Below are 54,928 nucleotides of genomic sequence, written 5' to 3' on the forward strand. Positions count from 1 at the left end.
TCTGGCAAGGAGAGACGCTTTCAGTCGCGTCAGCGTTGCGTAGCAAAAACGTGGGTCAATCATCGCATCTCCAAAGCTATTGTCTCTAGGGCAAAGGCGACAAATAGCGCTCTTGCTCTGGAAGACTTGACAGGGATTCGGGAAAGGGTCAATCAACAGCCACGCAGCAAAGCCGAACGGCGCAGGGCCAACAGTTGGGCGTTTTATCAACTCCGTCAATTTTTGGAGTACAAGGCTCTGCGTGCGGGGGTTGCTCTGATTCTTGTTCCGCCTGCCTACACGTCGCAGACCTGTCACAAGTGTTTGCACATCCATCCCGACCCTGCGCAATCCTATCGCAGTGGGAAGCAGTTCAAGTGTGGGCACTGTGGATGGGAAGGGGATGCGGACTGGAATGGGGCCAACATGATTGCCAAGCTTGGGGCTGTCGTAAACCAGCCTAGAGGCCCGTGGTTGGCTTGCCAACTGCAGGGCTACCGTTCGCGCCAGCGGGCCGGAGGCCTTAAGCCCGCCCTGTACTGCGAAGCAGTCAGGGCCGGGTAGTTTACTCGGCTCTTTGCCCCCATCGGTCTGGAGATCCACGCCGAAACCCCCGCCGAGATTGCCATCAGCATCACCGCCCAGCTCATCCAGGTGCGACGGGGATCCCCGAAGAGAATGCCCGGCGAAACTCAAGGTGTAGGCTTGCCGGTTAGCCGGAGGACAAGCTAGGCTAGAAAAGCGCCGCGGGGTAGAGCAGCCTGGTAGCTCGTCGGGCTCATAACCCGAAGGTCACTGGTTCAAATCCAGTCCCCGCTATGCCTGAGAGACGGTTGGTTAAAGCAGTGTCCGCACATCCACCACCTTGCCACTGACTGCCGCCGCTGCCACCATGGCCGGGCTCATGAGCAGGGTGCGCCCGCTGGGGGATCCCTGGCGGCCCTTGAAGTTGCGGTTGGAAGAAGAGGCGCTGATCTGGCGCCCCACCAGCCGATCCGGGTTCATCGCCAAACACATGGAGCAACCGGGATCCCGCCACTCAAACCCCGCCGCCTCGAAGATCTCCCGCAGGCCCTCCTGTTCTGCCTCCTGCTTTACCCGTTCTGAGCCGGGCACCACAAACGCCTTCACCCCTGGGGCCACCCGCCGCCCCTTGGCAATCTTGGCTGCCTCCCGCAGGTCGCTCAAGCGGCCATTGGTGCAACTGCCGATGAAGCAGACATCCACCGGTGTCCCTACAATGGGATCCCCCGGCTGCAAGTCCATGTAGGCATAGGCCTCTTTGGCCAGTTCCCGCTCGCTTTCCGGCAGATCTTCTGGGGCAGGGATCCGCTCATCCACCCCAATCCCTTGGCCGGGGGTGATCCCCCAAGTAACCGTCGGCGCAATATCTGCGGCCTGGAAGACCACCACATCGTCGTAGCGGGCATCGCCATCGCTGGCCAGGCTTCTCCACCAGGCTACCGCCTCTTCCCAATCCGATCCCTGTGGGGCAAACTCTCGCCCCCGCAAATACTCAAAGGTCACCGCATCGGGGTTGACGTAGCCACAGCGGGCTCCTCCCTCGATGGACATGTTGCAGAGGGTCATGCGCTCTTCCATGCTCATGGCTTCAATGGCGCTGCCCCCATACTCGTAGGCGTAGCCCACCCCGCCTTTGACCCCCAGCTTGCGGATGATGTGCAGAATTACATCCTTAGCGTAAACTCCCGGCCCCAACTTGCCGTGGATCTCAATGCGGCGCACCTTGAGCTTGGACAAAGCCAAAGTTTGGGTGGCCAATACGTCTCGCACCTGGCTGGTGCCGATCCCAAAAGCAATGGCCCCAAAGGCCCCGTGGGTAGAGGTGTGGCTGTCCCCACAAGCGATGGTCATCCCCGGCAGAGTTAACCCTTGCTCCGGGGCAATCACATGCACGATCCCCTGCCGACCGGAGCCGCTGTTGTAGAAGCGGATACCGTATTGCCGGCAATTGCGCTCCAATTCCTGGATCATCTCCTCTGCCAAGGGATCCGCAAAAGGCCGTGCCCGGTTGTCGGTGGGAATGATGTGATCCACGGTGGCCACCGTCCGCTCGGGAAACAGAACCGGCAGATGACGCTCCCGCAGCATGGCAAAAGCCTGCGGACTGGTCACCTCGTGAATTAGGTGCAGGCCGATGAACAACTGCGTCTGCCCAGAGGGCAAAATCCGCACCGTATGGGCATCCCACACCTTATCGAATAATGTCCTCTCGCTCATCTTCCTCGGCCCGCAGCCAAGTCCTGTAAACTTTCAATGTGCTACTTGGGGAAAAGCTTGTCAAGGCACAGGCCTCCGTTATCTCTGGGCAACGCTGCTGAGCTGAGCGAGATGCAGCCCTTCTTTGAACATCCCCAGCCGGCAAAGGCGGGTCGGAGTCCTCAAGCCAGAAAACCTGTTGCCAGCCCTTCAAACGGGATCCCTGATGGCCGGCCAGGGCAAAAAGCGATAGCCCGCCCCTTCAATGGCGGCGACGATATCCGGCAGGGCCTCTGCGGTGTGGGGCCAGCGATCGTGGAGCAGCAAAACCAGGGGCTGATCGGAAGCCTGGATCGCCGGCAACTGAGCTCGAACACGCTCCAAAAGTTGGGCTGCGCTTTGGCCCGCGTAAGCATCTTCCGGGCTCATGTTCCAGTAAAGAACTCGATATCCTGCCTGCTCCAGAGAGCGACGCAAAGCAGAATCTAGGCGAAAACCTCCCGGTGGGCGAACAACCAGTTGGGGATCCAAGTTCAACGCTTTGAGCAGTTGGGTTGTCTGATCCACCTCAGCATAAAACAGCTCATTGCTTCCGTAGAGACGTTGATAATCGTGGGTAAAAGTATGATTGGCTAGGGTGTGGTGATGGGCCTGGATCAATTGAGCCAATTCAGGAAATCGGGAAACGTGGGTGCCGATAACAAAGAAAGTGGCCGGGATCTGAAGATCATCCAAAACCTGTAAAAGTCGGGGGGTAGACTGAGGCCAGGGGCCATCATCAATGGTCAGAAAGGCAGAACGAGGTGGCACCTCCAGTAAAGGCCCCAGCATTTCTTCCAAGGGCAGTTGCAAAGGTTGGCTGTTTTCCGCCGGATCGAGAAAGTCGGGATCCGGGATCCAGCCATGCTGCAGAAACACCTGCACATGAGCGGGAGCAGGGGTAATCAGTAAACGCCCCGTCTGCTCATTTTGGTTGCCCCAGCTCAGCCGATAGGGCAGATCCGAAGCGACCTCGACGGTTGTTGTACGGGTAATGACTCCGTAGGGGATGTCGATCACATAATGCCCGTTCACCTCTTCTTGATGGATCCAGGCTGCAGAAGGAGCTGATAAATAAATGAGCAAATCTTGGGGATTGGCGCCGCGCACCACCCGAATGCTTTCAATGGGGAGAATGAGGTTGTATTCCGAGGTGGCCGTCAGGTTCAGCTCAAAAAGAGGCTGGGCCTCTACCGTGCAGTAGTAGATCAGTCCAACCAGTAGGAAGGCTAGGCAAAATATCAACGCTTTCAACGCTTTCAGAGAGTGCATGGAATGGCTTAATCCTTCGCAACCAATCATAGGACAGAAGCCACCCAAGCTCGATAGAGCCCATCAATTTAACCGGAAGGCCCTGCTGGGCTTCTGGGTGGCGAGAGCAGCCGCTCTTCCCATTTACGTGCAGGCGAGGCCCGTCGGATGTCCCGCCAAATGGCTGTGGCAGCTAAGGTACCATCAGCAACCGCAATCGCCACCTGGTTCAGGCCCTGCTTCAAATCGCCCAGTGCAAACAGCCGCGGATGAGCAGTGCGACACCACTCGTCGGTTAGCAGGTTTTCCCCTTGCCATTTCAAGCCGGGGATCCCTTTCAAATAGGCATTGTGGTATCTGGCGCCCATCGCCACCAAGCCGGTAGTTGCTTCGATGTAAGTGCCATCTTCCAACTCCACACCCTGCAATTGATGGTTTTCTCCAAGAAAGCGGCGAATAGGAGATTCGTAGAGGGGGTAGCCATGATCCGCCAGTTTTTTGCGCATGTCGGGGCCGACCGAGCAGAGGCCGTGGGTCAACACCGAGATATAGGGTGTAAACCAGTTGAGGACAAAAGCTGTATTGATCCGATCTTCCGAATTGACGATCAACACTGCCTTTTGATCTCGCATTTCATAGCCGTCGCAGATCATACAGACATGCAGTGAATAGCCGGCGTAGTCGTAAACATTCTGCATATCCGACAACTGAGGCAGCTCGTCCATAATGCCGGTTGCTGCAATCAGATATTTGCTCCGAAAAATGGGGTAGAGGCTGTTAACTTTTCCCACCTTGACTTTGACCGCAAAGAGGTCTCCCTCATCGGTGGCATCTTCCACGAAGCCGCGCAGGTAATCTACCCCTAAACTGAGGGCGTGCTCTGTTCCCTGTCGCAACAGCTCTCGCCCTGGAGTGGTCGGGGGCAAGCCCAGATAATTGCGCAAATCCTGCATCCAAAAAGAGCGGCCTCTGCCCTTCTCCACCACCAGGCAACTCAATCCATAACGAGCCAGATAGATTGCCGCCGACAACCCCCCTGCTCCCCCTCCGGCCACAATCACGTCATAGATTTTGCCCAAACCAACCTCTAGATTCCTGCTGCTCAGTTTCATAGACGGGATCCCCTCACTAGACTTCTGATGGGTGGCCTCAAGTTGTCGGTTGCGGCCCGAAAAATCTTAAGAAGCTCCAGACGTTCCGCAGAGCTGCAGATCATACTTGGTCCATCGCGTTTCTGTTGAGATGTGATCGAGCTAAGGGAGCAGTCCCAGCAACCGTCTAGAATGGGGACTGAACTCCCCCTTAGGAGAAAAGCCCTATGCCAGGTATCTTAGCGGCCATTGCCCTGATCTTTGTCGGCTACCTGTTCAACTCGGTCAAAATCATCAGCCAGGGGTATGAGGCATTGGTGGAGCGTTTGGGCAGGTTTCATCGCAAGCTGACCCCAGGATTGCACTTTATTCTTCCCCCTATCGATAGGATTGTGTTCCAGGAAACCATCCGCGAGAAGGTGTTGGACGTGCCTCCTCAGCAGTGCATCACCAGCGACAACGTCTCTCTGATGGCCGATGCGGTGGTCTATTGGCGCATCACCGACATGATCAAGGCCCGCTATGCGGTGGAGGACGTGCAGCGGGCTTTGGTTAACCTGGTGCTGACGGCTCTGCGGGCAGAAATTGGCCGCATGGATTTGGATCAAACCTTTTCCTCCCGCGCCGAGATCAACGCCCGCCTTTTGACAGAGCTGGACGAGGCCACAGATCCCTGGGGGATCAAGATCACCCGCGTGGAAGTCAGGGACATTCAACCCTCTAAGACTGTGCAAGACTCGATGGAAAAGCAGATGGCTGCCGAGCGGGAGAAGCGGGCCGCCATTCTGAAATCAGAAGGGGAGCAGCAGGCCAGCATCAACCAAGCGGCTGGGGCCGCCAAGGCGCAGCTATTGCGGGCAGAAGCGGAGAAACGGGAGCGGCTGCTGTTGGCTGAGGGCACGGCTGAAGCCATCAAGACCATCGCCGCCACTTTGCAAGAGAATCCAGAGGCAGCCAATGCGTTGCAATACCTGATGGCGCAAAACTATATCGACATGGGCTTCAAGGTAGGCAGCAGTCCCAGCGCCAAGGTAATCTTCATGGATCCCAATTCGATCCCTGGCACCCTGCAAGGGCTGCTCTCCATGGTGGACGTGGCCAAGGGTGGGGAAGGATCTCGCGCGGCGGCCTCTCAGAAGCTGCGTACCCCGGCTTCTTTCCCAACCGAAGTGGACTTTCCGCGGCTCGACTGAGTTTGACCGACCATGATGGCCCGGGATCCCGATTGGCTGCTGGTGGGACAGGTGGTGGCGGCCCACGGCTTGCGGGGCTGGCTGCGGGTTAGGTGCTGGTCGGATTTTCCAGAGCGCTTCACAGAGCCTGGACCACGCTGGTTGCAGCGGGATACGGATCCCGAGCCCCTGCTGCACCCCTTGATCGAGGGGCAGTTTTTCCCGGCTAAGGGTCTTTATTTGGTGCGACTGGAAGGGATCCCCGATCGAACGGCGGCTGAGACTTGGGTAGGAGCTAGGCTGCTGGTGCCGGCTTCCCACCGCTTGCCCCTGCAGCCGGAAGAGTACCACTACCGCGATCTCATCGGCTTGGCCGTCTATCACCAAGGGGAGCTGCTGGGACAGGTTTCGGGGATTTTGGCAGCCGGCCAGGATGTGCTGGAGATAACGACCTCTGACCATCGGCAGGTGTTGATCCCCTTTGTGAAAGCCCTGGTGCCTGTCGTGGACTTGGAAAAAGGCGCGCTTCACGTGCAGCCGCCGCCGGGGCTGGTGGAGAGCTTTCTGGGTTAGAGTTCGGCAAGACGGCCTGACTTCCGTACCTGCATCCCATCCTGAACTTGGCCCTCAGAAGCGCCTGTGTGGCCGTTCTAGCCTTTTGTGCTATCATGGGGACAGTTTTTTGATGATAAGCTGATTCCTGGCCTTTAAGGTCAATTTTTCTGGGTTTCTGTTGATCTTGGCCGGGAGCCTTCTTCGGAATTGGAGTTGGGAATGACGGAAAACTACGGTGCAGAGCAGATCCAAGTTTTGGAAGGCTTGGAGGCTGTGCGCAAGCGGCCTGGCATGTATATTGGCTCCACCGGGCCGAAGGGGTTGCACCATTTGGTGTACGAGGTGGTGGACAACTCTGTGGATGAGGCCCTGGCCGGCTATTGCGACGATATTCAGATCAGCCTGCATCCCGACGGCTCGGTATCCGTTTTGGACAATGGCCGCGGCATTCCGGTGGACATCCACCCCAAAACCGGGCAGTCGGCTCTGGTTACGGTGCTGACGGTGCTGCACGCGGGGGGCAAGTTTGGCGGTGGCGGCTACAAAGTCTCCGGTGGGCTGCATGGGGTGGGCGTGTCGGTGGTGAATGCCCTCTCCGAATGGGTGGAGGTGACGGTTTGGCGAGAGGGCAAGGTTTACTTTCAACGTTTCGAGCGCGGGGCGGTGGTGGGATCCCTGAAATCTGAACCCCAACCCAAGGGATCCAACCGGCGGGGTACAGAGGTGCGCTTCAAGCCGGATGGGCTGATCTTTCCCGAGCGAGAGTTTGACTATGCCGTATTGGCGGCCCGCTTTCGCGAGTTGGCCTACCTCAATGCCGGCTTGAAAATCACCTTCAGCGATCTGCGGCGGGATCCGCCTCACTGCGAAACCTATCAATATGCAGGCGGCATCAAGGAATATGTGGCCTTCATCAACCACGAAAAAACGCCCATCCACTCTGACATCATCTACATCCAAGGGGAGCGGGATGGGGTGGAGGTGGAAGTGGCCCTGCAGTGGTGCTCGGATGTGTACACCGACACTTTGATTGGCTTTGCCAACAACATCCGCACCAACGAAGGAGGCACCCACCTAGAGGGCCTGAAAACCTCTCTCACCCTCACCATCAACAGCCAAGCCCGCAAGCTCAACAAGCTGAAAGACTCCGACAGCAACCTGGCTGGAGAAAATGTGCGCGAGGGGTTGACGGCCATCGTCTCGGTCAAGGTGCCTAACCCCGAGTTTGAGGGGCAAACCAAAACCAAGTTGGGCAACACCGAGGTGCGGGGCATTGTGCAAACCCTCGTCTCCGAGGCGCTCACGGAGTACTTGGAATTCAACCCCAACGTGGCCAGGGGGATCGTCGATAAGGCCATCCAGTCCTTCAATGCTGCCGAGGCAGCCCGGCGGGCCAGAGAATTGGTGCGGCGCAAATCTGCCCTGGAATCTTCCACGCTGCCGGGGAAGTTGGCCGATTGCAGTTGCCGCGACCCGGCGGAGTCTGAGGTGTATTTGGTGGAAGGCGACTCTGCAGGGGGCAGCGCCAAACAAGGTCGGGATCGGCAGTTTCAGGCGGTGTTGCCCCTGCGCGGCAAGATCCTCAACATTGAAAAGGCGGATCCCGCCAAGATCTACAAAAACGCCGAAATTCAGGCCATGATCACAGCGCTGGGTTTGGGGGTGAAAGGGGATGAATTTGATCCCAGCCAACTGCGCTACCACCGCATCATCCTCATGACCGATGCTGACGTGGACGGCAGCCACATTCGCACCCTGTTGCTGACCTTTTTCTACCGCTATCAAAAGGCGCTTCTGGAACAGGGCTATGTCTATATCGCCTGTCCGCCGCTCTACAAAATCGAGTGGGGCCGCAACAATGTTCGCTACTGCTACAGCGACGCCGAGAAAGACCAAATCCTGCGGGGGCTGCCTGCCAACGCCAAGTACACCATCCAACGGTTCAAGGGTCTGGGGGAAATGATGCCCGAACAACTTTGGGAGACCACCATGAACCCGGCAACGCGCACCCTCAAACAAATCACCATCGAAGATGCGGTGGAGGCGGATCGCATTTTCACCATCTTGATGGGAGATGCTGTTGGCCCCCGACGGGAGTTTATTGAGGCCCACAGTGCCCATTTGGATCTGACAGCCCTCGATATCTAGAGCGATATTTAGAGAAAGAACTCCGTCCCGCCTCTGCCGGGGTTGTTGCTATGTCTGCAGCGCCCTATGTTGCTCCACAACGTTGACGCGACGGTGCTAAGGGAAACCGTGACGGTGTTGCAGACGAGGCCGCGAGCAGCCAAAAGCTCCTGGACGGGGCAAGATCCCGGCTGCAGCTCAGACCCTGTGGCAAAGTGAGGGAAGAGCGTTCCAGATCCTGCTATGCCTGCATTGCTTACGGCTCTTCTTGCGGTGCTGGGGGGCTATCTCCTGGGATCCATTCCAACCGGCTATTGGGTAGGTCGTTGGTGGGGAGGCATCGATATTCGCCAACAGGGATCCGGCTCTACCGGAGCAACCAATGTGTTGCGGACGTTGGGCAAGGGGCCCGCCCTGCTGGTGTTGCTGGTGGATGCTGCCAAGGGGGCAGCAGCAGTGGCTCTGGGATCGGCCTTGGGATCCGCGTGGTGGGTGGTTTTGGCGGCATTGTTCGCAGTGATCGGCCATAGCCGTTCCTGCTGGCTGGGCTTCAGGGGGGGCAAATCGGTGGCCACCAGCCTGGGGATCTTGTTGGCTATGGCTTGGCCAGTAGCCCTGACAACTTTCGGCGTCTGGCTGCTGGGGCTCGCCCTCACCCGCATCGTTTCCTTCAGCTCCCTGCTGGCGGCAGTGGCGGCTCCGGTGGTGATGTGGGCAACAGCTCAACCTTTGCCCTATTTGTTGTTTGCGTTGGCGGGCGGGGTGTATGTGATCGGTGCTCATCGGCGCAACATCGAGCGCCTACTGGCCGGGTCGGAGCCGCGCATTGGCCAAAAATGGACGCAATCTCCCTAATTTTCAAGGCACTGTGAAGCAGCTGTATTACTCCGCAACGCTATGCAACCGACCACAGTGGTTTTTGTCTACGGATCCCTGCTGCGGGGCGGCCAATACCACAGCTTGCTGCAGGGGGCAGAATTTTTGGGGACAGACAGCCTCAACCACATTGATCTTTACAGTCTCGGCCCCTACCCGATGGCAGTTCGTGGCCGAAACCGGCTCTACGGCGAGTGCTACCGCATCCCCTTGAGTCTATTGCCCCGATTGGACGAGCTGGAAGACCACCCGCGGGTGTACGAACGGCAGTGGGTGCAGTTGGATAGCGGCACCTTTGCCTGGGTTTATCTGGGTCGGCCTGAGCAGGTGCAGGGGTGTTCCCTCATCCCCAGTGGCCGCTGGCTGGCTAGAGATCAAAGTGGAGCTTGACGCCCTCAACATACTGGGGCGGCAACAAAGACTCTATCCCACTGTTGTGCTCCGCACCACTGTCGCGAACGCGAGTGTGAACGGCTGCGGACGGATCCCATTCTTGGGAATCAGGCTCTTTGGCGGAGAGAACACCGGCATCCACAGGGCTGGAAACGCGCTCCAGGTAGTAGATGCGATCCCCGCGTCGCCAAATGTCTGGCTCAGGCAGGTAGAAGAGCCGACCCGGTCGAGATGAGCCGCTCCTCAGCCGCTGCGGGCGCACCAACAACAAGGGCAGGCATAGATCGGCTTTGATTCGATAGGCAAACTGATCCCGCAGCCGTTCAAGGGTGGGATCCTCCAGTCCCATCTGGGCCAGGAAGGGATTGGGCAGCGCTGGTGCTGAAAAAGCGCTCCGCACCGCTGTCGGGAACGACTCTTGAGCCGTCAAGACATCAGCTTTATTGCTCCGCACTGCCTCCGGCAGGGTTGAGGCCGCATTCGCAGAAGCGTCACGTAGCGATAAAGGGAGAGGCAGGCCCAAGTCCGCCAACGTGGGTAGGGTGATCGAGCGCAGCTCGGCCCGATTGGCCTCCAGATAGCCGGCCCAGCGCTGCAGTTGGGGGAAGGAAGGCTGCAAGGTGCGGATCCCTTCTGAGATAGGCATATCCGGCAGCAACACCGTCCAGATGGTGGCCGAAACCGAGAGTTTCACCATCAACTCGGCAATGGCCCAGTTCACCTGCGGATCCAGAGTCAGGATCAACAGAGTTTCCGCATGGTCGATATCGGCCTTCAACAGAGCAGACTCGTTCAGCACGGCCTCCTGCAGGGATCCGGGGATGGCTTCTGGCTTGCCGACTTCCTGGCTTGGGGCAGACTTGTGGGTGCCGTTGCCGTCAGAGGAATGAAGTTGTGGGGGCAAGCCATCTGCTGGACGACGCTTCGGCGTTCCTGACAGGGATGTGGAGGACTTACGGGATGGCGGGATGGAGTCCTTACCGTCTGTTGGGTGGGGAGCTTTGTAGCTGCCGTGCCCATTTTTGGAAGACCCAGAAACCAACGGGATCACCTCGACCGTCTGGTTGAGCGAGCGCATCAACTGGGCCAATTGGTTGGTGAGGGGATGATCGCCGATGATTATGGTGGAACTGCCCTGATCCAGACCCAGCCAGCGGGCCACCCAGGCTGCCGTCAACCCCTGTACCGTCACCGTCACCGAGATCGTCAAAAACACCAGCGCCTTGAGGGCATCTCCCCCGGTAATGCCGCGTTCTGTCAGCAAAATGGCAAACAAGGAGGCCACCGAAGCCGCCACAATGCCCCGAGGAGCCAGCCAAGCCACAAACAGCTTCTGCCGCCAATTCAGGTCGCTGCGCCAGGTACACAGCCACACACTCAAGGGACGGATGACCAGCATCAAACACAGCACTGTGGCCAGGGATCCCCAGCCCAGGGCAAACACCGCCTTGAGGGAGAGCGTGGCAGTCAGCAGGATAAAGATCACAGAGATGGCCAACACCACCAACTGGCCGTGAAACTGCCGCACACCCCGCTCGGCAATGGCCGCCTTCTGCCGCACCACCAGGCCCGCCATCACCACCGCCATCAGCCCCGCCTCCGATCGCAGCGACTGGGCCAAGGCAAACACCCCCAGGGCCCCCGCCAGCACCACCGAGTTGCGCAGCTCCTCGGTTAAAAACTGCCGCGACCAAAGCAGGAAGGATCCCATCAGCCAGCCCCCCAGCGCTCCCACCGCCGACCCGATGGCCAGACGGCTGGACAACTGTTCCAGGGCCATGAGAAAACTGGGATGGCCAGAGAGCACCACCTGCAGCACCACCACCGCCAAAATGGCCCCGATGGGATCGATGAGCACCCCTTCTCCTTCCAGGAGGGTGCTGACTGCCGGATCGACCCGTACCCGCTTCAGGATAGGGTTGATCACCGTCGGCCCCGTCACCACCACCAGGGATCCAAACAAAAAAGCCAGCCGCCAGGGAAACTCCCCCAGATAGTGAGCTGCTGCCGCTCCCCCCACCAAGGTCAGCAGGGATCCCAACAAAACCAAATTGCGCAGGCTATCGGATACCTGATTGAGACGTTGCAGCCGCAGGTTCAGTCCCCCCTCAAACAAGATCAGAGCCACCGCCAACGACACCAGCGCTTCCAGCCCGGATCCCATGACTTGGGGATGAACCCAGCCCAAACCATCTGGCCCCAGCAACAGGCCAAACAGCAGCAGGAATACAATGCTGGGCACTTTGACAAAATTGGCCAGCACCTGAGCAGCGATCCCAGCCACCAGGGCTAGCGTAAACAGGATCGTCAGCTCAAATGAATCTTGCATATTGAGGCTTAACCGAACGCAATAGCGGGACGGAGCCCTTACCTTTCCAGCTACTGAACGCCAACCCTCTCATTGTTTCCATCGTTAACGTCGTTATTACTCCGCAACGCTAACGCCAATACAGACTGCTGGAAAGTCTCCAATCGTCAAGGTGGCTCTACCCATCACGTCAGCAGTTCATGAGCTCGAACATGCAGAGTTAACATTTAGTTAACCTCTGTGTGCTGGCTCCATAAAGTTGCAAAAGCTACACCCAGCTCCACTCTTTCTACAGTACACACGACTTACCTCAACCTATCACAGAGCGAGCTTGACGACCACTCTGGCATTGGGAGCCCTGTTGGAATGAAGGCCAATTAACATGCTGCCAGAAATCTCCCCTTCTAGGCTTTCTCGCCTTCTGAGCGGCTGAGACCGGTCTCTAAGGGCTTAACGCGACGGATAGGCAGATTGGCAATAAGAGCAGTCGTTCCCCCTTCCGTGGCCAAGTGAAACTGCATCCCTTCTGAATCCAGCTCCACATAGCGGGACACCACCCCCAAAATCTCCAGGCGCATTGATTCCAGTGCCGCTGGGGTGAGATCAGCGCGGTCATGGGCCAAGATCAGCTTCAACCGTTGCTTGGCTTGCTGGCGGCTGTTGCCGGAGTGCCGAGAAAAAAGCTGATCCAAAAAATCGAGGAGCATAGGTTTTGTTGGCTTTGTTACTCAGTTGTAAACAGGTCAAAATTGCCATTGCAACCTGGATAAAGTGGGGAAAAACGACAAAACAGTTGTCAGAGCACCTTTTGGTTTAAAAACCGTTTGGCCCGCTCCCAAAAGGACTCGCCCAAACTGGCCATCTTGGGGAAGTCCACTGTTTCCCCTTCCAGCCGTCGGGCAATGCGCTGGATGGCCTGAGCAGCCAGAGTTGGATTGGCGGAGAGAACCAGGGGCTCCCCTTTGTTGGTGGAGACGATCACCTCGCGGTCTTCTGGAATAATACCCACCAACGGGATGGCCAGCACCTCCACCACATCTTCCACCGACATCATCTGGCCGGCTGCCACCATGTCCGGGCGCAGGCGGTTGACAATCAGCTGAGTCGATGAAATCTGTGCAGCTTCCAACAAGCCCACCACGCGATCTGCATCCCGCACCGCTGCCACTTCTGGGGTGGTGATGATGATGGCCTCGTTGGCCCCGGCGATGGCATTGCGAAACCCTTGTTCGATCCCTGCCGGACAATCGATCAGCACATAGTCATGGCTGCTGGCCAGCTTCTCGATCAACTGGCGCATCTGATCCGGATGCACCGCCGTTTTGTTGCGGGTTTGGGCTGCCGGCAACAGCGAGAGATGGGGGGTGCGCTTGTCTTTCACCAAAGCCTGCTCGAGGCGGCACTCCCCGGCGATCACCTCTAGGGCCGTGTACACCACCCGATTCTCCAGCCCCAGCAGCAAATCCAGGTTGCGCAGGCCAAAGTCTGCATCCACCACCACCACCGAGCGACCCAAGCGCGCCAAGGCAGTGCCCAGGTTGGCCGTCACGGTGGTTTTGCCGACTCCACCTTTACCAGAGGTTATGACAATGACTCGGCTCATACTCCTCTCCGCAGAAAATCCTGAAGGCTGGCGACGCAGATGACATCCTCCTGCAGGTAAACCACTTCAGGGGTGTTGGGCAGGGATCCACCTTCTGGCGGACGGGCCACTTGATCGGCAATGCGCAACTGAGTGGGCTCCAACTGCAAAGCCAAAATTACAGCTCCCTTGTCGCCGTCGGCCCCCGCGTGAACCAGGCCCCGCAAGCGTCCCCAAACCCAAATATCTCCTCCAGCAATGATCTCGCCGCCGGGGTTGAGATCCCCCAACAGGAATACCGAGCCCCTGTGACGCACGGACATGCCAGAGCGCACCGTCGAACGTAGGTACAGAGGTGTGGTGTCTGGGGGAGCAAGGGGAACTGCCTCCAAAAGGGAAGATTGCTCCACAGAATAGCCCAACGTTGCTGCTGCGATGGCTGTCGAGCGGGATCGGGTTTGGACGCGCCACAGTTGCAGTCCATGCTGAGACAATAGGGCAGCAAGAAGTTGTAGGGTGGGCATGTCCAGCTCTCGCTGCTGGCTCCAGAGGGTGAGGGGAGCGACTCCGGCCCAGTAGGGTTTGCGGCTGCGCAACTGCCAAACCAGGTTTTCCCAAAGCTCCTCCCAAGGCAAGGTGCTGGGCAAGTGCAGATGGATCCCCTGGGCATCCGACCGAAAGTAAACGCTGCCCGTGGCCCAGGAGTCTGGAGATGGGGAGATTTCAGGGTTCCATGTAGGGGATCCCGTCATGACCGCCCTTAAACGTCTGCCTGAATATAGAGCCCTATCCTATTCCATTCCCCCAAGCCAGGGGAAACTCTCTCGGCGGTTGCCCTTGATAGCAAAGCGGTTTCGCTTGGGTGGCAGGACAATCTTGCTTCGGGATCGCTAACTTGAGGGTACTTGATGGAGCCAATTCCTGATGTTGAAACCTCGCCACACCCTCAGGCTGCTCGCGCCAGCAGGACAGGATCCTCTCCTCTCCAAGGGGTGGAGTTCTCGCGCGGTGAGACCGGTCGCCATTGCCCTACTCAGCATTCTTGCGGCATCTGGGATGGGATCCCCTGCCCATGCCCAAGATCTGGGCCGTTTGCTGATTCATGGCCTTCAGTGGCTGCAGGTGAGCCAGTTGAACGATGCCCAAGAGGTGAGCTTAGGCCGCCAGATCGATATTCAGGTCAAATGGGGGCGCGTCCAGGGTAGAAGCTCGAGCTGCAGGAGCAAACCAAAGCAGCAACGCCCACAGAGCCGGTGCCGGCCACCTTGCCCAGCGCCAATAGGAGCGCCAATAGGAATAGGGGATCCCTGCCATAGACTTTGCTAACTCACTAGTGTACCGTCCGCTTTGGATTTTGCCAGGGAGTGGCTGGAGCGAAGAGGACGTCATAGCTACGCAACGCTAACGCGACTGGCCGGCATCGTCTCAGGAACCGTTGGGTCACAGCCGGCGGATCCCATGCCAAACTTTGGTTTAGAATATTTTTAGATTCGAGATTCAGTCTCACTCATTTGAACTTGGGGAGGCCAACCTTTAGCCTTGCCAAAGATATCCTTCTTCTGCAGCGCTCCACTGGGATCTAGCTTCCTGCCCTTTCCCGTCCTGTTTTGTTCATTATCTCTACCAACTCAGGAGTTTCTTATGGCCGTTCCAAATGGTCATTCCGGCACGCTTCCAGAGCAAGAGGCTTCTTCTATGGGAAAGGACGCCCTCCCGCTAACGCAAACGGGTAACGCTCTAAACCTGGCTCCCCTGCCTGCTGATGGGGCCTCTGCGGCTGCTCAGATGCCGGCACTGCTGGGGGAGAAATCCGGCCCGCCCGTGTTTCCCAGCCCTGTCAAGTTCAGCGAAATTGAGATTGACCACCGTCCGGTTGGGGCTTCAACCCTGAAAGTGGTGGATTACTATGCCGACGGACGTCCAGTTGCTGCTGCAACTCTCAAAGTCGTGGACACTTGGGGGGAGGGACGCCCAACGGTTGCCTCTGGGGCCAAATTCATCCATGATCCCACGCTCAATCGCCCGATAATGGCCGATGGCCTGAAAATTGCCAAAACCTTTATGGGCAATCGCCCCATTGAGGCCAGCTCCCTCAAGGTGATGCGCTAGCCCAGATCCCCAAGGGGGGCCAGGGATCCCCTTGCTAACCTAGGTTAGGGCACAGCAGGGCAGTGAGCATGGAGATCCTGGCGATTCTCTTGGGGCTGTTGGCGAGCTTGGGAGGAGGAGCGGGCTATCTGGCGGATCAGACGGCGCGGCAGCTTTTGCTGGATCAGTTGGATCGGGCAGAGGTTTTGGAGGTGCGCATCCAAAGCCAGCCCAATTACCGGCTGCTGAATGGCCAAGCGGATCGCCTGCTGATCGCCGGTCGCGGGCTCTATCGAGCGCCCTTTCCCCGCATCGAGCTTCTGGAGCTGGAAACCGATCCGGTGGCAATTGACCCCTCTTTTTTCCAGGGGGCTCCCTTGCGCCTGGCGCGACCTCTGCAAGCGGCGGTACGGGTGTTGGTGCGGGAAGAGGACTTGAATGCTGCCCTCAACAAGCCAGAGGTGCTCCGCCAGTTTCAGGATATCCGCGCCGATCTGCCCTTTGGGGGAGCTGGAAGGGAAGCTCGCCGTTTTGATCTGCGTCAGCCTCGAGTCGAGTTTTCGGATCCCAGCCGCATTCAGCTCTCTGCCCTCTTGGTGGAGAAAGACGGCGGTACTGAGCAAAAGGACTCCGTCCCGCTAACGCGAGCGGTGGAGGTGGTGTTTAACACCGGGATCCGCGTGGAAGAAGGGCGCAGCCTAAAGCTGGAGAATCCGGAGTTTGTGATCGGTTCTGTGCGGGTTCCCGATGAGATCTCAGCAGCGTTTTTGGGCGGGCTCAATGAGGTGCTTGACCTGCAAGAGCTGGAAGAGATTGGGATCCTGATGCGGGTGCTCAGCCTAGAGATAGAGCCTGACCAGTTGCAGGTGATTGGGTTTGTGCGGGTGGAAGGGTTGGAAAGGACCTCGTCCCGCTAACGGGGATCCCCATTGAGCAGGGATGAGCTCCCCAGGGCTGCGCTCTAGCAGGAGAGCTGCTCTGTCAAACTGGATAAAGAGCAGCCAGGCTGGAGATGGGATTATGGCCTTCGATTGGTTTCGCCGCCGCTATACCGACTCTACCGACTCTCCTGGTGAAGCGGAGTCTTCGCCACCAGCCCCGGAACCGGCGGAGATCTCCCCTGAAGACTATTTGGCTTTTGCCAAAGCCGCCTATGCCAACCTGAAGGCCCGTGCTGCTGCCCAAGCCCCACCGGCAACCCAGGACTCTGTCCCACCTGCGCCAGCGGAAGGGATCCCTGCAGAATCCGTCCAGCCACAGCCACCGGCCTCGACTGAGGAATCCGTCCCGCTTGCGCAAGCAGAACCCCGCGAACCCGTCCAGTCCTCCACTCCAACACAAGAACCAGCATCTCCAGAATCGCCCCCTGTGCAGCCGGCGGCAGCTCCCTCGTTTTTCGATCTGGCTCCCCGCGCTGCTGAGCGTCTCCAAGCCCTGCAAGCCAGCGCTGTGGACGAGCCCAAACCCGAGGCGGCGACTGCAGCGGTTGCTCCTTCTCCAGAGACTGGGCCGGAAGAGCTGGTCTTCGATGAGGGCTTCCGCTGGTCAGCCGAGATCCTGGCGGCCCAAGGGCGCAAACCGGAAGAGATTTCCGTTGAGGAGATCTCCTGGCTGCAAAAGCTGCGGCGAGGCTTGGGCAAAACCCGCCTTAACCTGATCAACCAGTTGAAAGCCCTGGTAGGCCGCGGCCCTCTGGATCAGAAGGCTGTGGAAGAAATTGAGGCCCTGTTGCTGCAGGCCGATGTGGGGATCGACGCCACCGAGCAGATCATCCAAGCCCTACAAGAGCGCATGCGAGAGGAGGTGGTGCCCCCAGAGGAGGCCGTCAAATACCTCAAGCAGCAGATGCGGCAGATGTTGACGGTGGGGGATCCCACCTTTGCCCCACAACGGGACACGCTCAACATTTGGCTGATTGTCGGGGTGAATGGGGCGGGCAAAACCACCACCATTGGCAAAATTGCCCATGTCGCCCGCAAGTCTGGATACCGCTGTCTGATTGCTGCTGCTGATACTTTCCGGGCTGCTGCTGTGGAGCAGCTCAAGGTTTGGGCAGAGCGAGCAGGGGTAGAGGTGATCGCCAATCCCTCTCCCAATGCCGATCCGGCAGCAGTGGTCTTTGACGCCATCACAGCCGCCAAGGCCAGGGGCACAGAGCTGCTGTTGGTGGACACGGCAGGCCGTCTGCAAAACAAGAAAAACCTGATGGACGAGCTGGCCAAGATCCGCCGCATCGTCGATAAAAAAGCTCCCGAAGCCAAGGTAGAAAGCCTTCTGGTGCTGGATGCCACCCAAGGGCAAAACGGGTTGCGCCAAGCCGAGGTATTTGCCGAGGCTGCCAAGTTGAGCGGCGTGATCCTGACCAAGCTGGATAGCACCGCCAAGGGGGGGATTGCCCTGGCCATTACGCAGCAGATGAACCTACCCATCCGCTTTATCGGCGCCGGAGAGGGGCTAGAAGATCTGCGGCCTTTTTCCAGCTACGAGTTTGTGGAAGCTCTTCTAAGCGAGTATTGAGGCACCCCCTCTCTGAGAAGGGCCACCGTGAAGGAGAGACACACAGATCCAGGCTTTGTTGGGCGTCGCCCCCGCTTTCTAACCTGGAGTGCCGCGCTGGTGGGGGCAGGTTTGCTTTGGGCCTGGAGCGGGCATCGCTGGATCCAGAGCGGGTTGAACCTGGTCTGGGCGGGATCCACGCAGGATACAGAAGCTTTGCAGGAATTTGTAACCACCTTGGCTCAGGTGTTGTCGGGGGTGCTGGGCTTTACCCTCTCGGTGGTGGCCATTGTGGTGCAGTTGAGCGCGGATCGCTTCACGCCAAAGGTCACGGAGCTGTTTTTGCGCGAGAAAGTCAATTTCTACCTCTTCTTTTTCCTGATTTTGGCCAATGTGGTCAGTTTGTGGAGTTCGGCAGCCCTGAGCCTTTACGTTCGCGTCGGCGGTGTGGAGCAACAACGTCTGGGGCTGCTCGTCGGGCTGAATCTGCTGCTGGGCACAGCTTCGTTTTTGATGCTGATCCCCTACTTTCGCTTCGTGTTTCACTTTTTGCAGCCGGCACGGAGTCCTTTCTGAAACCTTTGGCTTTGATCTGGGAATGTTGGCCCAGTCGAGCTGTGCTCTGGGCTCTGAAACAACGGAAGCCATTGTGCAAGCCTTGTTACGCCTGGATCAAGACCCCGTTCGCGTCAGCGGGACGGAGTCCTTAAGCGAGCAACAGGAAACCACCCTGCGTGGGATCCGCAAAACCCAAGTCCGCTTGGCAGCCTATCGCGTCAGCGGGACGGAGTCCTTGCAGTTTTTTAGCTGGTTTCAGGGCTTAACCTTGCCGGCAGATAAGCTGATCGCGTAAGCGGGACGGAGTCCTTAGAGCTCCTCTGGATCTCTGGAGCTTCCCTAAAAAATTCTGCCGATCGCGTAAGCGGGACGGAGTCCTTGTCTAGTCTGGTTAGAGCCGCCCCTTGCTGACTTGTCCCATCGCGTTAGCGGGACGGAGTCCCATGCGTCCTTTCGGCAACCCCAACCGTCTGGGCAGTTCTCCTAGCCGCAGATCCCTGCCGGGATCCAGCTCCTTCGTTCAGTTTCGCCGCGACCCGCACCTAGTGCCCTTTTGGGGCCTAAGCCTACTAGTCATGGGCCTGGCGGTGCCCCTGTTTGTGCTCTCGGGGGCGGATCCCAGTTTGGCTGGCTGCGACGAGAGCTTTTATGCCCAAATGGCCCGCGAGCTGCTGCGGGGAGGGCATTGGCTGGGGCCCACTTTTTTGGGGGAGCCTTTTTTCGAGAAACCCCCTCTGCTCACCTGGAGCGTGGCCCTCAGTTTTGCCCTGTACGGGGTAAACGAGTGGGCAGCGCGGCTGCCAGGGATCCTCGCTGCTTTGCTCTCCATTCCCCTGGTGGGTTGGATTGGGTGGTTTTTTTTGCCGATGCGGGCGGCCTTTTTGGGGATGGCGGTTTTGCCCCTGTGCTACCTCTGGGTGCAGCAGGGGCGGCTGGTGGGGCAGGATGTGCCCTTGACCTTTCTGGAGCTGCTGGGGATCCTGGGGCTGGTCAACGGTATCCGCGGCCACAGGGTTTGGTTTTGGCTAACCGGAGTGGCCTTCGGGCTGGGCCTGCTGATGAAAAGTGCCATGATCCTGCTGCCGGGGGCGGCTTTGATCCCCTATCTCGTGCAGCAACGGCGCCGCTGGATGGGATCCGCCCCATTTTGGCTGGCGCTTGGGCTGGGCTTGGGGATTTTTGGCCTCTGGCTAGGTCCAGCCATGCAGGTGTATGGCCCACAGGTGCTGACCACCCTGGTGGGGAAGGTGTGGGATCTGGGGCAAGAGCCCTTCCATGCGGATGCCACCGGCTGGTACTACCTTTGGCACATTCCCGTTCATGGCTTCCCGTGGACGGTTTTGGCTTTGGTGGGTGGCTTTCTCCTGGTGCGCCAGCAGCCGGGATCCACGCTGCTGATCTGGTCTTTCCCCCTGCTGCTGCTGTTGTTGTTGCAGCTTTATCCCACCAAAACCCCCTACTACACCGTGCAGCTTTACCCTTGGCTGGCTCTCTTGGCCGGGGTAGCCTTGGATCAAGCGTTGGCTATGCGGGGTCGCGTCAGCGGTGCGGATCGCGTTAGCGGGACGGAGTCCTTGCACTTAAAGCCCCGTCTGGCCCAGGTGCTCTCTTGGGGACTGGCAGCGGTGGGGCTGTTGCTGTTGGGTTTGGGGGTGGCCGTCCGGCTGGGCGTAGACGGTCTGGAGCTCCTACAGCCTCATGCTTGGCCGCTGGTGGTGATGGGTGTTTTGTACCTCTTGCTGCCAGGGATCTGGAGTTGGCGGCGGGTGTTGCGCTGTGCCGGCAGTCTGTGGGTGGGAACCCTCTTGTTGGCCGGGATCCTCGCCATGATCACCATCGTCTTGCGGCCTGATTTTGGCAATTTCAGCCCTGCTTTTGCCCAAATGGATTGGAACCAAATGCTGCCCCCGTCCGTTCGCGCTATTCGGACGGAGTCCTCGACAGAGGCTGGGGAGACGGTGGTGGATATTGGCCGCAGCGGCTTGCCGGATGTCTGTCAGGCCCAGGCCATCGCTTTTTATACCCCCCATCCGGGGAGATGGGTGGATGATCAGGCTCTGCAACGAGGGGAATATGGAGACTACCTTTGGGTTTCTCCGGTGCAGGCAGAACAGGTGGAGATCCGGGATTTGGGGTTACAACCTCTAGCGGCGGTGGAGGGCTGGCAACTGGTGCGCCGTTTGGATCCCCTCTTGGAGCAGGGCAGCGGGGAGCCTCTTTGAGTTTAAAAATCTTAAGTTTAAGAATCCTAGGAAGTGTTAAAGCATGGCGGGAATAGCGGAATCGGGCCGGTCGTGGGTGTCTCTAGAGCGTACCTGGGTAATCCAGGGATTGGCTTGGCTGGCAGCGCTGCTATTTGTGGCGGGGGTGATCCTGCTGGCAGGGGCTTCACCTCTCCAGGTGGCGGCCAGCATGTGGCAGGGGGCCTTCGGCACTGAAGCTCAGTTTGGCCGGGTTTTGGCAACGCTGGCTCCCCTTGTCCTCTGCTGCTGTGGGCTGGTGTTTACGTTTGTTGCCGGTCTCTACAACTTGGGCATCGAAGGGCAAATGGTGGTCGGGGCAATTGCGGCCACGTTTCTGGTGCGTCTGGAAGCGGGATGGTTGCCGCCGCCACTGGCCATTACCTTGGCGCTTTTGGCCGGGATCCTGGGCGGGGCGGGCTGGGGCCTGTTGGCTGGGATCCTGAATGTGTGGGGGCGGGTCAACGAGATCTTCGCTGGGCTGGGGCTGAATTTTGTTGCCCAAGGTTGGGTGCTCTACCTGATCTTCGGCCCTTGGAAAAGGCCGGGGGTGGCTTCCATGAGCGGGACGGAAGTGTTGGATCCCCGTCTGTGGTTGCCCACCTGGGGGCGGTCAGAGGCCAGTCCGGTGGCGTTGCTGCTGGCCCTGTTGGCTTTGGCCCTAACGGTGCTGGTGGTGGGCAACACTCGCTTCGGCCTGCAGTTGCGGGCGGTGGGGAAAAACCCTGTAGCTGCTTTCCGGTTGGGGATCCCGGCTACCCGCAGGTTGCTCATGGCATTTGCCTGCTGTGGGGGCTTAGCAGGGCTGGCGGGCGCCTTGCAGGTGTTGGCTCTGTTCCATCGCCTCATCCCCAATATCTCCAGCAATTTGGGCTTTCTGGCCTTGTTGGTGGTGATGCTGGCAGGCTTTAACCCCCTGCTGATTTTGCCGATTGCCTTTTTCTTCAGCAGTCTTAACATCGGCAGCTTGCAACTGCCTCTCTCTTTGCAATTGGAGTCTTCTTTGGCCGGTGTGATTCAGGGATCCCTGGTGTTGTTCGTCTTGCTGGCCCAAGGGATCAGCCGCCGCTACTTCCTTGGGAAAGGTTAATGGCTTCGGCGATTTCTGGGATCCCTTTGCGTTAGCGTTGCGCAACAGCGAGATTCAACTCCTATCGTGGGGGAAAACTTTAGATTTTTCTGTTCAGGACAGCGGCGCGGTTCCCGCCAGGGTGCCGTGGGCATAGCACCATCAACATCGGGAAATGGGGTTATCGTAGAAGGATGAACCGGACATCCCCTTTTTCGAATCGACCGCTCATTGGCGTTACCACTCGCAACCGCAATGACGAAGGAGACTTCGTAGCGCCGGGACGCTATGTGGACGCCATTCGCGCTGCCGGAGGGATCCCCGTTCTTTTTCCCCCAGGCGAAAGTGAGCCTCAGGATTTGCTGTCTTGGGTGGATGGCCTGGTGTTGACCGGTGGCGGCGACCTCTGCCCCAGCACCTACGGAGAAGATCCGCAACATCCCCAGGTGCGCTATGTGAACGCGGAGCGGGATCGATTTGAGGTGGCCTTGGCTCAGGCCGTGCTGGCCCAGGGGATCCCTGTTTTAGGCATTTGCCGGGGGATGCAATTGTTAAATGTGGTCAGTGGCGGCAAGCTGATCCCCCATGTGCCTGATGTGTACGACGAGCTGGATCACTTCAACCCCGCTGATCGCAAGCCCATTCGCCACAATGTCAGCCTGATCCGCTCCACACGGCTGCACCAAATCGTCGGCGCAGAAGAAATCTCTGTGGTCTCTTGGCACCATCAGGCCATCCGCGATGTGCCCTCAGGTTGGCGTTTGGCTGCCCGTTCTCGAGATGAGCTGATCGAGGCCATTGAACACGAAACCCACCCCTGGGCTGTTGCCGTGCAGTGGCACCCGGAGTTCACCTTTGCAGAAGCCGAGCACTTTCGCCTGTTTCAAGCCTTTGTGCAGGCAGCCCTGCGTTTTTCCCCGCGCCTAGCTGGCCTGCTGCCCAACCCTGAGCCCGTACCCCAAGTCGCCTAAAGGAAGGTTCCCAGCCAGAGGACAGTCCTGCCGTTGGAGAATCATCCAACAGTTATCCCGTCAGTTATCCCGTGCTAACTTCTAGGCGGTGCCCCCTTGTCAAGAAGCGCCGATCGCGGTAGCGGGACGGAGTCCTTTCGCGTCAGCGGGACGGAGTCCTTGCGGGCATGAAAGATGTCTTGGTACTCAAATACGCTCGTTAGGCTGAGGCTTTGCCAGGGCGGGATCCCTCTGCGGCAGCTCAACACCCCAGTAGCCAGCAGAAAGCTGCCCCATGCTAGGCTCTAGGCGGTGCTGCCCTAGTCGACAAGGGGGGACTTGAAGGATATGAAAAAAAGGGTGGGCAGGGTAGTTTTCGCAAGTGCTTTAACTTTTTTTGCCAGTTCAATTCTTCTGAGAGCCTACGGTTCGCATTCAATCGAGTGGGCTCGCCAGTTCGGAACTCCTGCGAATGAGGTGGCTGACTCTATTGCTGTCGATCGCGCCAGCGGTGCGGAGCACTTTCGCGCCAGCGGTGCGGAGCACTTTGGACAGGGCAATGCTTGGGTAGCGGGAACCACTACGGGAGCCCTTCCTGACCAGTTGAGCGCTGGGAGCTGGGGTGCTTCTGTGCTTCAAGTACAGTCGCTAAGCCTGAGCTTCCTTCTCTTGGGAGAGCGGCCATGCACCGAATAGCTGCTTTGCCAGGGGGATGGGATCCCACCCAGTCCGGGGTCATTTTCCTGGAGCAGGATCCTGCTCCCATTGTTGTTCTCTCGGCAGCCGATACGGACCTGACGGCTTTGAGCGCGGCCATCCGTCTTTTGCCCCAAGACTTTCCGGCCATACGGGCAGCTAATCTGCTGCAGTTGCAACAGCCCCTCAGCCTGGATGACTATGCCGAGAGGGTGCTGCGGCGGGCGCAGGTGGTGCTCCTTCGCCTGTTGGGGGGAAGGGCCTACTGGAGCTATGGCCTGGAGGTAGCCAAGCAGGTGGCCGCCGAGGAGGGATCCACCCTGATCGTCATTCCTGGGGACGATCGCCCCGACTGGGATTTGGTGAGCCATTCCACTGTGCCCCTGGCGGTGGCGGATCGGGTGTGGCGGTACTGGCTGGAGGGGGGAGCGGAGAATGTGGCTGCCTGTCTGCTGTTGCTGGCTGGGGAGTTCCTAGGGGGCCAATATTCGGCGCCGGATCCACAAGGGTTGCCTCGTCTTGGGATCTACCAACCTCCCGTAGCCTCGCCGACGGATCCCCAAGCTCCCAAGGTGGGGATTTTACTCTACCGGGCCCATGTTCTGGCGGGGAATACAGAGCCGGTGGATCAATTGGCAAAAGCCTTGGTGGAGCGGGGGCTGCAGCCTCTGTGCCTTTACACCTACAGCCTTCAAGATCCCGACTTGCCCCAGGCCATTCGGGATCACTTCGGCGGCCAGATTGACCTGTTGCTCAACACCACCAGCTTTTCTCTGGCGCGGTTGGACAGCCACCAGCCCGATGTAAGCCTGTGGCAGGAGTTGGATGTGCCTGTTTTGCAGGTAATCCTCAGCGGTGGATCCCGGCAGAGCTGGGAGAACTCCACACGGGGATTGGGGGCGCGGGATCTGGCCATGAATGTGGCTTTGCCGGAGGTGGATGGGCGCATCATCAGCCGCGCCATTTCCTTCAAAGCGGTTCAACAGCGGGATCCCCACTTGCAAACGGAGGTGGTGGCCTACGTGGCTGTGCCGGATCGGGTGGAGTTTGTAGCCGATTTGGCGGCCAACTGGGTGAAATTGCGGCGTACCCCCCCTTCCCAGCGGCGACTGGCTTTGATCCTGGCCAACTACCCCAGTCGGGACGGGCGACTGGCCAATGGGGTGGGTCTGGATACCCCTGCCAGTTGTGTGGAAATTCTCAAAGCTTTGGCGGGAGCTGGCTACTCAGTAGATCCCCTGCCCCAGACTGGAGATGAACTCATCCATTGGCTAACCGAAGGCCAGACCTACGACCCCTTGGGATCCCTGCGCCCCGCTCGGCAATGCCTTTCTGCTGCCCTTTATCGAGAGTGGTTTGCCCGCTTGCCTGAGCCCATCCAGACCGACCTCGTCCGGCAGTGGGGGGATCCGCCCGCCCAAAACATCCCCATCGCCGGTCTCCAGTTGGGGCACGTTTTTGTTGGCATTCAGCCCCCGCGAGGCTATGACCGGGATCCCTCGTTGAACTACCACGCCCCGGATCTGGTGCCCCCCCATGAGTACCTGGCTTTTTACCTGTGGCTGCGGCAGGTCTTCGCCGTTCAAGCGGTGGTGCATGTGGGCAAGCACGGCAACTTGGAATGGCTGCCCGGCAAGGGATCCGCTCTTTCCGCCACCTGCTACCCAGAGGTTGCTCTGGGGCCAATGCCCCACTTCTACCCCTTCATCGTCAACGACCCAGGAGAGGGATCCCAGGCCAAGCGGCGAGCCCAGGCAGTGATTATCGACCACCTCACCCCGCCCCTTACCCGCGCCGAGCTGTACGGCCCCCTGGCGGATTTGGAACGGCTGATGGATGAGTACGTGCAGGCCCAACAGTTGGATCCCAGTCGTTGTCCCCTGATTCGCGCCCAGATTCAGGAGCTGGTTCGAGCAGAGCATCTAGACCAACAGTTCAACTTGGAAAAAGAAGAAGATTGGAATCGCCTGGATGGCTATCTCTGCGAGCTAAAAGAATCTCAGATTCGCGATGGGCTGCACATCTTTGGTCGAATCCCTGCCGGTGAGCAGCTTATCGATCTGGTGGTAGCGCTGGCCCGCTACCCCGGCCACGGACAACTGGGGATTACTCAGGCCATTGCCCGCGATTGGGGATGGGATTGGGATCCCTTGACCGCCGACCTGACAGATCCTTGGCCAGAGGGATCTCCGAACTCGCCGTAACCCAAGCCAAGCGTTTTATTTTCCTCTCTCAGGGAGCAAGGAAGAATCTTAAGAGTAAGAGGAGTTGATCGGGATCCCTCATCAACTCCTCTGTTGGAACAATGGAAGCAGGCTAGAGAAACAGCTGGATCCCGGAATCGTAGCCCAAGACCGGCTCGCGCCTAGGTGCCCCCTGGCCAGCTACCGGGAAGCCCTAGCGGGCGTTTCAATAGCGAGATTGAAAACTCCGCCGCCGCTCGCCGCCACTGTTCGCGTTACCAGAGCGGAAACCTGAGGTGGGGCGTTCTTCCCGGGGACGAGCTTTGTTCACCTTGAGGTCGCGCCCCATCCATTCTGCCCCATCCAGCGCAGCAATGGCGGCTTGCTCCTCTGCTTCAGAGCTCATTTCCACAAACCCGAAGCCTCGAATGCGGCCTGTCTCACGGTCAGTGGGGATCTGCACCCGCTTCACAGAACCGTACTCAGCAAAAACAGCGGTCAAATCCGCTTCTGTCACCTTAAAGGAAAGGTTGCCAACATAAATCGACATAGACGATCTCCGAAAGAGAGAGTAACAAAGGGTGAGATGTTCGGAGAGCCGTCTGCCAATACAAAACGTGAAAATCCGTCAAGACCAGAAGAAACGAGCACTACAACCGATAACAATCTCAGCTTCTATCCTAACACAGAAGCAGGGGTTCACCACTTCGATTTCGCGAAATTCTGGGGACATTGCCTTCACACCCCAACTGGCCCGGCCCAAACACTCCGCTGCCCTACCTGCGCTGACGCCACCTCAGCCCAGCTTCTCCAGCCTGGATCCCAGTAACCTCATCTGGGCTTCCAGCTCCGCCAGTTGCTCCTGACTGGCTTGCACCACCTCAGGGTTGGCCCGGTTGAGAAAATTGGGGTTCTCTAGGCGAGCGCGGATCCCTTGGGCCTCTTTTTCCAGCTTGGCCAGGTCTTTTTGCAGCTTGGCCCGCAGCGCTTCCACATCCACCAGTCCTGCCAAGGGCATCAGCACCTGCACTGTGCCCACCACTGCAGCCGCCACCTGTTTGGGCTCCGTGGCCAGGGATCCCGTAATCTCCAAAGCCTCGGCCTTAACCAGATCCCGGATGTAGGCTTGGGCAGCCCTGAGAATTTGCTGCTGGGTGGGATCGTCGGTAACCAGGAGGGCGGTGACGGCCTGCTGGGGCTTGAGGCCGGCTTCTGCCCGCAGGTTGCGCAGGCTGGTAATGGTTTGGATCACCAAGCCAAACTCCCGCTCCAGTTGAGGGTCGATCCAACTGGGATCTGGGGTGGGATAGGGCTGCACGGAGATAGAGGTGGTTTGGTTGGCCTGGGTGAGCAGCTGCCAGATCTCCTCGGTGATGTGGGGCATCCAGGGGTGCAGCAGCTTGAGAATGGTTTCCAAAACGGTGGCCAGCACCTGCTGCGCTGCGCGTTTGGAAGCCAGGTCTTCTCCCCGCAGCCGGGGCTTGACCAGCTCGATGTACCAGTCGCAAAAGTCATCCCAAATGAGAGAGTAGAGCAGGCGCGCCCCCTCGCCCAGGCCATAGGCTTCCAGCTCGGCGATAACTTGGGTGGCCGTGGAGTGCAGCCGCGACAGGATCCAGCGATCGGCCAGCTCCAGCGCTTCGGGGGCAGGGGATCCCAGTTGGGCAGGGGTTTGCCCCTCCAAGTTCATCAACACAAAGCGGGAGGCGTTCCAGATCTTATTGGCAAAGTTGCGGGCGGCCTCCACGCTGGCGCTCTCCCCCGTCTTGCGGTCGTAGGCCAGGCGGATATCCTGCCCTGCCCCCACCACCTCTTTGACCAGGGCATAGCGCAGGGCGTCGGTGCCGTATTTGTCCAGCAGCTCCAGGGGATCGATACCATTCCCCTTGGTTTTGGACATTTTCGCCCCGTGCTCATCCCGCACCAGGCCATTGATGTACACATCTTTGAAGGGGATCTGGCCGGTAAATTGGGATCCCATCATGGCCATGCGGGCCACCCAGAAGAAAATGATGTCAAAGCCCGTGGACATCAGGGAGTTGGGATAGTAGCGTTTGAAATCCTCGGTCTCTTCCGGCCAGCCCAGGGTTGAAAAGGGCCACAGAGCAGAGCTAAACCAGGTATCCAGCACATCGGGATCCTGTTCCACCCGCTCAACTTCTGGGCCAAACTTTTCCCGTGCCTTGAGCAGCGCTTCCTCGCCGTTGCGGGCCACCACAAAAGCTTGGGGATCCTCGAGAAGCTGGCCATTGAGGACTGGATACCAAGCTGGGATCTGATGGCCCCACCACAACTGCCGAGAAATGCACCAGGGGCGCAGCTTTTCCAGCCAGCCCGTGTAGACTTTGGTCCAGCGCTCAGGGATAAAGCGGGGGCTATTTCGTTGGTATTCCTCTTCCAAACAGCGAGCCCCCATCCCCGAGACATCGCAAAACCACTGAATGGAAAGCAAAGGCTCGATGGGCACGCCGCCGCGGTCGCTGTGGGGAACGGTGTGGGTGTAGTCCTCCACCTTCTCCAGCAGGCCATGTTCGGCAAACCACTGCACCACCTTTTCTCGGGCCACAAAGCGATCTAGGCCGGTGAAAGGATCCCCGTTTTCGTTGAGGGTGCCGTCTTTATTGAGGATGTTGATGAAGGGCAATTGGTGCCGTTTGCCGATTTCAAAGTCGTTGGGGTCGTGGGCCGGGGTAATTTTCACACACCCGGAGCCAAAGGAGGGATCCACATACTCATCCGCAATGATGGGGATGAGGCGATTTTTAATGGGCAGGCGAATGAACTGGCCGATGAGATGGCAATAGCGCTCGTCTTGGGGGTTCACCGCCACCGCCGTATCCCCCAGCATGGTCTCGGGCCGAGTGGTGGCCACCACCAGATACTGGCTGGGATCCTCGGCCAAGGGATAGCGAAAATGCCACAGGTGGCCCTTGACCTCTTTGTCGTCTAGCTCAATGTCTGACACCGCCGACTGGGTGGCCGGGCACCAGTTCACCAAATACTCGCCCCGGTAAATCAACCCCGCCTCGTATAGCCGCACAAACGCCTCGGTTACCGCCCGGCTCAGCCCCTCGTCGAGGGTAAAGCGATCCCGCGTCCAGTCCAGCGAGAGACCCAGCCGCCGCAATTGGCTCTTGATAGCTCCCTGCGACTGCTCCTTCCAAGCCCAGGCTCGCTCCAGAAAAGCCTCTCGGCCCAGATCAAAGCGAGTTTTGCCTTCCTGACGAAGCTGATTTTCCAAAATGGTGTGCACGGCAATGCTGGCATGATCCGTGCCGGGGAGCCAGAGCACGTTGTAGCCGCGCATGCGCTTGTAGCGCGTCACCACATCCGGCAGGGTAAAGGCAAAAGCATGGCCCATGTGCAGGTTGCCCGTCACATTGGGCGGGGGCAGCACCATGCTAAAGGCCTCTCCCGGCGCCTTGGGATCCGCCACGTAAAAGCCCTTCTCCTCCCAAAAGCGCTGCCACTTCGGCTCGGTCTCGAAGGGGTTGTACTGGCTGGGCAGGTTGACAGAGGAAATTGCAGCAGTCATGGGGAGAATAGGCCAACGGCTGAGAAGGATGAATCACTTTGATGAATCACTTTATAGAGTAGCAGTTCAACCCTTTGCCCTTCGGGGTAGAGTGGCCCATCGGTCTTGACCCTAATCACACGGCTAGAGAGGGATTTCGAGCTAGGGTACTACCATCCTCAGCTTTGGGTACGGCGTTATGTCCAGATCATTGACGGCAACGGTCCTGATGGCTCTGATGGCTCTATCCCCTGGGATCCCTGCCTTGGCGCAACAGGACTGGAAGAGATCAGAGAGAGACATCCTACTTTGTCGTGGGGAGCCTTTTGAACCAGGCTCTCTGGCAGGTTATGAAGCTTGCTTCAGTGCTCGCCTTCATCCGGATGAACAATCCTGGCCGCCTTCACTACCCCTGATAGGCCTGTATTTTATCCCGCACGCTGACTACTTTTTTTGCTTTGTAGGTGCAGGAAAGCCCGGTAGCCTGGAGGCAATTCTCGTCGGTCGAAGTGGAGAGTTCGTGTTTGGCCTAGATCGCCCTCTGGCCCCTTCTGAACTAGAAGGGGAGACCCCTTGGATTATCCAGCGAAAAGCCCGCATTCTCGAGGTGGAGGGGGATCCTGGGGATCCTGTTGCCGGTTTCAGCCAACTGGTGGTTTACGACGAAACCGAGTTGAACTTGGAGGGGTTCGTGCCTGTGACTGCGCCTCCAGGATACCTCATTTCGCCGGACGAGTTTTTAGAGGCTCCCGAGTGCCAAGCCATTTTGAATTGAGGACTCCTCCACTTGTAACTGGTGTGCGTTCTTGGGTTTTGGCAGGCTTACGAGATGGCTCTAGAGCCCAGAGTAAGCGTTGAGCCATTCCATGAAGTAAAACACCAGTGGCGCGGTGAACACATAGCTGTCTCCCCGATCCAAGATGCCACCGTGGCCCGGGATCAGATCCCCGGAATCTTTCACCCCTGCATCCCGTTTCATCAGAGATTCTGTGAGATCTCCCAGCAGGCTGGTTAACCCAATCAAAAACCCCAGAATGCCCCCACTCAACCAGCTCCACGGCCAGCCCAGGTAATAAGCTCCAACCACCGCAAGGGTCATGCTGGCGGCAATCCCGGCTACTGCCCCTTCCACCGTTTTCTTCGGGCTGAGGATGGAGAGCTTGGTGCGCCCAAAGGCCCGACCACACAGGTAGGCCCCCACATCGGCAGCGATCACGCAGCCAATGGCCAGCAGCGTAATCCATAGCCCTTCGCCCAGCCCTTGCGCAAAAGACAAGGCCCTGACCCGAATCCAGAAGCTGGGCAGCAACGCACAGTAGAACAACCCCAAAATCGAGGTGGCAATATCGGCAATGGTGGCCACCTTGGGCTTAAAGAGCAAATAAAAACAGATGATCGATCCCGCCACGATAAAGGCAGGGCTGGTCCACTCCGGCCTCACCTGCTGCAAAATCACCAGCACCTGGCTGGAAAACATGGTGGTGCGCATGGCCGGCGCATTGCCTTTGGCTTGCACCAAGCGAAAAAACTCCAACTGGGCCAAAAAAATGATCAGCCCAATGGCTGCAGTAAAATACCAGCCCCCTAGCAGGGTGACCGCCAACGCAAACAACACCGCCGCAAAACCGCTAACCCAACGGGCTCCCATGGGCGCACCCCGTCACGTTGGCTGGCCAAATACCTCTTGCCCCCGGCTCCAGCAGATCGACGTCCAAGCCGAGAGCAGAAGAAACCCCCCCTCTGGTGTTCAAGATTCGCGTTTGCGGGACGGAGTCCTGATGCGGCTGCTGCAATGGAAACGCCTCTTGCCCTAGCCTTTCAGTTTAACTCCCTTGGCCTCGAAACAACCGCTTTCGGCCCTGCAGGATGGGATTTCCAGGTAAGGTGGCAGACAGACTGGAGCATGAGATAATGGGCAAACCGCAAAGCTCACTGCTGACCGCCTAAGATACCTCTGATTCGTTGCACCGCAGCATGGTTCAAGAACTTACTTCGCGCTCCACAACTGCTCGCATTTCTGCCGAAGAGGCTCGTCTTCTTTATGAAGACATGGTGCTGGGCCGCCTGTTTGAAGACAAGTGCGCCGAAATGTACTACAAGGGCAAGATGTTCGGCTTTGTGCATCTGTACAACGGCCAAGAGGCCGTCTCTACGGGGGTGATCAAGGCGCTCAAGCCCACCGACTACGTGTGCAGCACCTACCGCGATCATGTGCATGCCCTCAGCACCGGGATCCCACCACGGGCGGTCATGGCAGAGTTATTCGGCAAGGCCACCGGCTGCAGCAAGGGTCGGGGTGGTTCCATGCATCTCTTCTCGGCGGAGCACAATTTCTTGGGGGGCTATGCCTTCGTGGCCGAAGGGATCCCAGTGGCGACGGGGGCTGCTTTTTCTGCCAAATATCGGGGCACCGACCAGGTAACCGCCTGCTTCTTCGGGGATGGAGCCTGCAACAACGGCCAGTTTTACGAGTGCCTCAACATGGCTGCCCTCTGGAAGTTGCCCATCGTCTATGTGGTGGAAAATAACTTCTGGGCTATTGGCATGGCCCATGAACGCGCCACTTCCGACACCGATATCTACCGCAAGGGCCCAGCTTTTGGCATGCCCGGCTACCAGGTGGATGGGATGGATGTGCTAGCAGTGCGAGAGGCCGCCCAACAGGCCATCGCCCGCGCCCGCGCCGGAGAAGGCCCCACCTTGCTAGAGTGCATCACCTATCGTTTTCGGGGCCATTCCCTTGCCGACCCTGACGAGCTGCGCAGTCCTGAGGAAAAAGAGTTCTGGCGGCAGCGGGATCCCATCAAGCAACTGGAACGCTATGCCCTGGAGCACAACCTAATGTCCGAGGCAGACTTCCAAGCCATCCACGCGGAGGTCAGCGCCGTGATTGAGGACGCGGTTCTTTTTGCTCTGGAAAGCCCAGAGCCCACTCTGGACGAGCTACACCGCTTTGTCTTTGCCGAAGATGAGTAGATCCTGGCCACTTCCCCGGTAGCGGGGGAGTCGCTTGCCGGGGGATCCCCACAAGGTTCTCTGGCCAACTCGGGTGGCCCATCCACCTGGCGGAGTGCTGTCCTGCTGGATCCCTCGAGGCTCCTCGATGATTGGCATTGGAGGAACCTTCTCGAGATCTGCGCGATGGCGCAGATTTTTTTGTAAATATCGCTTCCCATTTGTTTACACAGCTTCATATCATTGAGATATCGAGCATGAGTATTTATTCCCGGTCATGAGCAATTCTCTTGAGTTTCCCTGGCTGTCGGTGCTGGTGCTCTTGCCTCTGCTGGCAGCCTTCGGGATCCCCTTGATCCCCCAGAGCCGTTGGGTGCGTTGGTATGCCCTCGCTGTGGGGGCTTTTGATTTGGGCCTGATGGCCTATGTCTTTGTGCGGCACTATGACCTGCAGGACTTTTCTCTGCAACTGGCGGAGCGCTACGCCTGGGTGCCCCAAATTGGGTTCCACTGGTCGCTGGCGGTGGACGGCCTCTCCTTCCCGCTGGTGTTGCTGTCGGGTTTGATCACGACCCTGTCGATTGTGGCGGCTTGGAATCTCTCCCACAAGCCGCGTTTGTTTTTCTTCCTGCTGCTGCTGATGTACGGCGCCCAGGTGGGCGTATTTCTGGCGCAGGACATGCTTCTATTCTTCCTGATGTGGGAGATTGAGCTGGTGCCGGTCTATCTGCTCATCTCCATTTGGGGTGGGCCGAAGCGCCAGTACGCCGCCACCAAGTTCATCCTCTACACCGCCGCCGCCTCCATTTTTATCTTGGTGGGATCCCTGGCGATGGCCTTCTATGGCGAGGGCTTCAGCCTGGAGATGGCAGAGCTGAGCGCTAAGTCTTACCCGGTGGCCTTGGAGCTGTTGGCCTATGCGGCTTTGCTGATTGCCTTTGGGGTGAAGCTGCCGATTTTCCCGCTGCACACCTGGCTGCCGGATGCCCACAGCGAAGCCTCTGCTCCCATTTCCATGATCTTGGCGGGGGTTCTGCTCAAGATGGGTGGCTATGGCCTGATCCGCATGAATGTGGGCATGTTGTCGGAAGCCCACGTGTACTTCGCCCCGGTGCTGGCGGTGTTGGGTGTGGTGAACATCATTTACGGGGCGTTGGCGGCCTTTGGTCAGAACCATCTCAAGCGGCGCTTGGCCTATTCATCCATTGCCCACATGGGCTTTGTGTTGATCGGGATCTCCGCCTTCACGGAGCTGGGCATCAATGGGGCAGTGCTGCAGATGATCTCCCACGGTCTGATTGCCGCGGTTCTGTTCTTCCTGACGGGGATCACCTACGAGCGCACCCACACCCTTGCCCTCGACAAGTTGGGAGGGTTGGCCAAGCAGATGCCGAAGGCTTTTGCCCTGTTTACAGCGGGATCCCTGGCCTCTCTGGCGCTGCCGGGGATGAGCGGATTTGTGGGTGAGCTGACGGTGTTCTTGGGCTTGACCACCAGCGATGCCTATGCGCCGACCTTCAAAGCGGGAATTGCCCTGCTGGCGGCAGTGGGCATCATTCTGACGCCCATTTACTTGCTCTCCATGCTGCGTCAGGTGTTCTACGGGGCTCAGGATCCCGGCTTGGTTTTGGAAGACTACCTGGGGGATATGCGCCCGCGGGAAATGGCGGTGGCCCTCTGTCTGCTGTTGCCGATTCTCGGCATTGGCTTCTACCCGCGCCTGGCTACCCAAACCTACGATGTCACGACGGTGGCGGTAGCTGCCCAGTTGCGCAGTGTGTTGGCAACTGAAATCGTGCAGCGGCCTTTCTTCCCCTTGCCAGTGCAATCGGCTCAGGTGGCGGCTTTGCCTCTGGAGGATTAAAAGGGGGTCGAGACTCGGTTCTTCTTTATCTCTATTCCTTACTCTGTCCAGAAGAGCTGGTGTTCGAGGTGCAACCCGACTCAACTTTCAGCTCTTCTTTTGTTTTTTTTAAGTTTTAAGATTGGATTTAGGATCCGGGATGTTCCTGGGCTGGGATTTTCGTGCAGCCGATTGTTCTTGTGCCGTCCATCCTATCGGTGATCGGTGTGGATAGAGTTTTGTTCCATCAGGTTGAGTTGCACCACCAACCACCAGAGGGTTACATCGGAGTAGGTTGCCCGACGCTTGAGCCGAGAAATGGAGTGTACTGGGTTTTGGCTGTCGATCATCCACTCAGAAGCGATGATTTGGCCGCGTTGCTGAGCATTCATTGTTTCTCCCTCCGCTCGCCAACTGCTCAATACTTAGAATGGCTAATATTTAGGATGGCGAATTTGCGCGGGAGCGTGTGAAAAAATATATTACGCAGGGATCCCCAGAGTCGGCTAACTTTCTTAGCAATGAGGATCTCATAGGCCGTTGAGTTGCCGATTTGCCGTCCGGGGATCGGACAAAACGTTGCAAAAGGGGCAAAATGTTGGGCAAGGGGATGCCCCTATCTTCACAAGTCTTAAAACCTGGAAAAATTCCATTTTCTCCTGACTCCTCTGTCTCCCTCCGTCGGCCTTTGCAGCAGCAACCCTTGAGAAGTCTGAGATCCCGATGAGAGCCCCCCAGCCTGCCTCTGCTTTTGGAGAAGTGGTGGAGGCCGACACCACAACCTTTGTGGCCCAGTGCTTCGAGCCGGAACGCCTGACCTTCCCGCCCATGCCTGCTCTCGGCAGTTGGACGCGCTCCCAAGACGAAGAGACCGGCAACCTAATCTACGGGGTGGTTTGCTATGCCGCCATCGCCCCCATCGACACCGTCCACCGCGCCAGGGCTTTGGGCCTCTCCCCTCAGGAGCTGCGGGAGCAACAGCCCCAAATTTTTGCCATGTTGCGCACCGATTTCCGCGCGGCCATTGTCGGCTTTGTCAGCGGGGGACGAGTCTACCAGTACTTGCCGCCACGGCCTCCCCAGATTCACCAGCCGGTTTATCTCTGCTCCGATACGGAAGTGAGGGAATTTTGCCGCTCTTTCGAGTTTTTGCGCACCCTGCTACAGGTTAACGGGATCCCAACCGATGAGCTGGTGGCTGCCGTGATCCGCCAGACTTACCGAATCCTGAACCGAGATCGCAACTGGCTTTTACAGGCAGGTCGGCAGTTGAGCTCTCTGTTGCGGGATGATTATGAGCATCTCAGCGCAATTTTACGAAAGATTGAAGCCTAAGCGAAGAAATATTGAGAATGGCCTTGGATCCCTCTGGAATCGAGTCGGGGGGTGATAACCTGAGGCCGTTTCCTATGGAATTGATTCCCTTTGAATCCTCTTTCTGCTGTAAAAATGTTTAACAAATTCAATCCTTCTGACAAACCCTCCAAAGGCAATTGGGCAGGTCGTACCTTTTCTGCAGCTGCGGGCGCTTCGGTGGCAGCCGGTGTTTGCATTGCCCACGGTCAGCCGGCTTATGTGTCGCTGTTGGTGGCCTGTTGCGCGACGGTGTTTACCCTCGTTTTGGATGAAATGGGCTGGATCTAGGCTCGGTTTCAACTTCAGCTTTGGTTTTGCTGCATAAGAAGCCGCTCTAAAGCAGAGACTAACCAATCCAATAGGGATCCCTGGCCCTCTGGGTTTGCTGCTTGCGTGAAAGGATCCCTTCATCTTGCTTCGCGGGCTGCCCGCACCAACAATCCTGCTGTGATCAGCCCTGCCAGAATAGAGCTGCCGCCATGACTGAACAAAGGCAGGGGCACACCTGTGGTGGGCAGAACCCCGGTGACCACGCCGATGTTCATCAGCGACTGCCCCACCAAAAACATCAGGCAGCCACAGGCTACTAAGCGAATGGTCAGCTCTCGACAGCGCCCCATCACCCGCCAGCCCAGCAGAGTGTAGAAGGTCAGCAACCCCAGAAAGAACAGGGATCCGGCCAAGCCAAACTCTTCTGCATACACCGAGAAGATGAAGTCGGTGTATTGGATGGGCAGGTAGAACAGCTTTTGCTGGGAGAGGCCATATCCCTTGCCCCACAGGCCGCCAGAGCCAATGGCCAACAGACTTTGCACCAGCTGGTAGCCATCCCCTTGGGCATTGCCCCAGGGATCCAAAAAGGCCAAGATGCGCCGCCGTTGGTAATCTTTGCTGAGAATGCTCACCACAGCCGCCAGAATCCCCAGCCCCGCTGTGGCCAAAAGGGTGAAAGCTGGGATCCCGGCGGTCCAAGCCATGACCCAGAGGGTGAGGCCGCAGATGGCCGTGGTGCCCAGGTTGGGCTGGGCGAGGATCCCCAAGAGCGCAAAGGCGAAGATGCCCGCCCAGAGGACGCGGAACCAGAGGGGATGGTGAAACCAGCGGCCAAAAACCCAGGATCCCTGCAAGACCAACAGGGGCTTGAGCAATTCCGAGGGCTGGATAACAGGGATCACCTTCAAATCCAGCCAGCGGCTGGCTTCCAGGCGGGAAACCCCCAACCCCGGCACCTGGGTGGCCCACACCAGGCCAACTCCCACCAAGCAGAGGATCCCGGCCCAGGGGAACCAGCGCCGCAGCGGGATCTGCACCAGAGCCCAGAAACAGCCCAGACCCAACCCGGCCCAGAGCAATTGGCGCTTGAAAAAGTAGAGGCCATCGCCGGTGATCCGCTGAGCCACCGGGTAGGAAGCAGAAAACAGCATCAGCAGCCCCAGCACCAGCCAGATCAAGGTGAGCCAGCGCAGCCAGCGAGCCTCAGCATTCCAGGGATCCCTGGAGGGCTTGGCAGCAGGCTCGGAAATGGTTGCCACGGTGTTCAAAGCTGGAGTACTGGTCAAAACTGGCACAGGCGGGGGACAGCAAAATGGTGATGGGTTGAGCGGGCTTCCCCAAGCTCTGAGCTTGACGCGAAAGGGAACAAGCCGCTGCAAAGGCTCTTTCCACCGCTACATCTAGGGTTGGCACCAGCTCAACGTCAGTATAGTGGATCCCCTGGAGGGCCTCTGCCAGCACTGGGGCAGACTCCCCCATCAGCAACACGCGGGCCACCTTGGCCCGAATCAACCGCAACCAGGCGCCGGGATCCCCCTGCTTGGCCCTTCCTCCGGCAATCAGAATAATGGGTGGGGAAAGGGCGTTGAGCGCCACCCAGCCGGCCTCGTAGTTGGTGGCCTTGCTGTCGTTGACAAAGCGGATGGGGGTGGCTCCCACCTGGATTTGCGCCACCCGCTCCAGCCGATGGGGCATGCCGGCAAAAGATCGGATGGCTTTTTGAATGGCAGCGTTGGGGATCCCGGCCAGACGTGCTGCTGCCGCCGCCAAGAGCAGGTTTTGCAGGTTGTGTTGGCCAGGGCAGCGTTCTGCAAAGTCCTCCAGCTCCGCCACCATCTCCCCCTGGATGTAGAGGCGGTTTTCCCGCAGGTCAAGGGTTGCGGTGGGATCCCGGTCACAACAGCCTTGGGTAGCAACAAGGGAAGTCCAATAGGTATTTTCCCAGTCCTGCCGGCGGCGGCACAGGTAGGGATCCTCGCCGTTGAGCACCCGCCACTGGGCCCGATCCAAAAGGCGAGCCTTAAAGCTGGCATAGCGCTCCAGCGTCCCATGCCGTTCTAGGTGATCGGGAGTGAAGGTGGTCCACACCCCAATGCGCGGCGGCCCTCCAGGAGTACTGCTCATGAGGCGGCTACTGGCCTCCAACTGGTAGCTGCTCAGCTCCGCCACGATCCAATCCGGCTTGAGCTTTCCCTGGAGCGTTGCCAAAGCCACCTGCGACAGGGGCAGGCCGATGTTGCCGCAGGGGATCCCTTGCAGCCCCGCCGCCTTGAACATCTCCGCCACCAGAGCTGTGGTGGTGCTTTTGCCGTTGGTGCCGGTGATCCCCACCCAGGGTAGGTGGTCAAGATAGATCCAGGCCAGCTCCGCCTCCCCCACCACCGGGATTCCCTGTTGACGCACCTCCTGCAGCAGCGGGTGATCCCAAGCAATGCCTGGACTGACCACCACCTGCTTCACCCCTTCGGCCAGTTGAAAAGGCTGCCCCAGCCGAACCGGGATCCCTTCTTGATTGAGCTCAGCCTGCCGCTGTCTGAGAAGAGGGGAATCTTGCTCATCCCAAACCAGCACTTCATAGCCCTGGGCCCGCAACAGTCGCGCTGCCGCCAGCCCCGCAATGCCTAACCCCAAAACTTGATGTCGCACGTTGGTTTCTACTTCTTTCTTTATTTGGGGATCCCTGCTTGGATCTTACCGGTCACGTCCTTGACCCGCATGTTTTTGTTCGACACTCCCCTTGCTTATGGGGGTAACCAGTTGGTGGAGTGGATGGAGTTTTCCTAGCCGCCTGGATGGCTAACTTGGGAATAGGCTGGAGACCAGTCCGCCGGCCACCCTCTACAACCCGTGCAGATTTGTCTTTGGCGTAGAAAAGATTCCACCTAGCCTGCCAGCCTCACTTTGTGGATGCTGTAGGAAATTTTCTTCCCTATGCATCATCTACTCAATCTTCCAAGGGATCCAACTTGGGATCCAGACTCTTGGCCGTTAGACGCAGAGCCTCCGCCTGATCCATCACCCGTGGAGCTTGCACTGCCGTTTCAAGGCCCTGGCGATAGCTCTCCCACAGGGGCATTTCTGGGTAGGTCTGCTGCAACTCGCTGATCTGATCCAGAAGGGCCTCCAGCCAGCCGGCCGTGCTCCAGGTGAGCAGAAACTGGAAGGGGTTCCACAGGTTGAGCTGCCGCCCCAATTCATTTAGGCTCTCGTTGCGAATGGGCGGATCGAAGATGTCCGCCACCGTCATTAACTGGCGCGCCAGCAGAGGTCTGAGGAGTTTCTCGGCAGCTTCCACCACAGCAGGGATGGCAGCCTGGATCTGGTTGGGTCTGGGAATGTTCCGCGCCTGGGGCAAGGCTTGCAGCACCAACTCCAGTCGCCGCTCTGCCTCTGCCGATTCCAAAGCCGATTCCAGGGTGGTGCCCACACTGAGAAACACTTCTCCCGTCAGTAGCCGCACTGCATCGATGACCAGGTGATACAAGGGGGGGATCACGAGCTTGATCCACTCGCTCTGGAAAAACTCCCGCAGCCGCCGTGCCGCATAGTCCCCCACTTGGGTGGTCTGGATCCCCACTTGAGTGAGATTGAGATACCAGTCGGGAGGAGATCCCTTGGGATCCAGCCAACGGCGCAGCGTTTGCCATTCTTCTTCTGTGAGGGCAGTTCGTCCCTGTTTTAAGCCAGTTCGCCGCAGCTTGCCCTCGGCATTCAAGAGCTTGCGCAGCTCCGGTGTGCCCAGCAAGGACAAGGCACCTGCCGAACCCACACTGCCGATCTCGATGGCGATCAAGGCGGCCAACAAGGCGGCTGAGGCCTTTACTTGAATCTGGCCGCTTTTGTCCATCACCAAAGGCAGGCGGCTGTTGCCATAGGCACGGGCACTCATCGCCTCCAGAGCAGAGCGTTGGTCAGAGGTCAGCGTCCGAGCCCAAGAAGGGATCCCATCTGAATGGGCCGGTTCCTGTAAGCCGTGATACAGCAAGCTGGCCACCCAGGCGCGATCCGCAGCCTGCCGCAAAGAGCCAATGACCACTTCCCATTGGCAGGGGTTAAGCAGGGGCAAGAGCGCTTGCAGCTCTCGGTGGATGGGCTCTGGGGATCCCGCCGTTCTCGACTGTTCCAGAGCGCTTTGCAGCCGATCCCGCGCCTCTCGGCACAGCCCGCCCCACTCCAGTTGCAGGCGAGCCAGGGTCTGTTGCACCGTCTCTTCGGAGCGACGGGGTAGATCCTGCCAGCCCGCTTCCAGCTGCCGCCACAGCTCCTCCCAGTTCAGGCCCTCAGCAGCGCCATTCACGGCATCTGAGGCAACCTTTGCGCTGGGCGAGGCGTTTTGGGGCTCGGAATGGAAAGGGGGATTCAGGGGTTCAGACATGGACAGAATCCGCTTCAAGGGGCTCACGGGCATTATAGCTAGGGGTAAAACGCCAGCCGAGGCAAACCCAACGTTTCCGGCCATCCCATCATCAAGTTGAGACACTGCACTGCCTGCCCGGCTTGCCCTTTCATCAGGTTGTCGATCACCGACAGGACAATAACGCGGTTGGTGCGGCTGTCCACCTCCACCCCGATCATGCAGGTGTTGGTGCCGGAGACCCATTTGGTTTGCGGGTAGACCCCCCGCGGCAGCACCTTCACCCAGGGAGATTGGCGATAGAAAGCGTTGTAAATGGTGAGCAAATCTTCCCCCACAAAGCCGGGATCCCGCAGAGTGGCATACAAGGTGACGTGGATCCCCCGCACCATGGGCACCAGATGGGGCGTAAATTGCACGGTGATGGGGGTGTGGGTCAGGTCGGTGCAAGCTTGCTCGATCTCGGGCGTATGGCGGTGCTGGGCCACTCCATAGGCTGCCAGAGAGCCGTCCACTTCGGCAAACAGGGATCCCACCTTGGGGGTACGACCTGCCCCCGAAACGCCGGATTTGGCATCGAAAATGAGGCTGTCCAGCTCCACCAACCCCTGCCGCAGCAGAGGAGCAACCGCCAACAATGAGGCAGTGGGATAACAGCCGGGACAGCCCACCAGTTGGGCTTGGGCAATCGCCTCGCGATAAAGTTCCGGCAACCCATAGACCGCCTGCTCATTGGCCTGGCGATAGGCAGGGCTGGGCCAGTTGGGATCCGTCTGACCCATGCGGTACCAAGATTGGTAGGTGGCCAGGTTGCGAAAGCGGTAATCCGCCGACAGATCTAAGACTTTGCACCCTTTGGCCAGCAAGGGCGGGGCCAGCTCGGCAGCCAGCCCATTGGGGAGAGACAAAAACACCACATCGCTGTTGGCGGCAATACGATCCACCTCTACCGGCTGAACGGTCAGATCCACGGCCTGGGCCAACTGGGGATAGAGATCCCCGTAGCGCTTGCCGGCACTGTCTTGCCCGGCCAGGTAGGTGATCTGCACGCCGGGATGCTCGCTCAGTAACCGCACCAACTGTACCCCTCCGTAGCCGGAAGCGCCGACAATGCCAATGCGGACAGGCTCTGTGGGGTGGGGTGGGCGGGGCGCCATGTTGGCCATGGGGGGGCTGCCTGTGCAAGAGGGTTGCGTGATGGCTTGCCTTAAGTTCTACCGCATTTTTCTGCTGCATTTGACGCTGCATGGGTGCGGATCCCATCTTGTTCATTCGCGTTGGCGTTGCGTGGCCATCCAGGGGGATTTGTTATGCTGGGTTCACCTGAGCCGCTCGGGCCTTGGCAGCGGCTTCCGTAATATCTGTCTATGTTCTGTGTAGCTTTCTAATCTGCGGTCTATGCACTATGAGCGATTGATCAACATGGTCTTGCGGGCCTACGGCCAAAGCAGCCGCCATGGCCTGGATCAGGAAACTCTGACCCTCTACTCAGAAGGCCCCTACACCCTCTACAAACTCACTTCCCATTTCGATCGCCGCTCCATTTTTGTGTTGGCCCAGAATCAGCGGGATATGTTTGTTTCTGGCGATGCGTTTAACAACAAGCTGATCCCAGGAGAATGGCAGGCGTGGCTGCACCAGAAAGCGCTGGGCATCGCTCCCGACACGGCACAAGCAGGTTAGCCGAAGACCATATCTGGCGTGGAAGGATCCCCAAGCCTACGCCCGGCCTGTTGAGATCCAGCCCATGCTGACAATGGCCGCCTACTTCCAGCTCAGAGGGTGGTGGGATCCACAGGTCGCTCCACCTGTCCAGAATCTACCCGCCACTGGCCAGAACCCCAGGCTGAACCTGTCGGGGCACCACCGAGAGACGATCCAGATCGGCACAGTAGGCCAGATCCTTATCGTTTTCCGGCCCCAGACCCAATAGCCGTTGCCCGTGGCTAGAGCGTCTCAACAAACCCAGCAGATCGTCCTGCCAAGTTTGGTAGAGGGCCAAGGCCGCCAAGGTCTCGTCGTTGCCCAACTGGTTCAAAGAGCAGCCCAGGCGATGCAAGATGGCTCCGGCACAGGCAGTATCTTCCAGCGAAAAGGCCCCTTCCCACCCGGATCCCACCAGCCACACCTCGGCAAAGGAGCCCCGTCTGAGAAAATCCACCACGGCTCCCAAGTTCACCAGGGCTGCTGTAATCACCACTGGGATCCCTTCCAGGCGCTGTAGGCTGCGCGTGCCGTTGGTGGTGCTCAGGAAGATGCGCTTGTCCCGCACGCGGTCGGGAGTGTAGTCGAGGGGGGAGTTGCCCAGATCAAACCCCGCCACCGCTTTGCCCCCCCGTTCCCCGGCCAAAAGCCGCTGGGAAGCCGGCCAGTTTTGGCTTGCCTCTTGGAGCTGCTGCAGGTGGGCAAACACCTGTACTGCTTCTGCTCCTGCTGCCAGCGCTGTGGCAATGGTGGTGGTGGCCCGCAGCACATCAATGGCCACCGCACACTCCGGGATCCCAGATGAAGGCACCTGTTCGGGCGTATAGAAGTGGAAAAAACGCATGGGGGAAGAGGTAACGTCAGAACTCACGCCGGGCGAACACCAACACTGCCAGAATCAGCAGCAAAAGGGTGTAAACCAAGCCGTACAGTGCATCTCCGAGAAGTTCTGCTGGGGGCGGAACTTGGCCGTAAACCGCAGCATCTCTCAAATTGAGGCGCTCCAAATCCGGCAGGATCAAATAAATCACCTCAAACAGTTTGCCAAATCCGGCATCTTTCACCAGCTTGCTCAGTTGCAGCAGGGCGCGGCTGGCATGGCCCATCAGGAACAGGGCAATGGTGTAGAGGGTGGCCAGAATCGAGGAAGTGAAAACCCCGAACAGCAGGGCTGCGGCAACAATCAGCACCAGCTCTAAGAAAGTGAAGACTGTTGCCCAGAGAATGGCCAAAAGGGGGATCGGGGCCTGCACCAGCAGCAAGCTCAGCAGAAACACAACCGTCATCAGCAGCACCAGCACCGACAGCAGCGCCGATAGGCCCAGATGCTTGCCGACAATGAACTCTGCCCGGCTCATGGGTTTGGCGATCAGCACATACACCGTGCGTTTTTCAATCTCCTTATTCACCAGCCCTGTGCCCACGAAAATGGCCACGATCAGGCCGAAGAAGTGAATGGCTGCCAACCCCAGGTCGGCAATGATTTTGTTGTGGGCCTGGTTGGCCACCTGCGGGATCAAAACAGTGGCTCCCAGCATGGCCACCGCAAATACCATCACCAGGTAGAGAATCCGATCCCGAATCGTTTCCCGGAAAACGTTGTGGGCAATGGCCACCACGCGCGACGCATCCATGACTGAACCCAAAGCTGTGATGATCCGACTGATACACTGGTAACAGATCCAGCCTTTATTCTATGCAGTTCCAGGCCCAGATTCAGATTCACCTACGCCCCTCTGTTCTCGATCCCGCCGGGGCTGCGGTTCAGTCCAGCTTGCATCAGCTGGGGCATACCCAGGTACAGCAGGTGCGCATTGGCAAGCATATCCAACTGCAGCTAGAGGCCCCCGACGCCGAGACCGCCCGCCGCCAGGTGGATGAGCTGTGCCATCAACTGCTGGCCAACCCGGTGATTGAGACTTATCAAATCCAAGTGGATCCCATCGGTGGCTGATTTGATGGGTTCAGGTGATTTGAGGTTGACTTGAGGCGTTCCAAACAACTGTGAAATTGTCCATTTCACGGAGCGCAGTTTTTTCTTAGGGGAGAGAAACTGGGAAAATGTCTCAAGCTCTCTAGGATAGCAACAACCACACCCTCTTCTTTTCTCTCGTCAAGGGATCCCAATGGCTGGCGTGAGGTTTGGCGTTGTTGTTTTTCCGGGTTCCAACTGCGACCGAGATGTAGCCTGGGTAACCCGCGGCCTCTTGGGCTGCCCAACGCGGCTGATCTGGCACCGAGAGACGGATTTGTCGGAGCTGGATGTGGTGGTGCTGCCGGGGGGCTTCAGCTATGGGGATTATTTGCGTTGTGGGGCCATCGCTCGTTTTGCTCCGGTGATGGGATCCCTGAAGGAGCACGCGGCGCGAGGGGGCTATGTGCTGGGCATCTGCAATGGCTTTCAGATCTTAACAGAGGCGGGCCTGCTGCCGGGGGCGCTGGTGCGCAATGCCAACCTGCACTTTATCTGCGACCGAGTGGGGATCCGTGTAGAACGGCAGGATCTCCCCTGGACAAGCGCGTATCCCCAGGGATCCACCTTAACCCTGCCCATCGCCCATGGGGAAGGCCGCTACACCTGTGATCCGGATACCCTCAAGCAGTTGCAGGATCGAGGGCAGATCGTCTTTCGCTATGCTCCGGTTGCGCCCAACGGCTCTGTGGACAACATCGCCGGCATTTGCGATCCCAGCGGTCGGATTCTGGGTTTAATGCCCCACCCTGAGCGGGCAGCAGATCCCGATTTGCCAGGGCAGGATGGGATCCCCTTTTGGCAGTCGATTTTGCGCAGCTTCGCCGCCTAACTCTTCTCCAGGAGAACTCACCCCTGCCCCGGCCCTCGAGACAACACCTGGCGAACTTGATTCACCATCTCCTCGTGATCCACCACTGGCTTGGCGATATAACCATCCGCCCCGCTCTGGGCCAAGAATGCCTCGCGGTCGCCCTGCATGGCGTGGGCCGTCACCAAAATAATGGGGATGGAGCGGCTTTTTGGATCCGCCTTCAACAGTTGGGCAATGCGGATCCCGTCCACCGCCTCGCCGCGAAAGGTGCTCTGGGACAGGGAAACATCCAACAAAATGACATCCACCTCGTGCCCCTGGGCCAGCTTCAAAATCTGCTCCACATCCTGGCTGTGAAAGACCTCAAAACCTCCCCGCCGTCGCAACACCTTCTCAAAAACACGGGCGTTGATCGGATCATCTTCCACCAGCAGCACTGTTGCCATCGTTAACCCAATCTTGAATCTGAACCCAAGCTAAGCTGTCTCTGGGATCCCAAAAGCCATCCTAAGGCATCCTTAGCGAGTTCAATTTGAGCAGTAGGACAAGCGTTCTCCTACAGAGTACTGAAGAGTACCGAAAAGGGTCTCAGTAGCTCTGAGAACTCCCCCCTCCTCTCCCAAAAGGAAGGATCCTCAGGTTGCCGCTACTTGACTATTTATTTTGGAATCTTATTTTGGAATCACTCCATTCCGAGTTGCCGCTACCCAACCGCAAATAGGAAAGCCGGAGAGAGCTCCGGCCCCATCCAGAACTAAGCCTAAACCACAAATCTCAAAAGAGACTGACCTTCCCTCTGCCTTGCTTGAGCCCGGCACAGCAGGAACGGCAGCCACTACCCTGGGTTACTTCTTGGTAATTCTCGGAGTTTCCCGAAAGGCAACTGCGAAAAACAAAAGGCCCAACGTCAAAAACAGGATAAAGGTGTAGGTGATGGCTTCCATACGAAACCTCCAAGTCAGAATTGCTAAGGATTGCTAAGGGGGGCTTGATTCCAGATTAACTCAGAGCCGCCAGCACCCCATCTCCAAAGTGAAGCAGAGTGCCGACGGCATCGCCGAAAAGGGCTCTAGGCTTCCTGAACCTTGCGAGTGGTGGGATCCCCTACTTTCTGGAAGACGCCGAACTCCACCATTTCCTCGCTCATATTGGGGTCAATACCGGCGAACACATCGCGGAAGAGAGTGCGAGCGCCGTGCCAGATGTGGCCAAAGAAGAACAGCAGGGCAAAGACCGCGTGAGCAAAGGTAAACCAACCGCGGGGGCTGGTGTGGAAGGTGCCGTCCGCCTTGGGGGTTTCTCGGTCGAACTCAAACAACTGACCCAACTGGGCCTGGCGGGCATATTTCTTGACGGTTGCCGGGTCGGTAAACACCTGACCGTCCAGCTTGCCGCCGTAAAACTCCACCGTCACGCCCACCTGCTCAAAGCTATAGCGAGACTCTGCCCGACGGAAGGGAATGTCTGCCCGCACCACCCCATCGGCATCCCGCAGGATAACCGGGAAGGTCTCGAAGAAGTTGGGCATCCGCTGCACCGTCAGCTCGCGCCCTTCGCGGTCACGGAACACTGGGTAGCCCAGCCACTCGATGGCAATGCCATCCCCTTTGTTCATGGGGCCAGCTCGGAACAGTCCCCCCTTGGCCGGGCTGTTGCCCACGTAGTCGTAGAAGAGCAGAGACTTGGGCAGGGAGTTGTAGGCCTGACTGCGGGTCATCCCGGCTTCCATGGCCGCATTTACCCGGCGGTTAATCTCCTGGTTGAAATAGCCAGAATCCCATTGGTAGCGGGTGGGACCAAACAGCTCCACAGGGGTAGTGGCGCTGCCATACCACATGGTTCCGGCCACCACAAAACCGGCAAAAAACACCGCCGCAATCGAGCTGGAAAGCACCGTCTCGATGTTCCCCATTCGCAGAGCGCGATAGAGGCGCTGGGGTGGGCGTACCGTGATGTGAAATAGACCTGCAATGATGCCCACAATGCCGGCAGCAATGTGGTGGGCCACCACCCCTCCGGCGTTGTAGGGGTTAAAACCGGCTGGCCCCCATTCCGGCGCCACCGGCTGGACGTGCCCCGTCGTCGCATAGGGATCGCTCACCCACATCCCCGGGCCAAACACCCCCGTCAGGTGAAAGGCGCCAAACCCAAAGCAGAGGATCCCGGCCAACAGCAGGTGGATCCCAAATATTTTCGGCAGATCCAAAGCCGGCTCGCCGGTGCGGGGATCCCGGAACAGCTCCAGATCCCAGTACACCCAGTGCCAGCAGGCAGCCAAGAAGAGCAAGCCGGACAAAACGATATGGGCAGTGGCTACCCCTTCAAACGTCCAGAAGCCCGCATTGGCAACGCTCTCGCCGTAGATATTCCAACCGCCCCAGGAGTTGACCACCCCCAGGCGAACCATAAATGGCATGACAAACATGCCCTGACGCCACATCGGATTCAGGACAGGATCCGACGGATCGAAAATGGCCGTTTCATAGAGCGCCATCGACCCGGCCCAACCTGCTACCAGAGCGGTATGCATCAGGTGAACCGCGATCAGGCGACCTGGGTCATTCAGTACAACCGTATGGACCCGATACCACGGTAGTCCCATAAAGCTCGGTCCTCCACGTTCTCCAACACTTACGCGATATCCAGTCAAACAATTAAGCCGACATCTTACCTGGGATCCTGACCCGAGCAGTCTCTTCAGAGTCGGGGGGTACCGCACCCGCTTGAACCCCTGAGCGCACCCAACTAGGATATCGCTCTCAGAATTTCCATCGCGGGCATCAAACAGTATAACGAAACGCTACCGACCTGAGTGGCTTCAGGCAGGATGCCGTCTCACTTTAGGCATCATCATCCCAGATCTCTCGCCGGAGATTAAAAATATGACTTAAAATGTTACAATACTTAGCAACTGTGAGCGCTCTCCTGGCTCAGGCTGAAAGGTGTCGTGGTTTCTGGCAGGGGTATGGCAACGATTCGCTTCGTCAACGAGAACCGAGAGATCTTCGTCGCTGAAGGCGCTAACTTGCGCTTGAAGGCTCTGGAAAACCAGATCGATCTCTACAAAATGATGGCCAAGCTGCTCAACTGCGGCGGCAACGGCCAATGTGGCACCTGTGTGGTGGAGATTGTTGAGGGATCCGAGAACCTCTCCCCTCGCACCGAGGCGGAAAACCGCAAGCTCAAGCGCAAGCCCGACAGCTACCGCCTTGCTTGCCAGACCAAGGTGTTGGGGGATGTTTCGGTCAAAACCAAGCCCTAGCCTTGGCCCGCCCGTTTTCCCTTTGGGCAAGTCGTACTCAAGAGTGGTATGCTGACTGCCAGTTGGGCTTGTGGCATTTGGAGTTATGGAGACGAACTACCTGGGCATCTTGGCCACTCTCTTAGTCGTTCTGGTGCCCGCCATCTTCCTGGTGATTTTGTACGTGCAAACCTCCAGCAGATCTGGCGACTGACCGGGCAACTCCCACTGGCTCAAGTCGGGTAAATGCTGGTCAAAAGGGGGGATCCCCTGTGTAGGAGGGGATCCCTTCGTCTTTTGTCGTCTAGGCTGGGCGAATTAAGGGTATTTGGAGCTCTATCGGTCAAGCTGTTGCTTGAGCTGACCTAGCCCTGTCGAAAGTCCCCGCAGGCTCATACAAAAACTCAAACAGGTTGCCGTCGGGATCCTTGCCGTAGAAAGAGGCCGTGCCATCCCTGTGGGTGTGAATGGCCCCTACCGGGATCCCTTGGGATTTCAGGCGTTGGTGTTCTTGCTGGAGCTCCTCTATGCTGTCGAAGACAAAGCCAAAGTGAGGCCCTGCTGCGCGGTAGCCCGGCCCCAATAGCGCCAGCCCATCCTCTCCTGCCTTCATGTAGGCCCAGTCGGGATCCTGCCAGACGTTGACCATGCCCAGCTTTTGGTAGAACTCCACCGCCTTGGGGATGTCTTCTACCCGGATGGCGACATGCCCGAGTTGTCTAAGTGCCATGTCATCCTCTGTGCTCAAGTGAGCCAACTGCAACGGTTCTCCTCCAGATCAGCTTGACACACTCCCCACCCCGAAGGGTAGGGATCCCCGCAGCAAGACAGGGCTCTAGACCTGACTTCTTGAGAACTTGAGACAGGGATCCCAACCCAGTCCATAGGCGAGACAGACGATGGCCTTTTTCAAGCCTTCAGGGCAGGGATGGGCCAAGGCTTACCCTGTTGGCTGCGCGGCCAAGAACCGCTCCAGCTCGCTCAAAGCCTCTGCATCCATCTTGGTTTGCATAGGGCAAAACTTTGGCCCACACATAGAGCAAAACTCTGCCGTTTTGTAGATATCTGCCGGCAAGGTTTCGTCGTGATATTCTCTGGCGCGTTCTGGATCCAAAGACAATTCAAACTGCCGGTTCCAGTCGAAGTTATAGCGAGCTCTGGACATCTCATCATCCCGATCCCTGGCACCGGGGCGATGACGGGCAATATCGGCAGCATGGGCGGCAATTTTATAGGCAATGAGGCCGTTGCGCACGTCCTCAGCATTGGGCAAACCCAGGTGCTCTTTGGGGGTGACGTAGCAGAGCATTGCCGCACCATACCAGCCAGCCAAGGCCGCCCCAATGGCGGAGCTGATGTGGTCATAGCCTGCCGCAATATCGGTTACCAAAGGCCCCAAAACGTAGAAGGGAGCTTCGTCGCACTCCTCCATTTGCTTGCGCACGTTAAATTCAATTTGATCCATCGGCACGTGCCCCGGCCCTTCTACCATCACCTGCACATCGTGCTCCCAGGCCATGCGGGTCAGCTGGCCCAGGGTTTTCAACTCCGCCAGTTGCGCCTCATCAGAGGCATCGTGCAAACATCCCGGTCGCAAAGAATCTCCCAGACTAAAAGAAACATCGTATTTCTTGAAAATCTCGATAATGTCGCGGAAGTGGGTATAAAGCGGGTTTTGTTTGTGGTGGGCCAACATCCAACGGGCCAGGATCCCACCCCCACGAGAAACAATTCCTGTCAGGCGGTGGCGTACCAACGGCAGATATTCGATCAGGATCCCGGCATGGATGGTCATGTAGTCCACCCCTTGCTGGGCCTGCTTTTCGATAATATGCAAGATGTCTTCTGCCGAGAGTTTTTCGACATTGCCATGCACGCTTTCTAGGGCCTGGTAGATGGGCACCGTGCCAATGGGCACTGGAGAAGCTTGGATAATGGCTGTGCGAATTTCATCCAAATCGCCCCCGCCGGTGGACAGATCCATAACGGTATCGGCGCCGTATTTGATGGCCAATTTCAGTTTCTCCAACTCTTCCGCCAATCCTGAGGAACTGGGGGAAGCGCCAATGTTGGCATTGACTTTGCACCGGGAAGCGATCCCAATGCACATCGGCTCGAGGTTGGTGTGATTGATGTTGGCAGGGATGATCATGCGACCCCGGGCCACTTCCGAGCGGATCAGTTCCGGCGGCAGGTTTTCCCGCTGGGCCACATACTCCATCTCTTCGGTAATCACGCCCTGACGGGCAAAGTGCATCTGCGTTACATTTGCTTGCCCACGGCGACGGGCAACCCATTCGCTGCGCATGTTGTCAACTCCAGTGCTCGCTTTCCTACGCTGGTATGAACCAGATCAGGTTCTGAGGATGTAATCTCAGCCTGGGGGGGGATCCCCAGACACTCCTAGCGTGGTGTGATCATATCACCGAAATAGAGATGAGGCGGGGAGCTTTATAGTCTTTATTAAAAGAGTTTGAGATAGTACTAACCCTCACCCCTGGCCTCTCTCCCCATGAGATCCTGACCCTCACAGGGATCCCAGCCAGCGCCGCCAGCTCCACCAGGGATCCTTTCCCTTGCTGGCCCTGAACAGTTCGGCCACTTCCTCGCCGGTGGGCTGGGCAATAAAAGTCTTCAAGACGCTGTAGAGGCCGGGCTCTTCCTGCTGCCACACGCTCCAGGGATCCGGATAGGCGCGAAACAGGGCTCCCTCCACCAATGAGCGCAGGTAGTAGCTGGTCTCGAAGGTGCTCAGAAACCGCTGGCGCAGACGGCGACCGGCCAGACCCACCCCCACGGTGGCGGCATCCTGCAATTGGGGGTTGAGGAGAACGACGGGTTTGGGATCCCGTCCTTTGGAAGCCAGCCCAGAGGGATCCCCGCCACTGACCGCTTGGCAAACCCGCTCCACCTGATCCAAGCTGTAAACCGCGGGCATCACCAGCAGGATGCTCTGTTCTGGGGTAGGTTGAGTCCGGGAAGTCAAGCTCTGTAATTCAATCCCTTCTGGCAGGGATCCCCATTCCCGCTGCGCCAGAGCCGCTCCGCCGGCATCGCTAAATAGCACCAAAGCCGGTGGCTGCACAAGTTCCAAAAAAGGGCGAGCCAAAACCTCCGGCTTCAGGTCGGGGGCGAGGATCTCGATCAGCAGGCGGCGATACCCCGCTTGCATGGCCAAGCGAGTTGCCCGAATGGCTTGTTCGCAGGCTTGGGCCAGATCGACGGGCAGGTCGGGAAATTGAGTCAGTTGCAGTTGCTCCGCCACAGCTCAGATCCAAATCAGATCCAACAAGGTTCAAGAAACGGTTGCCTAGCCTGACGAGTCTTCCCAAGCCTTGTGGGTGAGCAATTCCTCCAGCACCCGCACGCCCCGCAGTTGATTGGAGAGGGGTAGGTGGCCTTTGGGGGCAGACAGATCCCAGATGAACTCGTCAGGGTAGCGAGTCCAGTGGTAGCCCTGCTTCCAGCCAATGAGCGGCCAGAGGCGCTCCCAGTTGCGGTTCACCCCCAGCCACAGTTGCCGCTGCACCGAGTAGCCAAAGCGATCCCCGGAGGCCGCCCGCCACAGGCGATCGATCGTGCGCAGATCCTCGACCGGGATCCGGCTCACCTCGGAAAAATACAGCCAGCCCCGCCGCGCCGCCCCCTCTCCTGCCGCCCGACATAGCAGTTGTAGGCTCAGCCGATCCGCCTCCAGCCAGGCTCCCGCCGATAACAGCTCCTGCAGAGGACGATAGTCGATATTCAGGGCTGAAGTCAGAGGGACGGTCACCATTGCCAAGTTGCAAAAGGTCTCCCTTGATTTTAGTCCCTGCTGTCCGTCCCCTCAGGTTTCAGGCGGGTACTTGGGCGGATCCCCGAAGATGATGCGATAGCCGATGTACGCCACCCCCAACAGCCCTGCCAGGATCCACAAGAAAGCCGAAAAGGGCATGTAGGAAAAAAAGACAAGATAAACCCGGCGACTGAGCCAAGAAAAAATAAGATAGACTGCCGCCAAAATGCCGATCCCTTGCAAGGTGCGAAAAGCCGGCACCCGCGAGAGAGGCATGCGCTGCCGCGCCACCCAGATGGAGCTAAGAAAAGTCCAGGGAGGCACCAGCAGCAAGAACATATCCGCCTGCTTCACCACCGCCTGCCAGCCAGCGGTGTTGGTGGCATAGGCCAAGTAGCCCGCCCAGAGGACAAGAGTTACCGCTCCCAAGCCGATACTTAAGCTGAGCAAAAAAGGCTCCTCCCATTGGCCTGGGATCCAGTCGCAGAGAACCCAAACCACCCAAGGGGTGGCAAAGAGCAAAAGCGCAATGGCTAAGCCATTGGCGTTGAGCTGGGTAAAAAACGTCTCCAGGGTCATGAACAGCAAAAGGAGCGAACGTCACCCTTGATGGTAATGATTCCTCCTTCAATCTGCAATTCGATTCGTATACAAATCCACCTATTGTGGGCAATGCCCGCAAGGTTCACGGCCCGCCTGGGCACCCCGGTAAACGTTGCCAAGTAACACCAGCAGGGATAGGAGTAGGAAAAAGAAAAGGGATCCTTGACACTGGCCAGGGATCCCTTCCTGTAGTCTTTCCTAAAAAGCTCAAGACATTTTCTATGGCGCTGCTGAGGGAATTAACCCAAGCCACTCTCCCCTTTTGCAAGAAGTGAGTCTGGCATCGGAATCCCTACTCCTCCGGATCCATCCGCCTCAGTCCATTAACCCAATCTACAGCCCTTGCAGCACCGTATCGGGGCGGGCCGACAGATTCTGGATGCGGGTATCCTGGGCAGGCGGGGTGTCTGCTTGGGTGAACACGCCGATCTGCCGCAAATACCGAGCCAAGGCATCTTGTTCGCTGCCGGGGGTATCGAAGGTGATGCCGGAACTGGGGGCCAAGTTCACCCGGTTGGGGTTGGACAGGCGAGGGAAGGGATAGTCATCCCCACCGTTGGCCAAGAAGTCCAGGGTCACCAGGCGGAAGGTGCGTCTGGGATCCCCTTGCACTTGGCCGTTGCGCACCACCACATCCCGACCTGTGGGCGTATCCACCCGCAAGGAGAGGACGCGGGATCCCGGTGGCCGCGAGGGATCAAAGCTAAAGGCAAAGCCGCCAATTTGCGGGAAACGGCCCGGCGTAGCTCCCGGCTGGGTTTGCGCCACCCCGTGTTCCACTATCTGCTTCAGTTCCTCAGCGGTGACGGTCAACAGAGAGAGGCCGTTGTTAAAAGCAAGGGCCGTTTCGATGTCCAGCTGAGAGATTTGACCGGACTGCTTGCCGGCTTCAGGGTTAGCCACCGGTGGGATGCGCCGCACCGGCTCACCGCCGCCGCCGCCGGTGGTAGCCCCAATGGGAGCGCGAATGCCACCGCCATTTTTCAGGGAGATAACCGTAGAAGGATCGACCGTTCTGGCGTAGGCCAAGTTGGCATCGGCAGTGAGGTTGCCCAGGTTGGTTTCCTCGGTGCGCACCTCTGCCCGCAGGCCGTTGAGAAATTGAGTGGTGGAGCCAAAGGTGCGGCCATCCTTGGTGCGGATGATGTTGCCGATCTCATTGGCCACCCGAACCACGTCAGGATTGGGGGTGCCCCTGACAGCTGCTACCCCTTGGTCGTCGGTGGCATAGGCACCGCTCACCGGGTCAATGCGGGCAATAACCCCGTTGGCGTCAAAGCTGACCACCAGGCGGCCCACGTAGCGATAGTTGGAGCCGGTGTTGACCACCGCCACCGGTTGACCACTGGCGGAGGAGCGCAAGATGGGGTAGTCACCCCTGCGGGTATCGGGCAAATCAGTGCGCAGGCGATCGGTGGGCTTGGCGATCACCTGGTGGGATCCGCCGGCAATGATGATGTCCACATTTCGCAATTGGCTGGCCAGGGCTACCTCGTTTTGCAACTGTTGCAGATGGGCTAGGAGGATAATTTTGTTGATGCCCTGAGCGGTGAGTTGATCGACGAAGCCCTGGATTAGAGCGGCACTCACCTGGTCAGTATCGTCCACCCTGCCTTCTACCCTCACCTCGGGGCCGGGGCTAGAGATGGCCGCCAAACGGGTGGTGGTGGCTCCCACCAGACCGATCCGCTGCCCTCCTACCGTGATCACCGCCGTCTTGGCGATCTTGCCGCGGATAGAGCTGGCCTCTTGGCCATCGGCGGCAAAGTCAGCGCTGGCCAATTCCCCGGTGCCGCTGAAGCTGAGGTTGGCGCTCAGATAGGGAAAACGAGCCCCAGCGTAGCCGCGGCCCGTGTCGGGCCGGATGAGGTCGCGAATTTGGCGCGTGCCTTGGTCGAACTCGTGGTTGCCGAAGGCAGCCGCCTCAAAGCCAATGGCGTTGATGATCTCGATATCGGCTTTGCCAGGGGTGAGGTTGTAACGGCCTTGCAGAGACCGATCCGTGCTGGCGTTGTAGAAGGGGCTGGGGATATAGTTGTCCCCACTGGAGAGCACCACCGTATTTGGGAATTGGGGGCGCAGAGCATTCACCACCGCCGAGAAGCGCGGCGCATCTTGTACGGCAGCGATCGAGGCTTCCAAGTCGCTGGCATGTAGGATTTGCAGGGTAAAAGCGGGCGGCTGAGTCGAGAGAGCCACATTGGGATCCGAGGCGATAAACCCAGCCCCTCCGCCGGTTGGGGGAACCGAGCTGCTGCTACCGCAGGCGCTGGCCAGGCTCAGCACCAAACACCACAACCCGACCCACAGGGACCTGGCCAGAGGGTTCAGCCAATCCGGGAGCCATCTCTTGGCAGGGGCAGACCCTCGAGCACGGCAAGCTGGTTTCATGACAATTCCTTCACTCCATCCACAAGAGAGGACGCATCCGCGTTCACGTTACCAAGGCTGGGATTGGGGTTTCGCTATGACCTGTTTAAGGTTAGGTCAAGCCTAGGTTAAACTTCCCCTGGATCCCAGCCAAATTGTTGCAAGTCCACCTGGCCCTCGGCGTCGAAGTGGATCCCTTCGGCTTGCAGCAGCGCTTTCTGCAGGTCGTCGTAGCCCAGGCGAAAAGGGGAGTAGGAAATGCAGCCCTGGGCGTTGATCAC

Annotated in this window: 53 protein-coding genes, 1 tRNA gene, 1 pseudogene and 1 riboswitch (1 of these 56 cut by a window edge); of the genes and pseudogenes, 26 read left to right on the forward strand and 29 right to left on the reverse strand. The window is 58.4% G+C overall.

Annotation, left to right across the window (positions count from 1 at the left end; genetic code table 11):
• The 3 genes and pseudogenes from ACVWZG_RS09360 to ACVWZG_RS09370 form a co-directional block, all read left to right on the forward strand.
• A partial coding sequence (locus ACVWZG_RS09360; protein ID WP_457415348.1) for an RNA-guided endonuclease TnpB family protein occupies positions 1-543 on the forward strand: 543 nt, incomplete at its 5' end.
• Between the two features lie 6 nt (positions 544-549).
• Positions 550-711 (forward strand): annotated as a pseudogene (locus ACVWZG_RS09365) (XdhC family protein); the annotation flags it as partial.
• A gap of 13 nt (positions 712-724) precedes the next feature.
• Positions 725-798, forward strand: a tRNA-Met gene (locus ACVWZG_RS09370).
• An 18-nt stretch (positions 799-816) separates the two neighbouring features.
• On the opposite strand, the gene leuC is transcribed toward ACVWZG_RS09370, so the two are convergent.
• The 3 genes from leuC to ACVWZG_RS09385 form a co-directional block, all read right to left on the reverse strand.
• Positions 817-2,220 (reverse strand): 3-isopropylmalate dehydratase large subunit, encoded by a 1,404-nt coding sequence (gene leuC / locus ACVWZG_RS09375; RefSeq protein ID WP_414522598.1) that lies wholly within the window; start codon positions 2,218-2,220, stop codon positions 817-819.
• A gap of 189 nt (positions 2,221-2,409) precedes the next feature.
• Positions 2,410-3,510 carry a polysaccharide deacetylase family protein gene (locus ACVWZG_RS09380; protein WP_457406685.1) on the reverse strand — a complete coding sequence of 367 codons (1,101 nt, stop codon included), beginning with the start codon at positions 3,508-3,510 and terminating at the stop codon, positions 2,410-2,412.
• A gap of 68 nt (positions 3,511-3,578) precedes the next feature.
• Positions 3,579-4,601 (reverse strand): NAD(P)/FAD-dependent oxidoreductase, encoded by a 1,023-nt coding sequence (locus ACVWZG_RS09385; RefSeq protein WP_414349648.1) that lies wholly within the window; start codon positions 4,599-4,601, stop codon positions 3,579-3,581.
• Between the two features lie 206 nt (positions 4,602-4,807).
• Here ACVWZG_RS09385 and ACVWZG_RS09390 point away from each other — a divergent pair, with 206 nt between their 5' ends.
• The 5 genes from ACVWZG_RS09390 (at position 4,808) to ACVWZG_RS09410 (ending at position 9,700) form a co-directional block, all read left to right on the forward strand.
• Positions 4,808-5,773, forward strand: coding sequence for an SPFH domain-containing protein (locus ACVWZG_RS09390; protein WP_011431991.1), 966 nt, complete (start codon positions 4,808-4,810; stop codon positions 5,771-5,773).
• Positions 5,774-5,785: 12 nt separating this feature from the next.
• Complete coding sequence (rimM, locus tag ACVWZG_RS09395; protein WP_457394847.1) at positions 5,786-6,325, forward strand: ribosome maturation factor RimM; 540 nt, start codon at positions 5,786-5,788, stop codon at positions 6,323-6,325.
• Positions 6,326-6,526: 201 nt separating this feature from the next.
• Positions 6,527-8,455: a DNA topoisomerase (ATP-hydrolyzing) subunit B gene (gene gyrB / locus ACVWZG_RS09400; protein WP_457406688.1), complete on the forward strand. Its 1,929-nt coding sequence runs from the start codon at positions 6,527-6,529 to the stop codon at positions 8,453-8,455.
• 222 nt (positions 8,456-8,677) lie between these two features.
• Positions 8,678-9,289 (forward strand): glycerol-3-phosphate 1-O-acyltransferase PlsY, encoded by a 612-nt coding sequence (gene plsY / locus ACVWZG_RS09405; RefSeq protein WP_041436109.1) that lies wholly within the window; start codon positions 8,678-8,680, stop codon positions 9,287-9,289.
• A 42-nt stretch (positions 9,290-9,331) separates the two neighbouring features.
• A complete protein-coding gene (locus tag ACVWZG_RS09410) occupies positions 9,332-9,700 on the forward strand; it encodes a gamma-glutamylcyclotransferase family protein (RefSeq protein ID WP_414329655.1) in 369 nt (122 codons plus the stop codon).
• Here ACVWZG_RS09410 and ACVWZG_RS09415 read toward each other — a convergent pair.
• From ACVWZG_RS09415 to ACVWZG_RS09435, 5 genes are all read right to left on the reverse strand, one after another.
• The gene (locus ACVWZG_RS09415; protein ID WP_457394841.1) at positions 9,678-12,032 is read right to left on the reverse strand and encodes a cation:proton antiporter domain-containing protein; all 2,355 of its coding nucleotides are present in this window, start codon (positions 12,030-12,032) and stop codon (positions 9,678-9,680) included. The two genes, ACVWZG_RS09410 and ACVWZG_RS09415, sit on opposite strands and share 23 nt — an antisense overlap.
• A 383-nt stretch (positions 12,033-12,415) precedes the next feature.
• Positions 12,416-12,718 carry a cell division topological specificity factor MinE gene (gene minE / locus ACVWZG_RS09420; RefSeq protein WP_011431985.1) on the reverse strand — a complete coding sequence of 101 codons (303 nt, stop codon included), beginning with the start codon at positions 12,716-12,718 and terminating at the stop codon, positions 12,416-12,418.
• An 89-nt stretch (positions 12,719-12,807) separates the two neighbouring features.
• Positions 12,808-13,614, reverse strand: a complete 807-nt coding sequence (gene minD / locus ACVWZG_RS09425) for a septum site-determining protein MinD (RefSeq protein WP_414424417.1) — start codon at positions 13,612-13,614, stop codon at positions 12,808-12,810.
• A complete protein-coding gene (gene minC / locus ACVWZG_RS09430; protein ID WP_414424418.1) occupies positions 13,611-14,345 on the reverse strand; it encodes a septum site-determining protein MinC in 735 nt (244 codons plus the stop codon). Before minC ends, minD begins: the two co-directional genes overlap by 4 nt.
• Before the next feature lie 403 nt (positions 14,346-14,748).
• On the reverse strand, positions 14,749-14,907 hold the full coding sequence (locus ACVWZG_RS09435; RefSeq protein WP_457406691.1) for a hypothetical protein: 159 nt from the start codon (positions 14,905-14,907) through the stop codon (positions 14,749-14,751).
• Positions 14,908-15,234: 327 nt separating this feature from the next.
• Between ACVWZG_RS09435 and ACVWZG_RS09440 the strand changes: the two genes are divergently transcribed.
• From ACVWZG_RS09440 to cobN, 9 genes are all read left to right on the forward strand, one after another.
• Positions 15,235-15,702 carry a hypothetical protein gene (locus ACVWZG_RS09440; protein ID WP_457415351.1) on the forward strand — a complete coding sequence of 156 codons (468 nt, stop codon included), beginning with the start codon at positions 15,235-15,237 and terminating at the stop codon, positions 15,700-15,702.
• A gap of 68 nt (positions 15,703-15,770) precedes the next feature.
• Positions 15,771-16,598 carry an LmeA family phospholipid-binding protein gene (locus ACVWZG_RS09445; RefSeq protein ID WP_457406696.1) on the forward strand — a complete coding sequence of 276 codons (828 nt, stop codon included), beginning with the start codon at positions 15,771-15,773 and terminating at the stop codon, positions 16,596-16,598.
• Between the two features lie 103 nt (positions 16,599-16,701).
• A complete protein-coding gene (gene ftsY, locus ACVWZG_RS09450) occupies positions 16,702-18,198 on the forward strand; it encodes a signal recognition particle-docking protein FtsY (protein ID WP_457406698.1) in 1,497 nt (498 codons plus the stop codon).
• A 27-nt stretch (positions 18,199-18,225) separates the two neighbouring features.
• On the forward strand, positions 18,226-18,753 hold the full coding sequence (locus tag ACVWZG_RS09455) for a DUF2254 family protein (RefSeq protein WP_457406701.1): 528 nt from the start codon (positions 18,226-18,228) through the stop codon (positions 18,751-18,753).
• Between the two features lie 22 nt (positions 18,754-18,775).
• Positions 18,776-19,030, forward strand: coding sequence for a hypothetical protein (locus ACVWZG_RS09460; RefSeq protein ID WP_457415353.1), 255 nt, complete (start codon positions 18,776-18,778; stop codon positions 19,028-19,030).
• A gap of 148 nt (positions 19,031-19,178) precedes the next feature.
• The gene (locus ACVWZG_RS09465; protein ID WP_457406704.1) at positions 19,179-20,957 is read left to right on the forward strand and encodes an ArnT family glycosyltransferase; all 1,779 of its coding nucleotides are present in this window, start codon (positions 19,179-19,181) and stop codon (positions 20,955-20,957) included.
• 43 nt (positions 20,958-21,000) lie between these two features.
• Entirely contained in the window at positions 21,001-22,065 is a 1,065-nt protein-coding gene (locus ACVWZG_RS09470) for an ABC transporter permease (RefSeq protein ID WP_011431976.1), read from the forward strand.
• Between the two features lie 173 nt (positions 22,066-22,238).
• A complete protein-coding gene (locus ACVWZG_RS09475; RefSeq protein WP_457394821.1) occupies positions 22,239-23,015 on the forward strand; it encodes a gamma-glutamyl-gamma-aminobutyrate hydrolase family protein in 777 nt (258 codons plus the stop codon).
• A gap of 662 nt (positions 23,016-23,677) precedes the next feature.
• A complete protein-coding gene (gene cobN, locus ACVWZG_RS09480; RefSeq protein ID WP_457406707.1) occupies positions 23,678-25,894 on the forward strand; it encodes a cobaltochelatase subunit CobN in 2,217 nt (738 codons plus the stop codon).
• A gap of 205 nt (positions 25,895-26,099) precedes the next feature.
• Here the strand turns inward: cobN and ACVWZG_RS09485 are convergent, their stop codons facing one another.
• Positions 26,100-26,423, reverse strand: a complete 324-nt coding sequence (locus ACVWZG_RS09485; RefSeq protein ID WP_011431969.1) for an RNA recognition motif domain-containing protein — start codon at positions 26,421-26,423, stop codon at positions 26,100-26,102.
• A 246-nt stretch (positions 26,424-26,669) separates the two neighbouring features.
• Entirely contained in the window at positions 26,670-29,408 is a 2,739-nt protein-coding gene (locus ACVWZG_RS09490; protein ID WP_457406708.1) for a valine--tRNA ligase, read from the reverse strand.
• A 499-nt stretch (positions 29,409-29,907) separates the two neighbouring features.
• Here ACVWZG_RS09490 and ACVWZG_RS09495 point away from each other — a divergent pair, with 499 nt between their 5' ends.
• Positions 29,908-30,162: a hypothetical protein gene (locus ACVWZG_RS09495; RefSeq protein WP_457406710.1), complete on the forward strand. Its 255-nt coding sequence runs from the start codon at positions 29,908-29,910 to the stop codon at positions 30,160-30,162.
• 60 nt (positions 30,163-30,222) lie between these two features.
• On the opposite strand, the gene ACVWZG_RS09500 is transcribed toward ACVWZG_RS09495, so the two are convergent.
• The gene (locus tag ACVWZG_RS09500; RefSeq protein ID WP_414329457.1) at positions 30,223-31,035 is read right to left on the reverse strand and encodes a phosphatidate cytidylyltransferase; all 813 of its coding nucleotides are present in this window, start codon (positions 31,033-31,035) and stop codon (positions 30,223-30,225) included.
• A gap of 326 nt (positions 31,036-31,361) precedes the next feature.
• Here ACVWZG_RS09500 and pdhA point away from each other — a divergent pair, with 326 nt between their 5' ends.
• The gene (gene pdhA / locus ACVWZG_RS09505) at positions 31,362-32,363 is read left to right on the forward strand and encodes a pyruvate dehydrogenase (acetyl-transferring) E1 component subunit alpha (protein ID WP_414350741.1); all 1,002 of its coding nucleotides are present in this window, start codon (positions 31,362-31,364) and stop codon (positions 32,361-32,363) included.
• Here the strand turns inward: pdhA and ACVWZG_RS09510 are convergent.
• A complete protein-coding gene (locus ACVWZG_RS09510; protein WP_457406713.1) occupies positions 32,331-32,501 on the reverse strand; it encodes a hypothetical protein in 171 nt (56 codons plus the stop codon). The genes pdhA and ACVWZG_RS09510 overlap by 33 nt on opposite strands.
• A gap of 118 nt (positions 32,502-32,619) precedes the next feature.
• Here ACVWZG_RS09510 and ACVWZG_RS09515 point away from each other — a divergent pair, with 118 nt between their 5' ends.
• Positions 32,620-34,206 (forward strand): NAD(P)H-quinone oxidoreductase subunit 4, encoded by a 1,587-nt coding sequence (locus tag ACVWZG_RS09515; RefSeq protein WP_457406714.1) that lies wholly within the window; start codon positions 32,620-32,622, stop codon positions 34,204-34,206.
• 191 nt (positions 34,207-34,397) lie between these two features.
• Here ACVWZG_RS09515 and ACVWZG_RS09520 read toward each other — a convergent pair whose 3' ends face one another.
• Entirely contained in the window at positions 34,398-34,577 is a 180-nt protein-coding gene (locus ACVWZG_RS09520; RefSeq protein ID WP_011431964.1) for a hypothetical protein, read from the reverse strand.
• A gap of 331 nt (positions 34,578-34,908) precedes the next feature.
• Here ACVWZG_RS09520 and ACVWZG_RS09525 point away from each other — a divergent pair, with 331 nt between their 5' ends.
• Positions 34,909-35,520 carry a hypothetical protein gene (locus ACVWZG_RS09525; RefSeq protein ID WP_414399395.1) on the forward strand — a complete coding sequence of 204 codons (612 nt, stop codon included), beginning with the start codon at positions 34,909-34,911 and terminating at the stop codon, positions 35,518-35,520.
• A 428-nt stretch (positions 35,521-35,948) separates the two neighbouring features.
• On the opposite strand, the gene ACVWZG_RS09530 is transcribed toward ACVWZG_RS09525, so the two are convergent.
• From ACVWZG_RS09530 to argC, 4 genes are all read right to left on the reverse strand, one after another.
• On the reverse strand, positions 35,949-37,073 hold the full coding sequence (locus ACVWZG_RS09530) for an FtsW/RodA/SpoVE family cell cycle protein (RefSeq protein WP_457406716.1): 1,125 nt from the start codon (positions 37,071-37,073) through the stop codon (positions 35,949-35,951).
• A complete protein-coding gene (gene murD, locus ACVWZG_RS09535) occupies positions 37,018-38,460 on the reverse strand; it encodes a UDP-N-acetylmuramoyl-L-alanine--D-glutamate ligase (RefSeq protein WP_457406718.1) in 1,443 nt (480 codons plus the stop codon). The genes ACVWZG_RS09530 and murD overlap by 56 nt, the downstream gene beginning before the upstream one ends.
• A 298-nt stretch (positions 38,461-38,758) precedes the next feature.
• Positions 38,759-40,189 (reverse strand): hypothetical protein, encoded by a 1,431-nt coding sequence (locus ACVWZG_RS09540; RefSeq protein ID WP_457406722.1) that lies wholly within the window; start codon positions 40,187-40,189, stop codon positions 38,759-38,761.
• 38 nt (positions 40,190-40,227) lie between these two features.
• The gene (argC, locus tag ACVWZG_RS09545) at positions 40,228-41,334 is read right to left on the reverse strand and encodes an N-acetyl-gamma-glutamyl-phosphate reductase (protein WP_011431956.1); all 1,107 of its coding nucleotides are present in this window, start codon (positions 41,332-41,334) and stop codon (positions 40,228-40,230) included.
• 232 nt (positions 41,335-41,566) lie between these two features.
• Between argC and ACVWZG_RS09550 the strand changes: the two genes are divergently transcribed.
• Positions 41,567-41,851, forward strand: coding sequence for a hypothetical protein (locus ACVWZG_RS09550; RefSeq protein ID WP_011431955.1), 285 nt, complete (start codon positions 41,567-41,569; stop codon positions 41,849-41,851).
• A gap of 136 nt (positions 41,852-41,987) precedes the next feature.
• Here ACVWZG_RS09550 and ACVWZG_RS09555 read toward each other — a convergent pair whose 3' ends face one another.
• The gene (locus tag ACVWZG_RS09555) at positions 41,988-42,716 is read right to left on the reverse strand and encodes a 2-phosphosulfolactate phosphatase family protein (protein WP_414417451.1); all 729 of its coding nucleotides are present in this window, start codon (positions 42,714-42,716) and stop codon (positions 41,988-41,990) included.
• A 16-nt stretch (positions 42,717-42,732) separates the two neighbouring features.
• A complete protein-coding gene (locus ACVWZG_RS09560) occupies positions 42,733-43,506 on the reverse strand; it encodes an ABC transporter permease (protein ID WP_414330211.1) in 774 nt (257 codons plus the stop codon).
• A 62-nt stretch (positions 43,507-43,568) separates the two neighbouring features.
• Here ACVWZG_RS09560 and purS point away from each other — a divergent pair, with 62 nt between their 5' ends.
• Positions 43,569-43,826 carry a phosphoribosylformylglycinamidine synthase subunit PurS gene (gene purS, locus ACVWZG_RS09565; protein ID WP_457406725.1) on the forward strand — a complete coding sequence of 86 codons (258 nt, stop codon included), beginning with the start codon at positions 43,569-43,571 and terminating at the stop codon, positions 43,824-43,826.
• A gap of 172 nt (positions 43,827-43,998) precedes the next feature.
• Positions 43,999-44,676 (forward strand): phosphoribosylformylglycinamidine synthase subunit PurQ, encoded by a 678-nt coding sequence (gene purQ / locus ACVWZG_RS09570; RefSeq protein WP_011431951.1) that lies wholly within the window; start codon positions 43,999-44,001, stop codon positions 44,674-44,676.
• Between the two features lie 17 nt (positions 44,677-44,693).
• Here the strand turns inward: purQ and ACVWZG_RS09575 are convergent, their stop codons facing one another.
• The 3 genes from ACVWZG_RS09575 to psbB form a co-directional block, all read right to left on the reverse strand.
• Positions 44,694-45,104 carry a response regulator gene (locus ACVWZG_RS09575; RefSeq protein WP_457406727.1) on the reverse strand — a complete coding sequence of 137 codons (411 nt, stop codon included), beginning with the start codon at positions 45,102-45,104 and terminating at the stop codon, positions 44,694-44,696.
• A 399-nt stretch (positions 45,105-45,503) separates the two neighbouring features.
• Positions 45,504-45,602, reverse strand: a complete 99-nt coding sequence (locus ACVWZG_RS09580) for a photosystem II reaction center protein T (RefSeq protein ID WP_011431949.1) — start codon at positions 45,600-45,602, stop codon at positions 45,504-45,506.
• A 125-nt stretch (positions 45,603-45,727) separates the two neighbouring features.
• A complete protein-coding gene (gene psbB, locus ACVWZG_RS09585; RefSeq protein ID WP_414350489.1) occupies positions 45,728-47,260 on the reverse strand; it encodes a photosystem II chlorophyll-binding protein CP47 in 1,533 nt (510 codons plus the stop codon).
• Positions 47,261-47,623: 363 nt separating this feature from the next.
• On the opposite strand from psbB, the gene ACVWZG_RS09590 reads away from it, so the two are divergent.
• Positions 47,624-47,920: a 2Fe-2S iron-sulfur cluster-binding protein gene (locus ACVWZG_RS09590; RefSeq protein WP_011431947.1), complete on the forward strand. Its 297-nt coding sequence runs from the start codon at positions 47,624-47,626 to the stop codon at positions 47,918-47,920.
• A gap of 85 nt (positions 47,921-48,005) precedes the next feature.
• On the forward strand, positions 48,006-48,113 hold the full coding sequence (psbM, locus tag ACVWZG_RS09595) for a photosystem II reaction center protein PsbM (RefSeq protein WP_071818137.1): 108 nt from the start codon (positions 48,006-48,008) through the stop codon (positions 48,111-48,113).
• A gap of 129 nt (positions 48,114-48,242) precedes the next feature.
• On the opposite strand, the gene ACVWZG_RS09600 is transcribed toward psbM, so the two are convergent.
• The 7 genes from ACVWZG_RS09600 to ACVWZG_RS09630 all read right to left on the reverse strand — a co-directional run.
• On the reverse strand, positions 48,243-48,629 hold the full coding sequence (locus tag ACVWZG_RS09600) for a VOC family protein (protein ID WP_414355356.1): 387 nt from the start codon (positions 48,627-48,629) through the stop codon (positions 48,243-48,245).
• Between the two features lie 210 nt (positions 48,630-48,839).
• Entirely contained in the window at positions 48,840-50,207 is a 1,368-nt protein-coding gene (gene thiC / locus ACVWZG_RS09605) for a phosphomethylpyrimidine synthase ThiC (RefSeq protein WP_457406731.1), read from the reverse strand.
• 5 nt (positions 50,208-50,212) lie between these two features.
• Positions 50,213-50,314: riboswitch (TPP riboswitch) on the reverse strand.
• A 112-nt stretch (positions 50,315-50,426) separates the two neighbouring features.
• Entirely contained in the window at positions 50,427-51,164 is a 738-nt protein-coding gene (locus ACVWZG_RS09610; protein WP_457406733.1) for a DUF1995 family protein, read from the reverse strand.
• Positions 51,165-51,209: 45 nt separating this feature from the next.
• Positions 51,210-51,674, reverse strand: a complete 465-nt coding sequence (locus ACVWZG_RS09615) for a GUN4 domain-containing protein (protein WP_414418813.1) — start codon at positions 51,672-51,674, stop codon at positions 51,210-51,212.
• Positions 51,675-51,725: 51 nt separating this feature from the next.
• Positions 51,726-52,253: a hypothetical protein gene (locus tag ACVWZG_RS09620; protein WP_011431942.1), complete on the reverse strand. Its 528-nt coding sequence runs from the start codon at positions 52,251-52,253 to the stop codon at positions 51,726-51,728.
• A 357-nt stretch (positions 52,254-52,610) separates the two neighbouring features.
• Entirely contained in the window at positions 52,611-54,563 is a 1,953-nt protein-coding gene (locus tag ACVWZG_RS09625; protein WP_457406736.1) for a bifunctional metallophosphatase/5'-nucleotidase, read from the reverse strand.
• 212 nt (positions 54,564-54,775) lie between these two features.
• Positions 54,776-54,928, reverse strand: partial view of an MGMT family protein gene (locus tag ACVWZG_RS09630; RefSeq protein WP_414329999.1) — the end only. It continues 201 nt past the right edge of the window; 153 of the gene's 354 nt are visible here — the last part of the coding sequence; its start codon lies beyond the right edge, outside the window; the stop codon is at positions 54,776-54,778.

This window comes from Thermostichus sp. OS-CIW-33, from assembly GCF_054059615.1.

What these genes read in the sequence shown, in the direction of transcription:
- leuC (WP_414522598.1), bottom strand. Translation starts at nt 2,220, where the DNA reads ATGAGCGAGAGGACATTATTCGATAAGGTGTGGGATGCCCATACGGTG.
- ACVWZG_RS09380 (WP_457406685.1), bottom strand. Translation starts at nt 3,510, where the DNA reads ATGCACTCTCTGAAAGCGTTGAAAGCGTTGATATTTTGCCTAGCCTTC.
- ACVWZG_RS09385 (WP_414349648.1), bottom strand. Translation starts at nt 4,601, where the DNA reads ATGAAACTGAGCAGCAGGAATCTAGAGGTTGGTTTGGGCAAAATCTAT.
- ACVWZG_RS09390 (WP_011431991.1), top strand. Translation starts at nt 4,808, where the DNA reads ATGCCAGGTATCTTAGCGGCCATTGCCCTGATCTTTGTCGGCTACCTG.
- rimM (WP_457394847.1), top strand. Translation starts at nt 5,786, where the DNA reads ATGATGGCCCGGGATCCCGATTGGCTGCTGGTGGGACAGGTGGTGGCG.
- gyrB (WP_457406688.1), top strand. Translation starts at nt 6,527, where the DNA reads ATGACGGAAAACTACGGTGCAGAGCAGATCCAAGTTTTGGAAGGCTTG.
- plsY (WP_041436109.1), top strand. Translation starts at nt 8,678, where the DNA reads ATGCCTGCATTGCTTACGGCTCTTCTTGCGGTGCTGGGGGGCTATCTC.
- ACVWZG_RS09410 (WP_414329655.1), top strand. Translation starts at nt 9,332, where the DNA reads ATGCAACCGACCACAGTGGTTTTTGTCTACGGATCCCTGCTGCGGGGC.
- ACVWZG_RS09415 (WP_457394841.1), bottom strand. Translation starts at nt 12,032, where the DNA reads ATGCAAGATTCATTTGAGCTGACGATCCTGTTTACGCTAGCCCTGGTG.
- minE (WP_011431985.1), bottom strand. Translation starts at nt 12,718, where the DNA reads ATGCTCCTCGATTTTTTGGATCAGCTTTTTTCTCGGCACTCCGGCAAC.
- minD (WP_414424417.1), bottom strand. Translation starts at nt 13,614, where the DNA reads ATGAGCCGAGTCATTGTCATAACCTCTGGTAAAGGTGGAGTCGGCAAA.
- minC (WP_414424418.1), bottom strand. Translation starts at nt 14,345, where the DNA reads ATGACGGGATCCCCTACATGGAACCCTGAAATCTCCCCATCTCCAGAC.
- ACVWZG_RS09435 (WP_457406691.1), bottom strand. Translation starts at nt 14,907, where the DNA reads ATGGCAGGGATCCCCTATTCCTATTGGCGCTCCTATTGGCGCTGGGCA.
- ACVWZG_RS09440 (WP_457415351.1), top strand. Translation starts at nt 15,235, where the DNA reads ATGGCCGTTCCAAATGGTCATTCCGGCACGCTTCCAGAGCAAGAGGCT.
- ACVWZG_RS09445 (WP_457406696.1), top strand. Translation starts at nt 15,771, where the DNA reads ATGGAGATCCTGGCGATTCTCTTGGGGCTGTTGGCGAGCTTGGGAGGA.
- ftsY (WP_457406698.1), top strand. Translation starts at nt 16,702, where the DNA reads ATGGCCTTCGATTGGTTTCGCCGCCGCTATACCGACTCTACCGACTCT.
- ACVWZG_RS09460 (WP_457415353.1), top strand. Translation starts at nt 18,776, where the DNA reads ATGTTGGCCCAGTCGAGCTGTGCTCTGGGCTCTGAAACAACGGAAGCC.
- ACVWZG_RS09465 (WP_457406704.1), top strand. Translation starts at nt 19,179, where the DNA reads ATGCGTCCTTTCGGCAACCCCAACCGTCTGGGCAGTTCTCCTAGCCGC.
- ACVWZG_RS09470 (WP_011431976.1), top strand. Translation starts at nt 21,001, where the DNA reads ATGGCGGGAATAGCGGAATCGGGCCGGTCGTGGGTGTCTCTAGAGCGT.
- ACVWZG_RS09475 (WP_457394821.1), top strand. Translation starts at nt 22,239, where the DNA reads ATGAACCGGACATCCCCTTTTTCGAATCGACCGCTCATTGGCGTTACC.
- cobN (WP_457406707.1), top strand. Translation starts at nt 23,678, where the DNA reads ATGCACCGAATAGCTGCTTTGCCAGGGGGATGGGATCCCACCCAGTCC.
- ACVWZG_RS09485 (WP_011431969.1), bottom strand. Translation starts at nt 26,423, where the DNA reads ATGTCGATTTATGTTGGCAACCTTTCCTTTAAGGTGACAGAAGCGGAT.
- ACVWZG_RS09490 (WP_457406708.1), bottom strand. Translation starts at nt 29,408, where the DNA reads ATGACTGCTGCAATTTCCTCTGTCAACCTGCCCAGCCAGTACAACCCC.
- ACVWZG_RS09500 (WP_414329457.1), bottom strand. Translation starts at nt 31,035, where the DNA reads ATGGGAGCCCGTTGGGTTAGCGGTTTTGCGGCGGTGTTGTTTGCGTTG.
- pdhA (WP_414350741.1), top strand. Translation starts at nt 31,362, where the DNA reads ATGGTTCAAGAACTTACTTCGCGCTCCACAACTGCTCGCATTTCTGCC.
- ACVWZG_RS09510 (WP_457406713.1), bottom strand. Translation starts at nt 32,501, where the DNA reads ATGCCAATCATCGAGGAGCCTCGAGGGATCCAGCAGGACAGCACTCCG.
- ACVWZG_RS09515 (WP_457406714.1), top strand. Translation starts at nt 32,620, where the DNA reads ATGAGCAATTCTCTTGAGTTTCCCTGGCTGTCGGTGCTGGTGCTCTTG.
- ACVWZG_RS09520 (WP_011431964.1), bottom strand. Translation starts at nt 34,577, where the DNA reads ATGAATGCTCAGCAACGCGGCCAAATCATCGCTTCTGAGTGGATGATC.
- ACVWZG_RS09525 (WP_414399395.1), top strand. Translation starts at nt 34,909, where the DNA reads ATGAGAGCCCCCCAGCCTGCCTCTGCTTTTGGAGAAGTGGTGGAGGCC.
- ACVWZG_RS09540 (WP_457406722.1), bottom strand. Translation starts at nt 40,189, where the DNA reads ATGTCTGAACCCCTGAATCCCCCTTTCCATTCCGAGCCCCAAAACGCC.
- argC (WP_011431956.1), bottom strand. Translation starts at nt 41,334, where the DNA reads ATGGCCAACATGGCGCCCCGCCCACCCCACCCCACAGAGCCTGTCCGC.
- ACVWZG_RS09550 (WP_011431955.1), top strand. Translation starts at nt 41,567, where the DNA reads ATGCACTATGAGCGATTGATCAACATGGTCTTGCGGGCCTACGGCCAA.
- ACVWZG_RS09555 (WP_414417451.1), bottom strand. Translation starts at nt 42,716, where the DNA reads ATGCGTTTTTTCCACTTCTATACGCCCGAACAGGTGCCTTCATCTGGG.
- ACVWZG_RS09560 (WP_414330211.1), bottom strand. Translation starts at nt 43,506, where the DNA reads ATGGATGCGTCGCGCGTGGTGGCCATTGCCCACAACGTTTTCCGGGAA.
- purS (WP_457406725.1), top strand. Translation starts at nt 43,569, where the DNA reads ATGCAGTTCCAGGCCCAGATTCAGATTCACCTACGCCCCTCTGTTCTC.
- purQ (WP_011431951.1), top strand. Translation starts at nt 43,999, where the DNA reads ATGGCTGGCGTGAGGTTTGGCGTTGTTGTTTTTCCGGGTTCCAACTGC.
- ACVWZG_RS09575 (WP_457406727.1), bottom strand. Translation starts at nt 45,104, where the DNA reads ATGGCAACAGTGCTGCTGGTGGAAGATGATCCGATCAACGCCCGTGTT.
- ACVWZG_RS09580 (WP_011431949.1), bottom strand. Translation starts at nt 45,602, where the DNA reads ATGGAAGCCATCACCTACACCTTTATCCTGTTTTTGACGTTGGGCCTT.
- psbB (WP_414350489.1), bottom strand. Translation starts at nt 47,260, where the DNA reads ATGGGACTACCGTGGTATCGGGTCCATACGGTTGTACTGAATGACCCA.
- ACVWZG_RS09590 (WP_011431947.1), top strand. Translation starts at nt 47,624, where the DNA reads ATGGCAACGATTCGCTTCGTCAACGAGAACCGAGAGATCTTCGTCGCT.
- psbM (WP_071818137.1), top strand. Translation starts at nt 48,006, where the DNA reads ATGGAGACGAACTACCTGGGCATCTTGGCCACTCTCTTAGTCGTTCTG.
- ACVWZG_RS09600 (WP_414355356.1), bottom strand. Translation starts at nt 48,629, where the DNA reads ATGGCACTTAGACAACTCGGGCATGTCGCCATCCGGGTAGAAGACATC.
- thiC (WP_457406731.1), bottom strand. Translation starts at nt 50,207, where the DNA reads ATGCGCAGCGAATGGGTTGCCCGTCGCCGTGGGCAAGCAAATGTAACG.
- ACVWZG_RS09615 (WP_414418813.1), bottom strand. Translation starts at nt 51,674, where the DNA reads ATGGTGACCGTCCCTCTGACTTCAGCCCTGAATATCGACTATCGTCCT.
- ACVWZG_RS09620 (WP_011431942.1), bottom strand. Translation starts at nt 52,253, where the DNA reads ATGACCCTGGAGACGTTTTTTACCCAGCTCAACGCCAATGGCTTAGCC.